This window comes from Paraburkholderia sp. A3BS-1L (assembly GCF_051125215.1).
In the GTDB taxonomy this organism is placed as follows: domain Bacteria; phylum Pseudomonadota; class Gammaproteobacteria; order Burkholderiales; family Burkholderiaceae; genus Paraburkholderia.
The window spans coordinates 55404-110750 of the sequence record NZ_CP120443.1; the positions used below are offsets into that span (position 1 = coordinate 55404).

General features: G+C 65.3%; 56 protein-coding genes (1 of these 56 cut by a window edge). 31 read left to right on the forward strand and 25 right to left on the reverse strand.

Annotated elements, in window-relative coordinates; genetic code table 11:
- Nucleotides 1–708: the 3' portion of a VIT1/CCC1 transporter family protein gene (locus tag P5W99_RS15465; RefSeq protein WP_434663670.1), read on the forward strand. It extends 426 nt beyond the left edge of the window; the window shows 708 of its 1134 coding nt (coding positions 427–1134); the start codon falls outside the window, past its left edge; it ends in the stop codon at nt 706–708.
- Nucleotides 705–1019 (forward strand): 2Fe-2S iron-sulfur cluster-binding protein, encoded by a 315-nt coding sequence (locus P5W99_RS15470; RefSeq protein WP_421026070.1) that lies wholly within the window; start codon nt 705–707, stop codon nt 1017–1019. Before P5W99_RS15465 ends, P5W99_RS15470 begins: the two co-directional genes overlap by 4 nt.
- Nucleotides 1020–1155: 136 nt before the next feature.
- On the opposite strand, the gene P5W99_RS15475 is transcribed toward P5W99_RS15470, so the two are convergent.
- Nucleotides 1156–1446, reverse strand: coding sequence for a DUF4148 domain-containing protein (locus P5W99_RS15475; RefSeq protein WP_421026071.1), 291 nt, complete (start codon nt 1444–1446; stop codon nt 1156–1158).
- Nucleotides 1447–1801: 355 nt separating this feature from the next.
- Between P5W99_RS15475 and P5W99_RS15480 the strand changes: the two genes are divergently transcribed.
- Entirely contained in the window at nt 1802–2065 is a 264-nt protein-coding gene (locus P5W99_RS15480) for a DUF4148 domain-containing protein (RefSeq protein ID WP_421026072.1), read from the forward strand.
- A gap of 140 nt (nt 2066–2205) precedes the next feature.
- On the opposite strand, the gene P5W99_RS15485 is transcribed toward P5W99_RS15480, so the two are convergent.
- The 4 genes from P5W99_RS15485 to P5W99_RS15500 form a co-directional block, all read right to left on the reverse strand.
- On the reverse strand, nt 2206–2748 hold the full coding sequence (locus P5W99_RS15485; RefSeq protein ID WP_434663674.1) for a hypothetical protein: 543 nt from the start codon (nt 2746–2748) through the stop codon (nt 2206–2208).
- A gap of 140 nt (nt 2749–2888) precedes the next feature.
- Nucleotides 2889–3083: a YqaE/Pmp3 family membrane protein gene (locus P5W99_RS15490; protein WP_035527789.1), complete on the reverse strand. Its 195-nt coding sequence runs from the start codon at nt 3081–3083 to the stop codon at nt 2889–2891.
- 29 nt (nt 3084–3112) lie between these two features.
- A complete protein-coding gene (locus P5W99_RS15495; protein WP_434663677.1) occupies nt 3113–3307 on the reverse strand; it encodes a DUF1653 domain-containing protein in 195 nt (64 codons plus the stop codon).
- Between the two features lie 43 nt (nt 3308–3350).
- A complete protein-coding gene (locus tag P5W99_RS15500) occupies nt 3351–4019 on the reverse strand; it encodes a TetR/AcrR family transcriptional regulator (protein WP_434663680.1) in 669 nt (222 codons plus the stop codon).
- 62 nt (nt 4020–4081) lie between these two features.
- Between P5W99_RS15500 and P5W99_RS15505 the strand changes: the two genes are divergently transcribed.
- A complete protein-coding gene (locus P5W99_RS15505; protein ID WP_421045285.1) occupies nt 4082–4714 on the forward strand; it encodes a glutathione binding-like protein in 633 nt (210 codons plus the stop codon).
- 42 nt (nt 4715–4756) lie between these two features.
- Here P5W99_RS15505 and P5W99_RS15510 read toward each other — a convergent pair whose 3' ends face one another.
- Nucleotides 4757–5539, reverse strand: coding sequence for a GntR family transcriptional regulator (locus tag P5W99_RS15510; protein WP_421026075.1), 783 nt, complete (start codon nt 5537–5539; stop codon nt 4757–4759).
- A gap of 182 nt (nt 5540–5721) precedes the next feature.
- Between P5W99_RS15510 and P5W99_RS15515 the strand changes: the two genes are divergently transcribed.
- The 7 genes from P5W99_RS15515 (at nt 5722) to P5W99_RS15545 (ending at nt 12744) form a co-directional block, all read left to right on the forward strand.
- Complete coding sequence (locus P5W99_RS15515; RefSeq protein WP_421026076.1) at nt 5722–7002, forward strand: cyanate transporter; 1281 nt, start codon at nt 5722–5724, stop codon at nt 7000–7002.
- Nucleotides 7003–7243: 241 nt separating this feature from the next.
- Nucleotides 7244–7681, forward strand: coding sequence for a hypothetical protein (locus P5W99_RS15520; RefSeq protein ID WP_421026077.1), 438 nt, complete (start codon nt 7244–7246; stop codon nt 7679–7681).
- A gap of 369 nt (nt 7682–8050) precedes the next feature.
- The gene (locus P5W99_RS15525) at nt 8051–8737 is read left to right on the forward strand and encodes an NADPH-dependent FMN reductase (protein ID WP_421026078.1); all 687 of its coding nucleotides are present in this window, start codon (nt 8051–8053) and stop codon (nt 8735–8737) included.
- A 352-nt stretch (nt 8738–9089) separates the two neighbouring features.
- On the forward strand, nt 9090–9374 hold the full coding sequence (locus P5W99_RS15530; RefSeq protein WP_421026079.1) for a transcriptional regulator: 285 nt from the start codon (nt 9090–9092) through the stop codon (nt 9372–9374).
- Between the two features lie 64 nt (nt 9375–9438).
- Nucleotides 9439–10371: a ferritin-like domain-containing protein gene (locus P5W99_RS15535; RefSeq protein WP_421026080.1), complete on the forward strand. Its 933-nt coding sequence runs from the start codon at nt 9439–9441 to the stop codon at nt 10369–10371.
- A 41-nt stretch (nt 10372–10412) separates the two neighbouring features.
- The gene (iaaH, locus tag P5W99_RS15540) at nt 10413–11867 is read left to right on the forward strand and encodes an indoleacetamide hydrolase (protein ID WP_421026081.1); all 1455 of its coding nucleotides are present in this window, start codon (nt 10413–10415) and stop codon (nt 11865–11867) included.
- 73 nt (nt 11868–11940) lie between these two features.
- A complete protein-coding gene (locus tag P5W99_RS15545) occupies nt 11941–12744 on the forward strand; it encodes a transporter substrate-binding domain-containing protein (RefSeq protein WP_421026082.1) in 804 nt (267 codons plus the stop codon).
- Between the two features lie 66 nt (nt 12745–12810).
- On the opposite strand, the gene P5W99_RS15550 is transcribed toward P5W99_RS15545, so the two are convergent.
- Nucleotides 12811–13251 (reverse strand): hypothetical protein, encoded by a 441-nt coding sequence (locus tag P5W99_RS15550; RefSeq protein WP_421026083.1) that lies wholly within the window; start codon nt 13249–13251, stop codon nt 12811–12813.
- Nucleotides 13252–13386: 135 nt separating this feature from the next.
- Here P5W99_RS15550 and P5W99_RS15555 point away from each other — a divergent pair, with 135 nt between their 5' ends.
- The 5 genes from P5W99_RS15555 (at nt 13387) to P5W99_RS15575 (ending at nt 17145) form a co-directional block, all read left to right on the forward strand.
- Entirely contained in the window at nt 13387–13521 is a 135-nt protein-coding gene (locus tag P5W99_RS15555) for a hypothetical protein (RefSeq protein ID WP_421026084.1), read from the forward strand.
- A gap of 211 nt (nt 13522–13732) precedes the next feature.
- Complete coding sequence (locus P5W99_RS15560; RefSeq protein WP_421026085.1) at nt 13733–14014, forward strand: FeoA family protein; 282 nt, start codon at nt 13733–13735, stop codon at nt 14012–14014.
- Nucleotides 14011–15870: a ferrous iron transporter B gene (gene feoB, locus P5W99_RS15565; protein ID WP_421026086.1), complete on the forward strand. Its 1860-nt coding sequence runs from the start codon at nt 14011–14013 to the stop codon at nt 15868–15870. Before P5W99_RS15560 ends, feoB begins: the two co-directional genes overlap by 4 nt.
- On the forward strand, nt 15867–16178 hold the full coding sequence (locus P5W99_RS15570; protein WP_421026087.1) for a DUF6587 family protein: 312 nt from the start codon (nt 15867–15869) through the stop codon (nt 16176–16178). The genes feoB and P5W99_RS15570 overlap by 4 nt, the downstream gene beginning before the upstream one ends.
- Before the next feature lie 178 nt (nt 16179–16356).
- Nucleotides 16357–17145, forward strand: coding sequence for a CDP-diacylglycerol diphosphatase (locus tag P5W99_RS15575; RefSeq protein WP_421026088.1), 789 nt, complete (start codon nt 16357–16359; stop codon nt 17143–17145).
- On the opposite strand, the gene P5W99_RS15580 is transcribed toward P5W99_RS15575, so the two are convergent.
- Nucleotides 17075–17578 (reverse strand): MarR family winged helix-turn-helix transcriptional regulator, encoded by a 504-nt coding sequence (locus P5W99_RS15580; RefSeq protein WP_421026089.1) that lies wholly within the window; start codon nt 17576–17578, stop codon nt 17075–17077. The two genes, P5W99_RS15575 and P5W99_RS15580, sit on opposite strands and share 71 nt — an antisense overlap.
- A gap of 66 nt (nt 17579–17644) precedes the next feature.
- On the opposite strand from P5W99_RS15580, the gene P5W99_RS15585 reads away from it, so the two are divergent.
- On the forward strand, nt 17645–18118 hold the full coding sequence (locus tag P5W99_RS15585; RefSeq protein ID WP_421026090.1) for a carboxymuconolactone decarboxylase family protein: 474 nt from the start codon (nt 17645–17647) through the stop codon (nt 18116–18118).
- Between the two features lie 232 nt (nt 18119–18350).
- On the opposite strand, the gene P5W99_RS15590 is transcribed toward P5W99_RS15585, so the two are convergent.
- From P5W99_RS15590 to P5W99_RS15610, 5 genes are all read right to left on the reverse strand, one after another.
- Nucleotides 18351–19517: a DUF4382 domain-containing protein gene (locus P5W99_RS15590; RefSeq protein WP_421026091.1), complete on the reverse strand. Its 1167-nt coding sequence runs from the start codon at nt 19515–19517 to the stop codon at nt 18351–18353.
- 105 nt (nt 19518–19622) lie between these two features.
- Nucleotides 19623–21641 (reverse strand): acetyl/propionyl/methylcrotonyl-CoA carboxylase subunit alpha, encoded by a 2019-nt coding sequence (locus P5W99_RS15595; RefSeq protein WP_421026092.1) that lies wholly within the window; start codon nt 21639–21641, stop codon nt 19623–19625.
- 48 nt (nt 21642–21689) lie between these two features.
- Nucleotides 21690–22481: an enoyl-CoA hydratase/isomerase family protein gene (locus tag P5W99_RS15600; protein WP_434664487.1), complete on the reverse strand. Its 792-nt coding sequence runs from the start codon at nt 22479–22481 to the stop codon at nt 21690–21692.
- A gap of 23 nt (nt 22482–22504) precedes the next feature.
- Nucleotides 22505–24112, reverse strand: coding sequence for a carboxyl transferase domain-containing protein (locus tag P5W99_RS15605; protein WP_421045302.1), 1608 nt, complete (start codon nt 24110–24112; stop codon nt 22505–22507).
- A gap of 24 nt (nt 24113–24136) precedes the next feature.
- Nucleotides 24137–25318, reverse strand: a complete 1182-nt coding sequence (locus P5W99_RS15610) for an isovaleryl-CoA dehydrogenase (protein WP_421026094.1) — start codon at nt 25316–25318, stop codon at nt 24137–24139.
- Between the two features lie 270 nt (nt 25319–25588).
- On the opposite strand from P5W99_RS15610, the gene P5W99_RS15615 reads away from it, so the two are divergent.
- Both P5W99_RS15615 and P5W99_RS15620 read left to right on the forward strand, forming a co-directional pair.
- Nucleotides 25589–26335, forward strand: a complete 747-nt coding sequence (locus P5W99_RS15615) for a TetR/AcrR family transcriptional regulator (protein WP_421026095.1) — start codon at nt 25589–25591, stop codon at nt 26333–26335.
- 64 nt (nt 26336–26399) lie between these two features.
- Nucleotides 26400–27410: a DUF2891 domain-containing protein gene (locus P5W99_RS15620; RefSeq protein ID WP_421026096.1), complete on the forward strand. Its 1011-nt coding sequence runs from the start codon at nt 26400–26402 to the stop codon at nt 27408–27410.
- A 59-nt stretch (nt 27411–27469) separates the two neighbouring features.
- Here P5W99_RS15620 and P5W99_RS15625 read toward each other — a convergent pair whose 3' ends face one another.
- From P5W99_RS15625 to P5W99_RS15650, 6 genes are all read right to left on the reverse strand, one after another.
- Entirely contained in the window at nt 27470–28969 is a 1500-nt protein-coding gene (locus P5W99_RS15625) for a chemotaxis protein CheW (RefSeq protein WP_421026097.1), read from the reverse strand.
- Nucleotides 28970–29049: 80 nt separating this feature from the next.
- Entirely contained in the window at nt 29050–29547 is a 498-nt protein-coding gene (locus P5W99_RS15630) for a chemotaxis protein CheD (protein WP_421026098.1), read from the reverse strand.
- Nucleotides 29534–30385: a CheR family methyltransferase gene (locus P5W99_RS15635; protein WP_421026099.1), complete on the reverse strand. Its 852-nt coding sequence runs from the start codon at nt 30383–30385 to the stop codon at nt 29534–29536. Before P5W99_RS15635 ends, P5W99_RS15630 begins: the two co-directional genes overlap by 14 nt.
- A gap of 15 nt (nt 30386–30400) precedes the next feature.
- Entirely contained in the window at nt 30401–32098 is a 1698-nt protein-coding gene (locus P5W99_RS15640) for a methyl-accepting chemotaxis protein (RefSeq protein WP_421026100.1), read from the reverse strand.
- Nucleotides 32099–32352: 254 nt separating this feature from the next.
- The gene (locus P5W99_RS15645; RefSeq protein ID WP_434663690.1) at nt 32353–33804 is read right to left on the reverse strand and encodes a DUF3443 family protein; all 1452 of its coding nucleotides are present in this window, start codon (nt 33802–33804) and stop codon (nt 32353–32355) included.
- A gap of 14 nt (nt 33805–33818) precedes the next feature.
- Nucleotides 33819–34289 (reverse strand): DUF2844 domain-containing protein, encoded by a 471-nt coding sequence (locus P5W99_RS15650; RefSeq protein WP_421026102.1) that lies wholly within the window; start codon nt 34287–34289, stop codon nt 33819–33821.
- Nucleotides 34290–34698: 409 nt separating this feature from the next.
- Between P5W99_RS15650 and P5W99_RS15655 the strand changes: the two genes are divergently transcribed.
- Both P5W99_RS15655 and P5W99_RS15660 read left to right on the forward strand, forming a co-directional pair.
- Nucleotides 34699–35049, forward strand: a complete 351-nt coding sequence (locus P5W99_RS15655) for a hypothetical protein (RefSeq protein WP_421027039.1) — start codon at nt 34699–34701, stop codon at nt 35047–35049.
- A 21-nt stretch (nt 35050–35070) separates the two neighbouring features.
- The gene (locus P5W99_RS15660) at nt 35071–35592 is read left to right on the forward strand and encodes a YMGG-like glycine zipper-containing protein (protein WP_421026103.1); all 522 of its coding nucleotides are present in this window, start codon (nt 35071–35073) and stop codon (nt 35590–35592) included.
- 11 nt (nt 35593–35603) lie between these two features.
- Here P5W99_RS15660 and P5W99_RS15665 read toward each other — a convergent pair whose 3' ends face one another.
- Nucleotides 35604–38834, reverse strand: a complete 3231-nt coding sequence (locus tag P5W99_RS15665) for a transglycosylase domain-containing protein (RefSeq protein ID WP_434663692.1) — start codon at nt 38832–38834, stop codon at nt 35604–35606.
- Between the two features lie 328 nt (nt 38835–39162).
- On the opposite strand from P5W99_RS15665, the gene P5W99_RS15670 reads away from it, so the two are divergent.
- Nucleotides 39163–39495: a hypothetical protein gene (locus P5W99_RS15670; RefSeq protein ID WP_421026105.1), complete on the forward strand. Its 333-nt coding sequence runs from the start codon at nt 39163–39165 to the stop codon at nt 39493–39495.
- Between the two features lie 201 nt (nt 39496–39696).
- On the forward strand, nt 39697–39966 hold the full coding sequence (locus P5W99_RS15675; RefSeq protein ID WP_421027040.1) for a hypothetical protein: 270 nt from the start codon (nt 39697–39699) through the stop codon (nt 39964–39966).
- A gap of 113 nt (nt 39967–40079) precedes the next feature.
- On the opposite strand, the gene P5W99_RS15680 is transcribed toward P5W99_RS15675, so the two are convergent.
- On the reverse strand, nt 40080–40802 hold the full coding sequence (locus P5W99_RS15680; RefSeq protein ID WP_421026106.1) for a response regulator transcription factor: 723 nt from the start codon (nt 40800–40802) through the stop codon (nt 40080–40082).
- Nucleotides 40803–41023: 221 nt separating this feature from the next.
- Here P5W99_RS15680 and P5W99_RS15685 point away from each other — a divergent pair, with 221 nt between their 5' ends.
- Nucleotides 41024–42544 carry an MFS transporter gene (locus P5W99_RS15685; RefSeq protein WP_421026107.1) on the forward strand — a complete coding sequence of 507 codons (1521 nt, stop codon included), beginning with the start codon at nt 41024–41026 and terminating at the stop codon, nt 42542–42544.
- Here P5W99_RS15685 and P5W99_RS15690 read toward each other — a convergent pair.
- The 3 genes from P5W99_RS15690 to P5W99_RS15700 form a co-directional block, all read right to left on the reverse strand.
- Nucleotides 42541–42810: a hypothetical protein gene (locus tag P5W99_RS15690; protein ID WP_421026108.1), complete on the reverse strand. Its 270-nt coding sequence runs from the start codon at nt 42808–42810 to the stop codon at nt 42541–42543. The two genes, P5W99_RS15685 and P5W99_RS15690, sit on opposite strands and share 4 nt — an antisense overlap.
- 80 nt (nt 42811–42890) lie before the next feature.
- Nucleotides 42891–43322, reverse strand: a complete 432-nt coding sequence (locus tag P5W99_RS15695; protein WP_421026109.1) for a DoxX family protein — start codon at nt 43320–43322, stop codon at nt 42891–42893.
- Between the two features lie 266 nt (nt 43323–43588).
- A complete protein-coding gene (locus P5W99_RS15700; RefSeq protein WP_421026110.1) occupies nt 43589–43750 on the reverse strand; it encodes a hypothetical protein in 162 nt (53 codons plus the stop codon).
- A gap of 230 nt (nt 43751–43980) precedes the next feature.
- Here P5W99_RS15700 and P5W99_RS15705 point away from each other — a divergent pair, with 230 nt between their 5' ends.
- From P5W99_RS15705 to P5W99_RS15735, 7 genes are all read left to right on the forward strand, one after another.
- A complete protein-coding gene (locus P5W99_RS15705; RefSeq protein WP_421026111.1) occupies nt 43981–44826 on the forward strand; it encodes a helix-turn-helix domain-containing protein in 846 nt (281 codons plus the stop codon).
- Between the two features lie 487 nt (nt 44827–45313).
- The gene (locus tag P5W99_RS15710) at nt 45314–49120 is read left to right on the forward strand and encodes a nitrate reductase subunit alpha (protein ID WP_434663697.1); all 3807 of its coding nucleotides are present in this window, start codon (nt 45314–45316) and stop codon (nt 49118–49120) included.
- Complete coding sequence (gene narH / locus P5W99_RS15715) at nt 49117–50640, forward strand: nitrate reductase subunit beta (RefSeq protein WP_434663700.1); 1524 nt, start codon at nt 49117–49119, stop codon at nt 50638–50640. The genes P5W99_RS15710 and narH overlap by 4 nt, the downstream gene beginning before the upstream one ends.
- Nucleotides 50641–51339 (forward strand): nitrate reductase molybdenum cofactor assembly chaperone, encoded by a 699-nt coding sequence (gene narJ / locus P5W99_RS15720; RefSeq protein ID WP_421026114.1) that lies wholly within the window; start codon nt 50641–50643, stop codon nt 51337–51339.
- 52 nt (nt 51340–51391) lie between these two features.
- Nucleotides 51392–52075, forward strand: coding sequence for a respiratory nitrate reductase subunit gamma (gene narI, locus P5W99_RS15725; protein ID WP_421026115.1), 684 nt, complete (start codon nt 51392–51394; stop codon nt 52073–52075).
- Between the two features lie 20 nt (nt 52076–52095).
- Nucleotides 52096–52893 carry a peptidylprolyl isomerase gene (locus P5W99_RS15730; RefSeq protein ID WP_434663702.1) on the forward strand — a complete coding sequence of 266 codons (798 nt, stop codon included), beginning with the start codon at nt 52096–52098 and terminating at the stop codon, nt 52891–52893.
- Between the two features lie 23 nt (nt 52894–52916).
- Entirely contained in the window at nt 52917–54233 is a 1317-nt protein-coding gene (locus P5W99_RS15735; protein WP_434663704.1) for an MFS transporter, read from the forward strand.
- A gap of 23 nt (nt 54234–54256) precedes the next feature.
- Here the strand turns inward: P5W99_RS15735 and P5W99_RS15740 are convergent, their stop codons facing one another.
- Nucleotides 54257–54715 carry a universal stress protein gene (locus P5W99_RS15740; RefSeq protein WP_421026118.1) on the reverse strand — a complete coding sequence of 153 codons (459 nt, stop codon included), beginning with the start codon at nt 54713–54715 and terminating at the stop codon, nt 54257–54259.
- Nucleotides 54716–55347: the final 632 nt, after the last annotated feature.

Below are 55347 nucleotides of genomic sequence, written 5' to 3' on the forward strand. Positions count from 1 at the left end.
ATCGCGGGCGCCGAGTCGTGGCACAAAGGCGCGACCTCGGGCAACGACCTGCGCGCCGCCGTGCTCGGCGCGAACGACGGACTCGTTTCGAACTTCTGCCTGATCATGGGCGTGGCCGGCGCGGGCAGCGCCAACCGGGCGATCCTGCTGACGGGCCTCGCCGGGCTGGTCGCGGGCGCGTGCTCGATGGCGCTCGGCGAATGGCTTTCGGTGACCAACGCGCGCGAACTCGCGCGCACCCAGCTCGCCAAGGAAGCCGACGAGCTCGAGCACACCCCCGACGCCGAGCGCCACGAACTCGCGCTCATTTATCAGGCCAAGGGCGTCGACGCCGACGAAGCCCGCCGCGTAGCCGCGCAGATCATGCGCGACAAGGACGAGGCACTCGACACGCTCGCGCGCGAGGAACTGGGCATCGATCCGAAAGAGCTGGGCGGCAATCCGTGGACGGCCGCAGCCGTGTCGTTCTGCCTGTTCGCGCTGGGCGCGGCGTTTCCGACAGCAGCGTTCCTCTGGGCGCACGGCACGGCAGCCATCGTCCAGTGCGTCGCGCTGAGCACGCTCGGCCTCGCTGCCGTTGGCGTGTTCACGTCGCTGTTCAATGGACGCAGCGCGGCATTCTCGGCGTTCCGGCAGATCGCCATCGGCCTCGCCGCTGCCGCGTTCACGGCGGGCGCGGGCCACTTGCTGGGGGTATCGGTCTCATGAGCGCCCACGACTTGCCCGCAACGCCAGCGGTGCCGCTCGTGCGTGTGGAGCCGCTGGGCTGCACGTTCGAGGCGCCGCCCGAACTGACGCTGCTCGAGGCCGCCGCCTTCGCCGGCATCCGCCTGCCGCGCCTGTGCCGCAATGGCACGTGCCGCACCTGCCTGTGCCGCGTCGTGAGCGGCGAGGCGAGCTTCACGATCGAATGGCCGGGGCTGTCACGCGAAGAAAAAGCCGAGGGCTACGTGCTGACCTGCGTAGCCGTGGCGCGCACGGATCTCGTACTCGACGTGCCCGACGCCGAGCTTTTGTAGTTTTTGCAGGCCGCGCCCGCCCAAAAAGCAAAACCGGCCCGCGACGTCACATCGCGGGCCGGTTGCCTTATGCGGAAGCCGGCGGACGGCACCCCGGCGGCGGGTGCCCCGGTGGATAGCGCCCTGGCGGACGGCGTTACTGGCCGCCGAAATACACCGATTGCGAACCCTTGCGAGCCGCCTCGGAAACGTAGCGCGCGCCGGCCATTGACGTGGAGTTGCTCACGCCGCCGTACGCGCTGTCGCCCTCGGCAACGGGCGTGGCTGCGGCTGCCGTAACCATATTCTGATTGCGCTGGGTCTGCTGGAATTCGACGAGTTGGGCGCGCACCTGATCGCGCGTGAGACCCTGGCTGGACTGGGCGAAAGCGGCCAGCGGCGCGGCGCAGGCAGTGGCGATGACAACGGCTTGAATGAGCGACTTCATGACGATTACCTCCGAAATTGTATGAATCGCCTGGGTGCGGGATCGTGTCGTGCAGCGCAGGCGTTGACTGGATTCTAGGCAAGCTCCAGTGCCGGATATAGCGTGATTACGGCGAATTCCAGTTGCAAATTTCGCAATAATCCGGACGCCTGGCGGCTCGAATACGCCTCCAAAGACAGTTTCTGGCCGGCTTCGCGATCGAAATAATCAGACGAATCGTGGCGCGGATTATTTCATCTGGAAGAACACTGAATTCGCTTTATTAGTATTTACCCTTAGTCCAAGAAGCCCTACAGTGCTGCCATGGGTCACGCCATCGTGCGAGCCACTAAAAAAGAACTTGGAGGTCATTGTTATGAATTCGTTTATCAAGGCTGCAGTGTTTGCCGCCATCGCCGCTGTTCCGGTACTTTCGTTCGCTCAAGCGCAGCAACAGCAACCCGTCACGCGTGCAGAAGTCCGCGCCGAACTCGCCCAGCTGCGCGCAGCAGGCTACGATCCGAGCGACTGGATGCACTATCCGCAAAACATTCAGGCAGCAGAAGCGCGCATTGCCGCCGAGAAGTCCAATACGGCTTACGGTCCGTCGACGACCGGCACTTCGCAATCGGGTCAGTAATTCCCACACGGTTGCCCTGCGTTTTCCCCCGCCAGGCAGCGCCGAAATGAATCAGGCCCGCCGCTCGTGAGAGCGGCGGGCCTGATTGTTTTTACCATTGCTGTATCGGCGCGATGCTCCTGCCAGATCAGCCGTGACGGTCAGTGACGGCTTTCGTGGATTTCTCCATCGCCGTTACCGTTGCCAGTGCGGCCACTGCTCCACGACCCGCCACGGCCTCCGCCACCGCCACGCGAGCTATTCGCGTCGCCGCCGCGGCCACCGCCGCCTCGCCAGCCGCCCGAGTCGCCACCGCGACCGCCGCCGCGCCAGCCGTTCGAATCGCCACCTCGGCCACCGCCGTGCCAGCCATTCGAATCGCCGCCACGGTTGCCGCCGCCGCGCCAGCCGTTCGAATCGCCACCGCGATCGCCGCCATGCCAGCTGCGCGAATCGCCGGTGGGCCGGCCCCACCATCCGCCACGACCGCTGTCGTTCCAGCCACGACGATCGTAATCGCGATCGCGATAACTATCCCCGCCGCCCCAGATGCCGACATTCATGCCGCCGTAAACCGGCTGGCCATAGCCCGGCGCGTAGCCGTAATTGTCATAACCGGGTTGACCGTAACCGTAGTCGTAACCCGGCGCCACACACCCTGCGAGCAGGGCGACAGCGCCAGCCATCAGCGCATACTTGAACATGACGAAGCTCCTCCTTTCCGTCTGTAAGAAAGTGGCGCTCGTCTTAGGTTCTCGCCGAATTGTGAGCATGAGTTAAGAATGTAACCGCACGGCCGGCCGCATTCCCCTAATCCACCATCCATCCACTTCATGATTTGTATTTAATTGCGGCGACCCAGCGCAGCGTCGATCTTCTGATCGGTCTTGAATTGGCTGAGCGAGTACACGGCCCAGATGGCGGCGGGAATCCAGCCGATCAACGTGCATTGCAGGATCAGGCAGATGATGCCGGCGATCGGCCGGCCAATCGTGAAGAACAGCAACCAGGGCAAAACGAGTGCAATCAATAGACGCATTGCGAGACGAGCCTCGTAAGTAAAAAGCGTTAGTTGACAGGGGCGAATCGCGGCACGAGCGCGCCTTCGAATTCGACCTGTTCGAAGAAAACGGAGGCGGGCCGTGTCCAGATCGTGCCGTTCGCTGCCCGGTACACGATCATCGTGACCGATGGATCGGATTCGAGCGTCGCCACGCAAACCAGTTCGTAGATGCCACCCTTGTAGTGCCGATAACGCACCATTTTCTTTTCCTCGTCGATCGCGCCGATCGCGCAAACGCGTAGTTTAACAACGGATCGGACGGCTCCCCCAGGGCGCGCTGGCTTGCGCCGGCGTGCCGCAGATCAGCGCCACGCCGGCCACCGCCGTCGCGCGCAACGCTGCATGCGGCTCGCCGGCACGCGCGCGCAACGCGGTGCTGTGCAACAGTGCCGACGCCACACGCGCGAGCGCCGCCGGGTCGGCATCCGCCGGCAGCTCGCCTTGCTGCACGGCGTAACGCAAACGCCGCTCGAAAGCGAAGTCGAACGCGCGCAACCCCGCCGCGAGGCGCTCGCGCACCGCCTCGTCGGCCACCGCTTCGACCGCCGCCGTGCCGATCAGCAAACACCCGCGCTGCGCCGCGCGCGGCGGCAAATACCACGTGAGCGCGCCATCGAAGACGAGCAGCAGCGCCTCGGCCAGCGGCAGCGTCTCGTCCAGCGCCGCTTCCATCGCCGCGCGGCCCGCTTCGATGTAGCGCTCGACGGTCAGCAGGTAGAGTGCATGCTTGTCGCCGAACGCAGCGTAAAGGCTGGGCCGGTTCATGCCGGTCGCTGCGCTCAGGTCGTCCAGCGAGGTGCCCGCGTAGCCGCTATGCCAGAAAGTGTCGCGCGCATGCGCGAGCGCCTCCTCGGGATCGTAGGCACGAGGCCGCCCGCGCGGGCGGCTATCCTTTTTTGTACTGGATTGCATAGAAATATTGGAACGGCTATTTTTGTTCACTATAGTACAAAAATCTACCACGGAGGATGACGATGGAACTGTACTTTTCCCCGCTCGCGTGCTCGCTCGCCACGCGCATCGCGCTCTATGAAGCGAACGCAACCGCTCGCTTCATTCAAGTCGATACGCAGTCCAAACGCATGGCGGAGGGCGGCGACTTTTACGCCGTCACCGCGCTCGGCCAGGTGCCGGTGCTGCGCGAGGACGACGGCTGGACGCTGACCGAGAACACCGCCGTGCTGCCGTGGGTCGCCGACCGCTTTCCGCAGGCACAGCTCGCGCCGCCCGCCGGCACGCGCGAGCGTGCGCGCATGCAGGAATGGCTCGGCTTTATCGGTACGGAGCTGCACAAGGCCGTGTTCGTGCCGCTGCTGGGGCAAGGTGTGGAAGAACCGGTGAAGCGCTATGCGCGCGACAAGGTGGAGCGGCGCTTCGCACGGCTCGAAGCGCATCTGGCGGGGCGCGCGTATTTGCTCGATGCGTTCAGCGTCGCCGACGCCTATCTCGTTACCGTACTCAACTGGGCGCCGTATGCCGGCATCGATCTCGCGCACTGGCCCGCCGTTGCCGATTACGCGCGGCGCATGCGCGAGCGCCCGGCGGTCGCGCGCGCCATGGCCGAAGAACTCGAATTTTTCCGGCGCGAACGCGAAAAGCAGAAGTAGCCGGCAAGCAGGGGCAAGGCGTTCGCCGGTGCGCGCCGGCGCTCAAGTTGCGAAATCGGCGAACACGGCTTTCAGATCGCGGCGCGCCCGCGCCTGGCGCACCACGCGCTCCTCGATTTCGGCAAGGTGCTCGCGCAGGGTCGTGAGCGCCGCCGCCTGGTCGCCGGCCTCCAGCGCTGCGATGATCTGCCCGTGCTCGTCGGGCGCGCATGAGGTGGCCTTCGACGGATCGAAAAGCGCCTTGTAGAGCTCCGTGCGCGCGACGAGTTGCGCGAGCGCCGCCACCAGCGACGCGCCGCCCGCAAGCTCGGTCAGGATCAGATGGAACTGGCCTGCGAGGCGCACCGCTTCGTCCACGCGGCCCTCGCGCAGCGCCTTCTTCTCGCTGCGCACGTGCGCGGCGAGCTTGCGGCGCATGCCCGCGTCGAGCGCGCCGCACAGCGTCACGGCCACGCCCGCCTCCACCACCTGGCGCGCGCGGTAGGTGGCGCGGATATCTTCCTCGGACGGCGACGGCACGAATGCGCCGCGATTGGGTTCGAGCACGAGCTTGCCTTCGAAACCGAGGCGTGCAAGCACCTTGCGCAGCGCGCCGCGCGTGCAGCCGAACGCCGCCGCGAGCTCGCGCTCCACGAGCTGCTGGCCCGGCGCGAGCTTGCCTTGCAGCAGCGCCGAGTTGATGGAGGCGTAGACGAGTGCTTCGACGTCGTCGGCACTTTCGCCTGGAGCGGGCTCGGCAGGTTTGCCGGCCGCTTCGTCGAGGTGAGCAGCGTGAGGCGGCTCGCCCGCGCGGATGGATCGTGCAGACCGTGTTGTAGAAGCCATGTGAAATCGCGCATGCGAACGGAATCAGGCGGCATTGTAGCGACGCGCATCCACCGATGAAATACGCAGTGCGCGCGCCGCCACGAATTCTCGCGCTATACCCGGCATAGCAGCAGCCGGCATCATTGTCGACAATCATTTTGTATAATGGTTAACCAAAAGTTGCAATTAAGGTTGACCCGATGAGCACGACTTCAGACCCTTTTGACTCTTGCCAGCGCGCCACGGCCGTCGTGTCGGCGCGCACGAGTGCGCTCGTCTGGTACGCCGCCATCGTCGCCATCGGGTTGAACCTGCGGCCGCTGCTCACGTCGATCAGTCCGCTCATGGCGACCATCCGCGATGCCACCGGCCTGTCGTTCTACGGCGCCTCGCTGCTCACGAGCCTGCCCGTAGTCGCGATGGGACTGGGCGCATTCGGCACCGGCATGCTCGCGCGGCGCCTGGGCGAGACCCGCGGCGTGGCGCTCGGCCTCGTCACAATCGCGGCGGCCTGTGCCGCGCGCGCGTTCGCCTCGACGGGCGGCACGCTCATGCTCACGGCCACTGCGGCCGGCGCAGGTGTCGCGGCCATTCAGGCGCTGCTGCCCGCCGTGATGAAGCAGCGCTTCGCACACCGCGTGCCGCTCGCGATGGGGCTCTTTTCGGCATCGATCATGGGCGGCGGCGGCCTTGGCGCGAGTCTGAGCCCGCTGGCCGTGCACCTTGGCGGCTCGTGGCACACGGGGCTCGCCATCTGGGCGCTGCCCGCGCTCGCCGCGCTCGCGCTGTGGGTCGGGCTCAACCGCGGCGCGCAAACCCGCACCAGGCAGGCAGCCCATCCCGGCACAAGCGCGGCCGCCGCCAGCGCCCACGTGCCGGTCTGGCGCAAGCGCCGCGCGTGGACGCTCGGCCTGCACTTCGGCCTCGTGAACGGCGGCTATACGAGCCTCGTGGCCTGGCTGCCCGCCTACTATCAGCAACACGGTGCGAGCGTGGCGGCCAGCGGCTCGCTGCTCGCCGCCATGACCGTCTTCCAGGCCGTCTGCGCGCTGCTGCTGCCGCTTGCGGCAGCCCGCTTCGCGGACCGCCGCCCCTGGCTCATCGCCGGGCTCGCCGCGCAACTGATCGGCATCATCGGCCTCACGGCCTGGCCCGAGGCCGCACCGGTCCTGTGGGTCGCATTCGCGGGTGCGGGGCTCGGGGGCACCTTCTCGGTCTCGCTCGTGACCGCGCTCGACCACTCGGGCGACCACCGCATCGCCGCCAGCCTCGTCGCGTTCGTGCAGGGGCTCGGCTTCGTGATCGCGGCGATCGCGCCAGTCGTGGCCGGCCGCGTGCGCGACCTCACCGGCGGCTTCACGGGCGCATGGATCATGCTCGCGATTTCCATCTCCGCGATGATCGTGCTCACGCTCGCTTTCTCGCCGCACAGCTATGGCCATTGGCTCGGCCGGCATGGCCGCGCCACGCCCGAGGCCTGAGCCGAGACGCTCGCACATCGGTTACCGCATCGACGCCACCCGGACGCAATCCCGGCGCAACATCCACGCAACATTGGTGTGGGATGCTCCGTCAAACGTTTGCATTCACCTCTGTACGAATGTACAGTGCGTGCAGCCGGCCTTCCGCGCCGCGCCCTCCCCTCGGGCGGGCGCGCCAGTCTCGCATCACGCGAGGCCGATGTGGCAAGGCGGGCCGGCTCACCGATACGGAGATCACGACGTGCGATTCATCTTGACGGGGACCTTGCTGTGCGTCCTCGCATCCACCGCGCTCGCTGGGGAACATTACACCGAGGTCTGGAATCCGCCCGAGGCGCGTCAGCCCGAGGCACGCCTGCCCGGCGCGCATCCGTCCACACCCGACAAGAAGGCGCACGCGCACCACGGCACGAAGCACAAGCTCGCCAGCACCGGCAGGCTCGATACGCGCAAGATCGCCGAGCCCGCAGTGCGCGCTTCGGCGGCTACCGTGCCGATGCTGCCCAACAACGCTGCGCCCAACGGCTCGAAGTCGAACCGCGACCGCGTGCCCTTCATCCCACCCCAGATCGGTCCCGACGGCAACGTTCTGCAAGTGAGCTATGCCGCGCCCGCGCGCCGTGCACAAAGCCCGCTCGCGCCCTTGTCCATCGCTCCGTCCGCCGCTGGCGCGCGCTGAGCGCCGCCGTCCCAGAGCCTGCTCGCCGGGTAAATCCGCAGATAAAAAAGAGCCCCGTCACCTTGCGGTGCGGGGCCGAATCCCATGTCAAGGAGATGCTCATGTGCTCCGCATGGGGCCAGCGCTTTGCATGGGACCAGAGTAAGTGCCAAAGCGCCAAGTCCCATCGACAGGAGACCGTTCCATCCTCGCAGTTCTCCTGAAGCGCACCAACCAATGCTTTCAGCTATGCATATCGCGAGTGGCATGCACAGCCACCCCGCCTCGTGGGCATATCCTTAGAAAAAAAAGTCGTTTCGCGCCACGCGGCGTGCTCACTAAGATGGCGCTTTGGGCCTCGACCCCGGCCATGAATCCCAGGAGCACCCCTTGAGCATCCCCGATTCCAGACACCGCCCGCTCGTCGTTGGCATTGGCGGCACGACGCGCGAAGCGTCGTCGACCGAGCGCGCGCTCGCCTTCGCGCTGCGCGGCGCGGAGCAGGCCGGCGCGCGCACGCGGCTGTTCGGCGGCACCTTCTTGCACAGCCTGCCTCATTACGCCCCCGAAAACGCCACGCTCACCGACGCCCAGCGCGAACTGATCGACGCCGTGCGCGCGGCGGACGCCGTCATCATCGGCACGCCCGGCTATCACGGCGGCGTTTCGGGCCTCGTGAAGAACGCGCTCGACACGCTCGAGGAACTGCGCGCCGACGCCCGCCCCTATCTCGACGGCCGCGCCGTGGGCTGCATCGTGACCGCCTATGGCTGGCAAGCCGCGGGCTCGGTGCTCACCTCGCTGCGCTCGATCGTGCATGCGCTGCGCGGCTGGCCGACGCCATTCGGCGCCGGCATCAACACGCTGGAGACGCGCTTCGACAGCGCCCATCAATGCTCAGACGAGAAAGTCGTCGATCAGCTTTTCATGGTCGGCCAGCAAGCCGCACAGTTCGCGCTCGCATTCGGGATTGTGTCCGACACGCAGCGCGCGGCCTCGCAGGCCGGCGCCACACGCGCGATCGCAGCGGGTGCCGGCGCGGCGCGCAATGAAGACCGCCTGAGCGTCGCCGTTTGATGCGTTTCCGGCGTGCCATGCGCGCGCCGCGGCGCCTTCCGCACGCGTCCCGATCCCCCCGTGTTTCACCACGCTGCGCGATTTGCGCGCTAGCGCACACAGGCATGCGCGTTGCGTCATCCAGACCACAGACGCCCCGCGCTGCACGGGCCACATTGAATGCATCCCGTAATCTCGCCTCATCCGGATCAACCTGCTGACCGTTCCCGGCCACCCGTGATTAGCTTGCGACGAATGAGTGGTTCCAGGTGCGCACCGTAGCCCCTACGCTTCCCCCGTACCGGCATACGAGCAACGAGGCGCCCATGCGTAACACGCACCCAGGCAGGAGTACCCGCAGGATCCAGCAGCCATGAACGCACCTATCCGTTACAAGGGCTACGAAGTCGCGCCGAGCGCCCAGCGGCTTCCCAACGGCCTGTACGCCGCCAATCTCACGATCGGCCCGCTTGCAGCCACCCAAACGCCATCGCAAACCGCGACGGCATCCGGCACCGAGGCAAGTCCATCGGAAACGCTGCGCAGCGCACTCGTTTCGTTCGACGCGCTCGACTACTTTTTCGACGAACGCCACGCACTCGCCTACGCATGCCGCTGGGCACGCATGTGGATCGACGAGCAGCGACGCTGCGCGTGAGGTCTCCCCATCCCTTACAGATATGACAGAATAGGAGCCAAATCACCGCCATCCATTACGCTCAATGTCCGACACCCTGACGCATGCAGCCGAAGGCGCTAACGACGAAGACAGCGCCCTCGCCGTCCAGGACGCCGCGCTGCGGCACTGGACTCATGCCACGCCAGGGCCGATCCGGATCGGATCGGATGAGCACCGGACGATGTTCTGCCGGATGCTGCTGGACACGCACGATCCCTATCGCCCGGCCGTGCTCGACTGGCCGACGCTCGAGCCTGACGCGCTGCGGCGCCTGACTTCGCTGCCGATCTGGGACATTGCGGTGCAGACCGAAGGCCGCGCGTCGATCCGCGTGAAAACCTATGCGGCCACCGTGAGCGATCCGCTCCTGCGCGCGGCCATCGAGATGGACGGCGACGAGGAAGCGCGCCACAAAGTCGTGCTCTCGCATCTCGTCGAGGCCTATGGCATCGCCCTCGCGCCCGAACCGGGCTATCCGCCGCCGCAAGACCCCGAGTGGGCGTGGATGTTCACGGGCTACAGCGAATGCATCGACAGCTTCTTCGCATTCGGCCTGTTCCGCTCCGCGCAGCGCTCGGGATTTTTCCCTGCCTCGCTAGTCGAAACCTTCGAGCCCGTGATCCAGGAAGAAGCGCGCCATATTCTTTTTTTCGTGAACTGGGTGGCGTGGTATCGCAAGAATTTGCCATGGTGGCGCCGGCCCTGGCACTCGCTGAAAGTCGGGGCAATCTGGGTCAAACTGGTATGGGATCGCGTGGCGATTGCGCGGGGCATCGATGCCGAAGGCGTTGCGCACGACTCGAACTTCCTGCCCGCCAACCGCGAGGTGCTGGGCGACTCGCTCAAGCCGCGCGAGATGATCGAACTGTGTCTGCGTGAAGACCAGCAGCGCATGAGCGGCTACGATTCGCGCCTCTTGCGCCCGACGCTCGTTCCCGCGCTCGCCCGCCTCGCGCTGCGCTTCATGAAGCCATAGCGGGCGCCGCCACCTGCACGGCCGCACGCGGAGGAAACCGCATGACCTGGACTGTCGACCAGCAACTGGAACTGAGCGCGACGCAAGCCGTCGCGGCCATTCGCGAAGGGCGGGTCAAAGCGACCGACTACGCCGCAACCTTGCTCGCGCGCGCACAGGCGCTGGAAAACCTCAACGCGCTCACGACGCTCGACGTGGAAGGCGCGCTCGCCGCCGCACAGCGCATCGACGGGCTCGGACCGAATGAACGCGCGCACCTGCCGCTGGCCGGGCTGCCCGTGGTCGTGAAGGACAACATCAATACGCGCGGCCTGCAAACCTCCGCGGGCACGCCCGCGCTCGAAGGCTTCCTGCCCGCGCGCCACGCGCCCTCGGTGCAGCGGCTCGTGGATGCGGGCGCGATCGTGCTCGGCAAGGCCAACATGCACGAGCTCGCGTTCGGCATCACCAGCACCAATCTCGCACCGCATGCGGGCCCCGTGCGCAATCCCTGGGATCCCGAACGAATCCCCGGCGGCTCGTCGGGCGGCACGGCCGCCGCCATCGCGGCGCGCATCGTGCCGGCCGGGCTCGGCACCGACACCGGCGGCTCCACGCGCATCCCCGCCGCGCTGTGCGGCATCGTCGGCTTGCGTCCGAGCGTGGGCGACGGCGGCACGCAGCGCCGCTACCACGACCCGCATGCCGTCGTGCCGATCAGCCGCACGCGCGACACGGTCGGGCCGATGGCGCGCACCGTCGCCGACGTCGCGCTCATCGACGGCGTGATCACCGGGCACGGCCCGCTCGCCCGAGCCGCCGTGACGAACCTGCGCGTGGGCTTGCCCGCGCCGTTCTGGTCGGGCCTGGAAGCCGCGACCGAGCGCGTCGCGCGCGCAGCGCTCGCGAAACTCGAAGCGGCTGGCGTAACGCTCGTGCCCGTGGAAATGAGCGAAATTTTCGCGCTCAACGACCGCGTGAGCATGGCCATCGCGCTGCATGAACCGATTGAAGACCTGCAAGCGTGGCTCGACGCAAACCACCCGGGCGCGCGGACCGTCGCGGACGTAGCGGCGCGCATCGCGAGCCCGGACGTGCGCGCGGCCTACGACGCCATCCTCGCCGACGCGCGCGGCAGCGACTACCCCACGGCGATGACGCTCTGGCGTCCGCGGCTGCAGCAGCTCTATGCGCAGACCTTCGCCGCCAGCGGCCTCGATGCGCTGGTGTTTCCAACGACGCGGCTCGCGGCCGTGCAGATCGACGAGATGAACGGATCGTCGAGCGTGTCGATCGACGGCGGCGCGCCCATTGACGAACTGGAGGCATATCTGCGCAATACCGATCCCGCGAGCAACGCGGGCATTCCCGGTCTGGCGCTGCCTGCGGGGCTCACCGATGCGCGCCTGCCAGTCGGCCTCGAGCTCGACGGCCCAACCGGCAGCGACCGCCGGCTGCTCGCGATCGGGCTCGCCTTCGAAGAGATTTTGGGGACGCTGCCGGCACCGGAAATTTGACGCGGTAATATGCCTTCGCGCGGCATCGCGCACTCCACCGCAGTCCTCAATTCGAAAAAACAGGAGACGTGCCATGAAGCTATCGAAGCTCCTTCTTACCAGCGTGCTTGCCGCATCGGCTCTCGGCCTCACCGCCGTTGCCGCTCATGCGGAAGATCTGCTGGACAGCGTGAAACAAGCCGGCGTGCTCAAGATCGGCCTCGAAGGCACGTATCCCCCGTTCGACTCGCGCGACAGCAAGGGCGAGCTGGTGGGCTTCGACGTCGACGTCGCGAAGGCGGTGGCGGCCAAGCTCGGCGTGAAGCCGGAATTCATTCCGACCGAATGGAGCGGCATTATCGCGGCGCTGCAAGCCGGAAAATTCGACGTGATCGTCAATCAGGTGACCATCACGCCGCAGCGCCAGCAGGCGCTCGACTTCAGCCAGCCCTATACCTATTCCGCGGCCCAGTTGATCCAGCGCGCCGACGACAAGCGCGAATTCAAGTCGCTCGACGAGTTCAAGGGCGACAAGAAACTCGGCGTCACGCTCGGCACGAACTATGACCAGATGGCGCGCGCCGTGCAGGGCATCAATGTGCAAACCTATCCGGGCGCGCCGGAAAAGCTCCGCGATCTGGCCGCCAAGCGCATCGACGCCACCATCGACGATCGCTTGATGCTGCCGTACATCATCAAGACTTCGCAGTTGCCGCTACGTCCGGGCGCAGTGCTCAAGGGCGCCAATCAGGAGATGGGCATCCCGTTCCGCAAGGGCAATCCCAAGTTCGAGAAAGCGCTCAACGATGCGCTCACTTCGCTGAAGCAGGACGGCACGCTCAAGAAGATCTCGGAGCACTGGTTCGGCTCCGATGTCACCGTGCCGGTCGCACAGTAATCGCCTGAGCGGCGGTTGCGCGCGCCGCGACCAAACCGAAAGACAACGATGGCGGCGCGCGCGTGATCAGTGGTAGGTCGTCTTCGTCGCTTGCAGCTTCGTTAGCGTGCCGTTCTTGAGCCGGAACCAGCCTTCCGGGCTCTGCATCACCGCTTCGTCGGGCTGCCAGAACACGCGCTTGACCGTCATGCGCACGTTCGCGCGCTGCACGAGCGGCGGATTGCGGTGCAGGTCGTACACCACCGGGCCGTAAGCCGTCTGCACGAGCGTGCGCGTGATCGTGCCGTTCGCACCGACCTCGTCGAAGTGCGTAAGCGTCTTCGCGTCGAAGCGATCGAATTTTTCCCTGTTGAGCATCGACACGAAATCGCGATCGTCGCGCACGAATTGCAGCTCGCCCGACGGCGTGGCGAATGGCCCGGACGCAGTGCTTTGCGCGTGCGCGCCAGTGACGAGCGAGGCGGTGGCGAGAGCGGCCGCGAGCGCGGCGAGTAACAGTCGTTTCATTGTGCTTTCCAGATCGAGCAGCGGCGCCAGCGATGGAGCCACTCATGAATATTCCCGCGCAGCATTCTCGCCAATTTCAGGCATTACGTCGACTCACCCGAATGTGCCGGACGCTGCGGGTTCAGGATGCTGGCGTTGCAAGTCCCGAACGGCGCGCAGTTCCACGACGCGTTCGTCGGCGACAAGGCAATCACCGGCACACTGCACTTGAATCCGCCCAACAGTAGGCCCAAGGTCCGCATGGACCGGATGACCGGCTCGAAGCTCTGAACGCGCTAAAGAGGCACTGAAGACGCACCGAGGGCTGGGGGGCTTCGATGCGGCAAATCGGCACACTAAGCCGCCCGGCTCCCGCTCCGGCGCCGGATCCCCCGCTCCGCGCGGCTTTCGCGCCGATAGCAGCCTGCCCGGCTGCGCCCCCAAGCAGCCGCATCGCCGTTACAATGAGAACCGTTCTCATTTCAATACGACAGAATTCTCCATGCGGTTGACCGACCTGCCCAAGAACGCCGCTGCATGCGTCGAGTGCGTCGAGGATGTCTCGGCACGCGACCCGATCGCCCAGCGCCTGCGCGAGCTCGGCTTCGTGGCCGGCGAGCCCGTGCGCGTGGTGGCGCGCGCGCCGTGGGGCGCCGACCCGTTACTCGTGCAGATCGGCTCGACGCGCTTCGCACTGCGCCGTGCGGAGGCGCAACGCGTGAGCGTGAACCTGAACGCCAGCGCGGGAGCAACCGCTGACGGCGCTCACGGAGCCGCCGCATGAGCCAGGCACCGTTGCGCATCGCCCTCGTCGGCAATCCCAATTGCGGCAAGACCGCGCTTTTCAATCTGCTCACGGGCGCGCGCCAGAAGGTGGCGAACTACGCGGGCGTGACCGTCGAGCGCAAGGAAGGCCGCTTTGCCACGCCGGGCGGCCGCCATATCCAGGTGCTCGACTTGCCCGGCGCCTATAGTTTCGAATCGACCAGCCCCGACGAGCGCGTCACCCGCGACGTGCTGCTCGGCCGCTATCCGGGCGAGGCCACGCCCGACCTGATCGTCTGCGTGGCCGACGCCACCAACCTGCGCCTGCATTTGCGCTTCGTGCTCGAAGTCAAACGCATGGACCGTCCGGTCGTGCTGGCGCTCAACATGATGGACGCTGCGCGACGCCGTGGCGTGGTAGTCGATGTCGCCGCGCTCTCGCGCGAACTCGGCATGCCCGTGGTCGAAACCGTGGCCGTGCGGCGCGGCGGGGCGCACGGGCTCATCGAGCTGATCGAACGCGTGGGCAACGATGCGACGCCCGCTTCACCCGAACACAGCACGAACGACGACGTCGATGCGCGCGCCGATGTGCACACCACGGTCCGGCGCATTCTCGCCGCGACCGTGACCATGCCGCGCGCCACCGATGCGCGCGACGACGCCATCGACCGCTTCGCCCTGCATCCCGTGCTGGGCCCGCTGATTCTCGCGGTGGTGATGTTCCTCGTGTTTCAGGCTGTGTATTCGCTGGGCAAGCCGCTCACCGACGCCATCGGCGACGGCTTCGGCTGGCTGGGCGCCGCCGCAGGCGCGGCACTGCCCGACGGCCCGCTGCGCAGCCTCGTCACCGATGCGCTGTTCGGCGGAGTGGGCACCGTGCTCGGCTTTTTGCCCGAAATTCTGGTGCTGTTCTTCTTCATCCTCGTGCTGGAGGAATCGGGCTACCTGCCGCGCGCGGCCTTCCTGCTCGATCGCCTGATGGTCTCCGTGGGCTTGACGGGCCGCTCGTTCATTCCCTTGCTATCGAGCTTCGCGTGCGCGATTCCTGGCGTGATGGGCACGCGCAGCATCTCCGATCCCCGCGACCGGTTCGCCACAATACTCGTCGCGCCGCTCATGACATGCTCGGCGCGGCTGCCCGTCTACGCGCTGCTTATCGGCGCGTTCATTCCGCACCGGCTGATACTCGGCGTATTCAACCTGCAGGGGCTCGTGCTGTTCGCGCTGTACGCGGCCGGCATCGTGGGCGCGATGGCGGTGGGCTGGGTCATGAAGAAGCTGCGCCGCGACCATGGCGAGCAGGCGCTGCTGATGGAGTTGCCTTCGTACCGCCTGCCGCGCGCACGCGACATCGCCATCGGCTTGTGGGAACGCGGCGCGATCTTTCTGAAGCGGCTGACCGGCATCATCCTCGCGCTGACCGTGCTGATGTGGTTCATCTCCACGTTCCCCTCGCCGCCCGAAGGCGCGACGCTGCCCGCCATCGACTACACGATCGCCGGCTATCTGGGCAACGCGCTGCAATGGCCGTTCGCACCGCTCGGCTTCAACTGGCAGATGAGCCTCGCGCTCATTCCCGCGTTCGCCGCACGCGAAACGGCGGTGGCCGCCCTCGCGACAGTCTATTCAGTGGCGAGCGGCGACGGCGACATTGCCGCGCTCGGCCACACGCTCGCGCAAAACTTTTCGGTGGCCAGCGCGCTTTCGCTGATGGTGTGGTTCGCGTTCGCGCCGCAGTGCATGTCGACGCTCGCCGTGATCCGCCGCGAAACGCGTTCGTGGCGCGCGGTGGCGATCTCGTTCAGCTATATGTTCGTGGTGGCTTATATAGCCTCGTTCATCACCTACCAGATCGCGAGCCGTTTCCTGTGAGCACGAGTCTCGTTCTTCAATATGCGGTTATCGCGCTGCTGGTGGCAGCGAGTCTCTGGACCGCGCTGCGCAAGCTCGCGCCGAAGACGACCACGCGCTGGCAAGCCGCCGCCGCGGCGGCGCTGCTGCGCCCTCAACGCGGTGCATTCGCGCAGCGCATGGGGCGCTTCGTGCAGCCCAAAGGCGCCACCGGCCATTGCGGCGACGGCTGCGACACCTGCGGAACGTGCGGGCCCGCCGACCCAACTTCGCGCGCCGGCGCGGCATCGCGCGAACAACCCGTCACGTTTCACCCGCGCCGTAAATAAACCCGCCACACTGCATCGGCTACACTCGCGGCAGCAAGGCGAGCCCGCGCGAGCGCATCGCGCGGCCCATTTCCGAATTGCCTCATACGTCCGTATAGCGCCGATGCCTCAAGTTTCCTTTGCTGCATCCTCCCTCCGTGCCGCGCGTTTCGCTTCGTTCGCTGCAGCGTTGGCCACCGTGTTGCTCACCACCAGTTGCGTGCGTCTTTCCACGCTCGACTCAAACGGGCTCTGGAAGGTCGTTGGCGAACAATGCGTGCCGAACGCGCGCGACAAAGGCGATCCCGGCCCTTGCACGAGCGTCGATTTCCAGAAGCGCTATGCGGTGCTCAAGGACATCAACGGGCGCGCGCAATATCTGCTGATCCCGACCGACCGCGTGCCCGGCATCGAAAGCCCCGAGATTCTCTATGGCGGATCGCCCGAATACTGGGTTGGTGCGTGGGCCGCGGGCCGTTACGTGGACGCAAAACTAAAGATGACGCTCGCGCCCACACAACTCGGCCTCGAAATCAATGCTTCACAGCGGCGCTCGCAAAACCAGTTGCACATCCATGTCGATTGCATGCGCAACGATATTGCCGACGCACTCGCGCCATATCGCCACGACGCGCCCGGCACGTGGCGCTGGACGACGCTGGACGGCAAGCGCTATCGCGTCACGCGCGTGATGAGCCTCTCCGATCAGGGCAATCCTTTCCGCATCGTCGAGCGCGGTCTGGGGCCGAAGCAAAGCATGGCCGTGCAGACGATTCTCGTGACCGGCGCCGGCCCCGACACCGCGCGCGACGGCTGGCTCGTCGTCAATAGCGGGCTGGACGTGGAAGGCGGCATCGGCACCGCCGAAGGGCTGCTCGATCATTCGTGCGCACTCGCTCGCGCGCCGGGCACGACGCTCACACCGCTTCGTCTTCGCGCGCCAGACGCGCGAGCCAGCGGCGTATCACCTGCTCTTCGTCCTGGGTGAAGCCTTCGGTCATCTGTGCCTCGAGTTTCTTCACGCGCGCGCGGCACTGCTTGAGCAAGATCTCGCCCCCACTCGTCACCTCGATCTGCTGAATGCGGCCGTGCACCGGATGCGGCCGGCGCTCGATCGCGCCGCTGCGTTCGAGATTCGCGACGATCACGCTAACCGTCTGCGGCGTCAGCACCGCGAGCCGCGCAAGATCGGCGCCGGACACGCCGGGATAGGCGGCGAGCATCGTCAGCACCACGAATTGCGGCGGCGTGATGCCGAGATCGGCCAGCGCGCGCTCCATGCGCAAGCGCTGCGCCGCGCCCGCCTGGCGTAGCAGATAGCCCATATGGCCGGACTCGCCACGCTTGCCTTCGCCGGGGGCGGGAATGGGCGCGCTGCGCTCGCCCTGGGTTTTTGTCGCGGATTTCGCGGTCTTGCGCATGATGTCAGAGTTCGAATATGATGTTCGTGCTCTGATGTTATCCGGCAACCGACGCGAGGTCCAGTCATGTCCAGCCCATCCTCCCGCATCAGCTACGAAGACTTCCGGCGCGAAGCCGCCCAGGTGGCCAGCGCGCTTTCGACCATGAGCAAGGCCGTCGACGATTCAGGCCTGGAAAAAACCCTCACCGAGTTGCTGAAGATCCGCGCGTCGCAAATCAATGGCTGCGCGTTCTGCATTCAATTTCATTTGAATATCGCGCGCGAAAAGAACGTGGCGCGCGCGAAGCTCGATCTGGTGGCTGCGTGGCATGAGGCGCCCACGCTTTATAGCGAGCGCGAGCAAGCCGCGCTGGCCTATACGGAAGCGCTCACCTCGAAGGTGCACGAAGGAGTGAGCGATGCGCTGTACCGGAAGGTGGCGGAGCAGTTTCCCGGGGAGCAGTTGGCGTTCTTGACGGCCGCCATCGCCAATATCAATGCGTGGAACCGGATTGCGGTGGCGCTGCGGTTTGCGCCACCGGTGAATGAGGGGACGTAAAGGTCCTAGCAGTTGCCTTTTTTCGCCTGACCAGGCGGGCAGAAGCCATTGCCCGGACCGCCTTGGGGCGCGACCACGACGCCCGCCGGCGGCGGCACGTATACCGCGCACCCGCTCAATCCCAGCCCTGCCGCAGCCAGAAGCCCAATCGCGATTTTTTTCATCTCGTTCTCCGCAACAAAAGGAAAGGGCCGCAAGCGACCCTTTCCAATCATACTGCCTGATTCGTCATTCAAAACGCGAAGTTGACACCCGTCGGGTTGGTCGCCGCGTTCACGTTCGCCGACTGCACCGCGCCAGACTCCGCATCGGCCTCGATCGTGTATTGCCCCGCAACGGTCGACGCCGCCGTGAGCGAGATCGGCAGTGCATTCGAGTAGGTCCCGGCGAACGGCGCGCCCGTCGGCAGCGACAGCGCGTAGTTGCCGGTATCCGCATTCGCATTGATAGCCGAGATCTCATACGGACTCCCGCCGATCACCTGCAGGGCGCGCACGAGTGCCTGCGCGGAGGACGTCGCGTTGCCGCTCACGCTGCCCATCGGCGATGCCGGCAGCGTGATGGGCGCGGCCGAGGTCGACACCGGCGTGTCCGCGTTCACCACCACGGGCACCGAGCGGACGATACCCGACGCAAAATCGTTCTCCACGATCACGACGTCGTAGTTGCCCTGCGTCGAGCTCTGGACGAGCGGCGACAGCACGAACTTGCCGGTGCTGTCGGCAATCGTCCCCTTGACGACCTTGCCGTTTTGCTCCGCATACACGGTTGCGCCCGCCTCGGCTTGCGCGACGTAGCCCGAGATCGAACCGCTCACGACGGTGGGCGTCGCGGTCACGACCGGCTTCATCTGATAGCCGCCATTGCCCTTCTGCACGATCGACTTGCACGCGTTGAAGTCGAGGATGAGATCGACGAGTGTGTTCGGCTGCACCGTGAACGGCGTGATGATCTTGTAGCCGCTTTGGGTCGCGCTCGGCGTCGCGAGCGGCTGTTCGGCGCCGCCCGTGGGCACGACCGAGTTCGATAGCGTATTGCCTGTGTTCGGCACGAGCACAAGACGGACTTGCTGATATTGGCCAGCCGGCAGCGCGGTCTGGCCGAGGTCGGCGAGCGCGCCGTTGGTCAGCGACAGCAAGTCGATCTTCTCAGGCGTCGCCAGCGTAATGGTCGACCAGCCGGCGTCGTTGTCACCCGCGTTTGCACTCGCGTTTACCCGAACCTGCGAGACCGTGACGAACACGTGATCGAAGCCGCAAGACGGTGCGTCGGTCATGGCGACCTTCAGCGTGCCGGTCTGCGCGGTGCTGCCGCTATCGCTGCCGCCTCCACCGCCACACCCTGCAAGTGCGAGCGGAATCAGGCCTGTGAGGACTAAAGCCTTCCACGTTGCGTTCATGATGTTCGCCTCCCTCATGTTGTTGGTGCGCGAAGCATAGCTTTTTGTCAGCTCACAGTTTGGACAATTTTGAAACCGATCGTAACAACTCGCTCACCGCTCCGTTCAGCCGGCTTCGAGCACCAGCAGCTGGGCGCCATCGGCCACCTGGTCGCCCACTGCATAAAGCACTTCGGTCACTTTGCCAGCCGCCGGCGCACCGATGGTGTGCTCCATTTTCATGGCCTCCATCACGATGAGCGGCGCGCCCTTCTCCACCACCGCGCCCGCCTCCACGAGCACAGCAATTACCTTGCCCGGCATGGGCGCCGTGAGGCGGCCTTCGCCGTGCTCGGCATCCGCTGCGTGCGCAAGCAGGTTCTGCCACTCGAACGCCATGCTCGCGCCAAGGCAAAACACGTGGAACACGTCGCCGTCGATGAACACGCGGCCCGTCACGCGATTGTTGCCGATGGCCGCCCCGTATTCGTTCGCACCCTCACCACGCCACCACGTGTAGCGCTCCTGGCTACCCACGCATGCGAGCGTCTGTGCGCCGCCGTCATGGGTAAACACCGTCGACAATGTCTTATCGCTTTCGATGTCGCGCCATCCGAAGGTCTGCTCGAAGCCGCCATTCAGACGCCAGTGCGCGAGCGCCTGCCACGGCGATGCGCCCCGGCCCAGGCCACCCTCGCGCGCGATCAGCGCCGCGCTGGCCAGCGCGAGCGCCGCGCGCAACGGCTTCGCTTGAGGCGCGAACAGCGCATCGTGATGACGCTCGATGAGGCCCGTGTCGAGATCCGCATTCGCGAACGGCTCGCAAGTCACGAGCCGGTGCAGGAACTCGACGTTCGTATGCGGGCCGACAACCTCGCACTCTTCCAGCGCGCGCCGCATGCGCGCGAGTGCATCGTCGCGCGTTGCGCCGTGCACAATGAGCTTGGCGATCATCGGGTCGTAGAACGGTGTGATGGTGTCGCACTCGCGCACACCGCTGTCGATGCGCACGCTTGCGCGCTCGCTGCCATCGCCACCATTGCCGATGCTGAACTCGACGCCCGCAGGCATGCGCAAATGCTTGAGCGTGCCCGTCGACGGCAGAAAGCCGCGCGCCGGATTCTCTGCATAGATGCGCGCCTCCAGCGCGTGCCCCGTCACCGTGAGCTGCGACTGTTCGAGCGGCAGCGGGTCGCCCGCGGCCACGCGCAATTGCCATTCGACGAGATCGAGGCCCGTGACCATTTCCGTCACCGGGTGTTCGACTTGCAAGCGCGTATTCATCTCCATGAAGTAGAAGTCCGCGCCCGTCATGATGAACTCGACGGTACCCGCGCCCACGTAGTTCACCGCGCGCGCCGCCGCCACCGCGGCTTCGCCCATCGCGCGCCGCACGCTCGCATCGAGACCCGGCGCTGGCGCTTCTTCGAGCACTTTCTGGTGACGGCGCTGCACCGAGCAATCGCGGTCGAACAGATACACCGCGCCGCCGTGCTTATCCGCGAACACTTGCACTTCCACGTGACGGGGGCGCATGAGGTACTTCTCAATCAGCACGCGGTCGTTGCCGAAGCTGCTCGCGGCCTCGCGCTTGCACGATGCGAGCGCCGCCGCGAAGTCCTCGCTGCGCTCGACCACGCGCATGCCCTTGCCGCCGCCGCCCGCGCTCGCCTTGAGCAGCACGGGATAGCCCATCGCGTCGGCTTCGCGCTGGAGCAGCGCGGGATCCTGGTCGTCGCCGTGGTAGCCCGGCACGAGCGGCACCGCGGCTGCATGCATGAGCGCCTTGGCGGCGGCCTTCGAGCCCATCGCGGCGATCGCCTCCACCGGCGGTCCGATGAAGACGATGCCGGCCGCTTCGCACGCACGTCCGAAATCTTCGTTTTCCGAAAGAAACCCGTAGCCCGGGTGAATGGCCTGCGCGCCGGTCGCCCTCGCGGCCTCGATGATGCGCTCGATGCGCAGATAGCTCTGCTGCGCGCTCGCCTCGCCGATGTACACGGCTTCGTCGCATGCGGCAACGTGCTTGGCGTTCGCATCGGCGTCCGAATAAACGGCCACGCTCTTCACGCCAAGGCGGCGGCAGGTGGCCGCGACGCGGCAGGCAATCTCGCCCCGGTTGGCGATCAGAATCTTGTTGAACATGAGAGGTCTCGCTTTTTGGCTCGGGTTCGCCTGTCGATTACGCTGCGATCACGCGGGATCACGCCAGCGCGGTGTGCGCTTTTCGAGGAACGACGACACACCGTCGCGACCCTCCTCGCTCGCGCGAATGCGGGCAATGCGCATGGCGGTGTCTTCGATCAGCGCATCGTCGATCGATTCGCCCGCGATGTCCTGCACGAGCTGCTTGCATTCGCGCACCGCGTTCGGGCTGTTTGCACAAAGCGTGCCGGCGATGCGCGCCACTGTGGCGTCCAGTTCGTCCGCGCTCACCGCCTCGCTCACGAGGCCGAGGCGCAGCGCCGTCGCGCAATCGAGCGCCTCGGCCGTGACGAAGTAGCGGCGCGACGCCTGCTCGCCGAGCGCGCGAATCACATACGGCGCGATGGTCGCGGGCATGAGCCCGAGGCGCGCTTCGGAAAGGCAGAAGTTCGCGGTCTGCGCGGCCACGACGACATCGGCCGCGCACACGAGACCCATGCCGCCGGCGTACGCGTCGCCGTGCACGCGCGCGATCACGGGCTTCGGACAGCGGTAGACAGCGGAGAGCATGTGCGCGAGGCGCATGGCATCGGCGCGGTTTTCCTGGTCGGAGTAGCCGGCCATCTTGCGCATCCAGTTCAGGTCCGCGCCCGCGCAGAACGCCTTGCCGTTGCCCGCGAGCACGATGACGCGCACGTCGTCGCGTGCGCCGAGCGCGGTGAAGGCGGCCGTGACATCGGCAATCATCGTCTCGTTGAACGCGTTGCGCACGTCGGGTCGATTGAGCGTCACGGTCGCGACCTGGGCCTTCACGTCGACCAGCAGCGTTTCGTATTGCATCGTCATGGTCTGGTTCTCCGCGCTTACATGCGGAACACGCCGAAGCGCGTGTCTTCGATCGGCGCGTTCATCGTGGCCGACAGCCCGAGACCGAGCACGTCGCGCGTCTGGGCCGGATCGATCACGCCGTCGTCCCACAGGCGCGCGCTCGCATAATACGGATGCCCCTGGCGCTCATACTGGTCGCGGATCGGCTGCTTGAAGGCCTCTTCCTCTTCCGCGCTCCACGTGCCGCCCTTGCCTTCGATGCCATCGCGGCGCACCGTGGCGAGCACGGAAGCAGCCTGCTCGCCGCCCATCACCGAGATGCGCGCATTCGGCCACATCCACAGGAAACGCGGCGAGTATGCGCGGCCGCACATTCCGTAATTGCCCGCGCCGAACGAGCCGCCGATGATGACCGTGAACTTCGGCACCTTTGCCGTGGCCACCGCGGTCACCATCTTCGCGCCGTTGCGCGCGATGCCTTCGTTCTCGTACTTGCGGCCCACCATGAAGCCCGTGATGTTCTGCAGGAACACGAGCGGAATCTTGCGCTGGCAGCACAGCTCGATGAAGTGCGCGCCCTTGAGCGCCGACTCGGAAAAGAGAATGCCGTTGTTCGCGACGATCCCCACCGGGTGGCCCCAGATATGCGCGAAGCCCGTGACGAGCGTGGTGCCGTAGCGCGCCTTGAATTCGTCGAAGGCCGAGTCGTCGACGATGCGAGCGATCACCTCGCGCACGTCGAAAGGCTTGCGCGTATCCACGGGAATCACGCCGTAGACGCTCTTTGCGTCGTAGCGCGGTGGCAGCGGGTCGCGCAACACGACAGGTGGCGTTTTCGTGCGGTTCAGGTTGCCGACGATCGAACGCGCGATCGCGAGCGCATGTGCGTCGTTCTGCGCGAGATGATCGGCCACACCGGAAAGACGCGTGTGCACGTCGCCGCCGCCGAGATCCTCGGCGCTCACTTCTTCGCCGGTTGCAGCCTTCACGAGCGGTGGCCCGCCCAGGAAAATCGTGCCCTGGTTCTTCACGATGATCGACTCGTCGCTCATCGCCGGCACGTAAGCGCCGCCCGCGGTGCACGAACCCATCACCACGGCAATCTGCGGAATGCCTTGCGACGAGAGATTCGCCTGGTTATAGAAAATGCGGCCGAAGTGGTCGCGATCGGGGAACACATCGTCCTGGTTGGGCAGATTCGCACCGCCCGAATCGACGAGATACACGCACGGCAGATGGTTTTCCTGCGCGATTTCCTGCGCGCGCACGTGCTTCTTCACGGTCACGGGATAGTACGTGCCGCCCTTCACGGTGGCGTCGTTGCAGACGATCACGCATTCCTGGCCCGCAATGCGTCCGATGCCCGTGATGATGCCCGCGCCCGGCGCGGCGTCGTGATACATGCCGTAGGCCGCAAGTTGCGAGAACTCGAGAAACGGCGTGCCCGGGTCGAGCAGTTGCGCGATGCGCTCGCGCGGCAGCAGCTTGCCGCGCGAGACGTGCTTGTCGCGCGCCGCCTCGCCGCCGCCGAGCGACAGCTTCTGGATCTTCTCGCGCAGGTCCGCGACCAGCGCCTCGAGCGCGGCGGCATTCGTCTTGAAGTCATCCGAGCGCGGATTGAGCTTCGATTCGATGATCGGCATCTCGTCTATCCTCAGGATTGCGAATCAGGCGGTTTCCGCGAACAGCTCGCGGCCGATCAGCATGCGGCGAATCTCGCTCGTGCCCGCGCCGATTTCGTAGAGCTTCGCGTCACGCCAGAGGCGCCCGACCGGATACTCGTTGATATAGCCATTGCCGCCGAGGATCTGGATGGCCTCGCCGGCCATCCACGTGGCCTTTTCGGCGGTGTAGAGAATCACGCCAGCGCAGTCCTTGCGCACCTGGCGCACGTGCTCCGTGCCGATCGAGTCGAGCTGGCGGCCAACCGCGTAGAGATACGCGCGGCAGGCCTGGAAGGTGGTGTAGAGATCCGCGACCTTGCCCTGGATGAGCTGGAATTCGCCGATGGCCTGGCCGAACTGCTTGCGCTCGTGAATGTACGGCACGACCGCATCCATCACGGCCGCCATGATGCCCGTGGGGCCGCCCGCGAGCACGGCGCGCTCGTAATCGAGGCCGCTCATGAGCACCTTCACGCCGCCGTTGAGCTGACCGAGGATATTTTCCTCGGGCACTTCGACGTCCTGAAACACGAGCTCGCCCGTGTGCGAGCCGCGCATGCCGAGCTTGTCGAGCTTTTGCGCCACGGAGAAGCCCTTCATGCCCTTCTCGACGATGAACGCCGTGATGCCGCGCGGGCCCGCTTCGAGATCCGTCTTCGCGTAGACCACGAGCGTGTCGCAATCGGGGCCGTTGGTGATCCACATCTTCGTGCCGTTGAGCACGTATTTATCGCCCTTCTTATCGGCACGCAGCTTCATGCTGACCACGTCCGAGCCGGCGTTCGGCTCGCTCATTGCGAGCGCGCCCACGTGCTCGCCCGAAACGAGCTTCGGCAGGTACTTGCGCTTTTGCGCCTCGGTGCCGTTGCGGTGGATCTGGTTCACGCACAGGTTCGAATGGGCGCCATACGAGAGGCCGACCGACGCCGAGGCGCGCGAGATTTCCTCCATCGCCACCATGTGTGCGGTGTAGCCCATGTTCGCGCCGCCGTATTCCTCGGAGACGGTCATGCCGAGCACGCCCAGATCGCCGAACTTGCGCCAGAGGTCCATCGGAAACTGGTCGGTGCGGTCGATCTCGCCCGCGCGCGGGGCGATTTCCTTTGCCGCGAAGTTCGCGATGCTGTCGCGCAGCATTTCGACTTCTTCGCCAAGCGGGAACTGCAAACCGGGTACGTTGCTCATCTGCGTGTCTCCTGTCGATAGGACCTGGCGCTTTAGCGCCAGGTCCTATCCCATGCAAAGCTCAATTGGACGCGGGCCTTTTCGCGGGTGACGCGACTGGCCCTTCGGGGACATATTTCACGCCACATTTACGTTAACGTCAATAGGTATTTTTGAGCTGCACTCAGATTTCTTATTTCACCGCTGGAACTGCATGATTACCGCCTTGAAAAGCGGGAAACCTGGTGCATAATCTGCATCAATCCCGCCGAGAACTGAATTTAGCTCAGAATGTCGACCGCACCCACTTCCTTCATGCCCGCGTCGCGCCGCCAGCCGGCGGGCCGCAAGTCCCAGCAGCGCGTCAAGGAGATTCTCGAGGCGGGGCGCGAGGTGTTTTCCGAAAAGGGCTACGCGCGCGCCACCACAGCCGAGATCGCGCAGCGCCTGTCCATTTCCGAAGCCACGGTGTTCAGCTACTTTCGCGGCAAGCGCGAACTATGCGCGCGCGTGATCGGCGACTGGTATGACGAATCGATCGAGGCCATCGAGGCGGGCCTGCCGCACGACGGCACCGTGCGCCAGCAGTTTGCATTCATCGTGCGCATGCATCTGCGCCTGATGCTGGAGAGCGGCACGGGCATCTGCGAACTGGTGCTCTCGGAAGGGCGTACGCGCCATCACGAACTCAGCGAGGCGCTGACGGAAATGCAGCGCCGCTACACGGCGCCGCTCATGCGCGTGCTCGCGCGCGGTCAGGAATGCGGGCAGATCCGCAACGACATGCCGCTGCGCCTGCTGCGCTCCCTCATTTTCGGGCCGATGGAGCATGTGCTCTGGGACGCAACGCTCGCTAACCGCCGCACCGATATCGACGCCACGGCAGAGAAGCTCGCCGATGTGTTGTGGAATGCACTGCAACCGCCCAATATCGAACTGGCCGCGCTAGCGCAATTCAGCCAGGACGTGAACGAGGCGATGCGCCGCCTCGAAAGCGAACGCGCGCCGCGCAAGGCGGGCGGCCAGGTTTCGCGCTAAGCTGGCGCTTTCGCATCCGCGCGCTTCCAGCGCCCCGACGCCCAGTCGCCACGCACAGACCGCCATGCACGCTACGCTCACCGCTGCGCTCGCCTCCCGCTTCGCATCTCTCGCGCTCGCTCACCTCACGCGCGAATATCCGAACAAGCTCACCCATTCGCTGGCCGGGCCGCAGGACGTACAGCGGCCGCGCGCGCTGCATCCGGTGTTCTACGGCAGCTACGACTGGCATTCGTGCGTGCATGGCTATTGGCTCGTCGCGCATCTGCTGGAGCACTTCCCGGACTTGCCCGAAGCCCCACGCATCGTCGCCGTGATCGACGAGCATTTCACCGATGCGAAGATGGCCGGCGAGCGCGCCTATCTCGACCTCGAACATAATCGCGGCTTCGAGCGCCCTTATGGCTGGGCCTGGCTGCTCGCGCTCGCGGCGCAACTGCACGGCATGAAGTCGCCCGAGGCGCAGCGCTGGTCGCGCACGCTCACGCCGCTCACCGAGGCGTTTGTCGAGCGCTTCGAGGAATTCCTGCCGAAAGCGACGTACCCGCTGCGCGTGGGCACGCACTTCAACACCGCGTTCGCGCTCACGCTCGCGTACGACTTCGCGCGCCAGACCTCGCGCGATGCACTTGCGCGCCTGATCGAAGACACGGCGCGGCGCTGGCATACGAACGATGCGGGATGCCAGGCGTGGGAGCCGTCGGGCGACGAGTTCCTCTCGCCCACGCTGATGGAAGCCGTGCTGATGAGCCGCGTTATGAGCCGTGAAGAATTCCTCGCGTGGTTCGGGCGCTTCCTGCCCGCGCTGGCCGCGCGCGAGCCGGCCACGCTGTTTCAGCCCGCCACGGTCACCGACCGCACCGACGGCAAGATCGCCCATCTCGACGGCCTGAACCTGAGCCGCGCGTGGTGCCAGCGCACGCTCGCGCGCACGCTGCCTGCGGGCGACGCGCGCGCGGACGTCCTGCGCGCAGCGGCGCAGACGCACCTGGACGCAGCGCTCGATCACGTCGCCGGCGACTATATGGGCGAGCACTGGCTCGCCAGCTTCGCAACGCTCGCGCTCGAAGCCTGAACGCCGCGCATTGCAGATCGCGCGCGCCGCTGGCTCAGCGGCGGCGCGCAAACCCACGTTCAAAACGCTGCCGCTTCCTCGGCCACCCGCTCGCACAGCGGGACAGGGTCGAGCAGCATCAAGGTGCCCTGTCCCGGCAACTCCACCGCCTCGCGCATGTCGCCGCGGGTCTGCGTGCCAGCAGCGCGCGTGAACATCTCGGGCATCGTCAACTGCGCACTGCCGTTGAGCGTGACGATGTCCTCCACTGAATCGACCAGCAGTCCGTATTTTTCGCCGCGATGCTCGACGATCAGAATCTTCGCGCGCGCGAGGTCCTCGTAGGGCGGCATCGCATACATCGAACGCACGTCGATAACGGTCACGAGCACACCGCGCAAGTTCAGCACGCCGCGCACGAACGACGGCAGGCCCGGCGTCTTGACGATGTCGTCGCGGTAGTCGATCACCTCGCGCAACTCGGCAATGCGCACGCCGATCAACTGGCCGATGCGGAAGGTCACGAGGGTTTGGCGCGTGCCGCCCCGCTTTCGAGCGGAATCGGCCGCCTGCGCCGCGTTGCGGTAGAGATCGCGATGCGTCGCCGCCAGCGTCGCGAGGCGCTCGTTCGCAAAGAGCGCGCCGGCGTTCACGAGCAGCACGCCGGTCGAGTCCCCCGCTGCGAGGTAGCCCGCGAACAACGAGCGATGCGCGCCCCCATATGAAGGCATCTGCAATAGCTCGTCTTCGTGGTACGCGACGATGCTCGCGACTTCGTCCACCAGCAGACCGAAGCATCCCTCGTCCCGGTTGAGCACCACGATGCGCCGCTCCTCGGCGGCCACTGTGGCCGCAGCGACATCAGGCGCGCGCGCAAAGCCGAGGAACGCGCCGAAATCGAGCACCGGCACGGTTGCGCCGCGCAGGTTGAGCATGCCGATGCACACGTCGTCGGCCATCGGCGAATGCTGCAGCGCCGGCACGCGGATGATCTCCTGAATCGCCCCCATCGGCAGCGCGAGCGCGGTGCCCCCCACCTTGAACGACACATTCTGGCGCCGCTGCCCCTGCTGCGCCCTGCGCTCCGTTGTGCGCGCAACTGGTTGCGCGAAATGCGGCACGTCGCGCAGCCCGAGCAGCGCCGCCGCGGAAAGCACCTGCAGAATGCGCTCGCCGCCGTCGAGCTTGAGCACCGCGCCGATCGCCGCCGACGCGCCGCCTTCGACGGGCTCAATCGCAATCACCTGATCTTTGGGCACGCGCAGAATCTCGCCGGTCGCGTCGAACCGCAGGCCCACGCGCATGCCCGACGCCTCCACAATGGCGATCTTGCGTGCGAGCGCCGTGCCTTCGTCGGGCAAGTGCAGCAACTGGTGCAGATCCACGACGGGAATCAGCGTGCCGCGCAGATTGAACAGCCCGAGCAGATAGGGCGGCGCGAGCGGAACCGGCGTCAGCGCCTCGGGGTGATTGACGACCTCCTGGAGCGCCGCGACGGGCAGCGCGAGCTCCGTGCCGGCCAGCAGGAACGATCCGTACAGCTCGAGCTGGCCGCCCGTGGCGAGCGTTCGATGGTTCATCGTGAAGCTCCGTAGCTAATGAGAACGAGAAGCGGCGAACTCGATGCGCGAGCTCCGGGAATGCGCGGCGGGCGCATGGTTCACCCCGGGCGCGAAAAGCGGCGCACGGCGTAGTCCTGCTGCCCGCAATCGATGGTCAACTGCCGGCCGCACTCGCCGCCCACATCGGTATGGATCACGCGCACGCGCGCATGCGCGAGCAGTTGCTGCGCCATGCGCACGTTCAACTCGCCTATCGGCTCGTGAATCGTGGTGCGGTGATGCATCATGTTGGCGCCGCCCGCCAGCACCGCTTCGATTTCTCCTTCGGCCGCGCCCTGCGCGCCCATCATCGAGATCAGCGCGGGCAATGCGTCCACCACGTATTTGGCGTCCTGGCCGGCGCGCTCCGCTGCCGTCCCGCGCAGCTTGCCCACCGGCTGCGGCAGCAAGCAGTGCGCAAGCCCGCAGGCGCCGCGCGCGCGCCACAGCAGTCCGATGCCCACGCACGAACCCAGCGTCGCGCGCAGGATGCGGGCGTCTTCGCGGGTGCTCACCGCGATCTCGCACATCCGCACCTGCACGTCACGCGTGCTCATGGTCGCGCTCCTCGCGAAGCTGGCCGTTGCGATAGACAAGGGGCTGCTCGAACGTAAAGCCCGTCGTCACGCGGCTCAGCGACTCCGATTCGCCCACGATCAGCACGGCATCGGGGCGCATCGCGCGGCGCACGTTCGCGAGCACGGCCCGCTGCCCTTCGAGGTCGAAGTAGATCAGCACGTTGCGCAGCAGCACCAGATCGAACTGGCCCAGATCGCGCGGCGCGGCATAGAGATTGTGGCGGCGAAACGCGACATGGGCACGCAACGCGTCGACCACGTCCGCCTGCGACGCATCGCTGCGAAAATACTTCTGCAGCAGCGCGGCATTGCGCTCGCGCAAGCCTTCGAAACTGCGCCCCTTGTAACTGCCCGCGCGCGCGCTCGTCAGGATGCCGTCCGAGATATCGGTGCCGACGATCGCATAGCGAAACGCAGCCTCGTGCGCCCGGAACTCCTCGCAGAGCATGGCCGTGGACCAGGCCTCCTCGCCGCTCGACGCCGCCGCCGACCACACGCGCAGCGTCTCGCCGCGATGGGCCGCGTGCCATTGCGGCAGAAAGGTCTGCGCAAAGTACTCCCAGATGCAGGGCGTGCGAAAGAACGATGTCTCGTTCGTCGTTACGAGGTCGATGAAATCGCCCACCTCATCGGCATTCGTATCGAGCACCTGCAGATAGTCGCGGTAATCCGGCAAACCGAGCGCCATCACGCGGCGGCGCAGGCGGCCCTTGAGCATGGTCCACTTGCGCTCGTTCATGGCGATGCCGGTGTGGCGGCGCACCTGCTCGAACAACGCGCGCTGCACCGACGGTTCGACATCCTGATCGATATCCACACTTCCCCCGGCGTCCTAGACCACGAAGCGCGCAACCGTGTTGTCGAGCCCCTCGGCGCCGCCCTTGAGCGATGCCGCCGCGCGCGCGATGGTGTCGCACGCGCCCGCCGACTTCTCCGTCTCCTCCGCCACCTGCTGGATCGCCGCGCTCACTTCGCGCGCGGCCACGAGCTGCTCGTCGGCGCCGCAGGAAATCTCGGAGATCGCCTGGGTGGTGCGGGCTACGCCCGCCACGATCTTCTCGAACGCCTCGCCCGCCTGCTTCGAAATCTCGCTGCCCTGCGCGACCCGCTTGACCGACTCGTTGATGAGCTTCGAGATTTCCTTGGTCGCCTGCGAGGAACGCTCGGCGAGCTTGCGCACTTCGTCGGCGACGACCGAAAAGCCGAGTCCATGCTCGCCCGCGCGCGCCGCCTCGATTGCGGCGTTGAACGCAAGCAGATTGGTCTGGCTCGCAATCTCGCCGATCACCTTGATGATCTCGCCAATGTCTTCCGACGAGCGATTGATGAGCTCCATCGCTTCGATCGAACGCGTCACCGCCTTCGCGCCGCGCTCGGCTTCCTGCTGCGTGTCCTTGGCCAGCTGATCGGCGCCGCGCGAGTTGTCGGCAATCGAGTTGATGGAAGCGGTCAGTTCCTCGATCGATGCGTTCATTTCCTCGACGGTCGCACCAAGCAACTGCGCGCCGCCCGCCACCGTGTCCGCGCGCGCGGCAATGTCCTGCGACGAGTCCTTGAACGTGCCCGCCGATTCCACGACCTTGCCGATCACGTCCGAAAGATCGCTCATCATGCTCTTGATGCCTGCGGCAAGCTGATCGATCGGCTCGTCCCCGGCCACTTCCACGTGGCCGGTCAAATCGCCCGACGCGGCGTTGCGCACCACGGCGAGCAGCTTCTCGACCTTGAGCTGATCGCTCTGCGCGCGGCGCTTCACGCTTTCTTCGAGCTCGACCTGCGCGCTAACGTCGTTTGCGAACTTGACGACTTTATAGGCGCGGCCGTTTGCGTCGAAGATCGGATTGTAGGTGGCCTGGATCCACACCACGCGCCCGCCCTGGCCGATGCGCTTGTAGCGGCCCGAATCGAACTCGCCGCGATTGAGCTTGGCCCAGAACTCGCTATAGTCGGGGCTCTGGACGTAGGCGTCCTCGCAAAACATGCGGTGGTGCTTGCCCTGGATCTCTTCGAGGCGGTAGCCGAGCGTGTCGAGAAAATTCTGGTTCGCCTGCAGCACGATTCCGTTCGTGTCGAACTCGATTACGGCCTGAGCCTTGTCGATCGCACGCAAACGCCCCTCGTATTCGGCGTGCTGCTCCTTGGCCGCCGTGATATCGGTGGCGAACTTGATGACCTTATAGGGACGGCCATCCTCGCCCAGCACGGGATTGTAGGAAGCGTTGATCCAGATTTCGCGGTCCCCGCGCCCAATGCGGCGGTATTCGCCGCGCTCAAACTCGCCGCGTCCGAGGCGCTCCCAGAACTGGCGATACGCTTCGCCCCGCACATAATCAGGATCACAAAACATTCGGTGGTGCTTGCCGCGCACCTCCTCGAGCGTATAGCCGAGCACCGCCAGGAAATTATCATTGGCATGCAGGACGATGCCCTGCAAGTCGAACTCGATCACGGCCTGCACACGGTTCAGTGCCGCGCTCACTGCACTCAACTCAACCAGTTCGAGCTGACGGTCCGGCGTCGCATGTTCCATCGATTTACCCTCGTTATTGTGTGCGCGTGGCTTTCGAGCCGATCGAGAACGGAAATCCCATGCGGCAGCCCTCGCGCTCACGAATTGGCCGCTCCTACCAGCGCTATATCGGCGCTTGCGCGACACGGCTTGACCAGGGGTTTCCGCCAGGGCAAACGTTTGCGCTGGTGCCGCTCCGGATATTTTCTTTTATGCCTTTAAAGAAAAAGCGCGCCGTTTTGCGGCGCGCTTCTCATGACAGTCGACCGGAAAAACTATCGCGAGAGATACGCAACATAGGGTCCCGTGGCCCCCGCTCCCGACGACGTGCCTTCGATCCCGTAGTAGATGCGCTGGCCGTAGAAAAACGGCATGCCCAGATCGACGGTTTGCGCAAGGAACGTGGCAAGCGTACTGAACGCGAAGTTCAGCGACGCGAACATCGCATCCGCATTGCCAATGACGATGTCCGCGGCGCCAGTCGCGCCGTTCGTGTCGGAGAGCGCGACTGAACGCTTGAGCGGCGTGGCGGGCACATAGAAGCCCTTATCCTGGATGATCGACCAGTCCTCGAAACTCAACGTGTTCGACCCCGAGTCGATGAACGTTTGCACCGTGCTGCCGTTGCCGACGCTGCCTTTGAAATTGCCCCAGTGATCGGTCGCGAGCACGGTTGCGCCCGCACCCGCCAACTGGTTGTTCGCCTGCGTGCCGATGCCGAAGATCACCGTGCCGGTCGCCGTGGGCGCGCCATCGGCGGCAATCGCCGGGGTGTCCACGATCACGCCGTTATTGTCGACCGGAAAGAGCGCCACCGGATTCGTGACCTGGTTCGCAAGCGGCATCGAGATGGGCGTGGCGAGCCCGGTGTCGGCGTAGTAGTAGCCCGTGCGCGGCGTGGGTCGCGTGCACGCCGCGCCGCAATCGTAGCGCGCGACGCCCACGCCGAGTACGCCGTTCGCGCCCAGCACCGCCGGGCTCGTGAGCGCGGTATTCCAGACACACGATGCCGGCGCAGGCGAGGCGATGGCGGCGTCGCCAATTACCTGGATGGGCACGTCGGGAGCCACCTCGCGCGCCAGCTTCACATCCGCCGCGCGCAAGCTTCCCCACGTATAGCCCGAGCCGAACGCGCCACACGCCGCCACGTTCTTGCCACTGGCGGGATCGGTTTGCACGGGCAGTGCGGCGAGCGTCGAGGCAGGAATCGCCGTTGCGTAGAGGCGCAAGCCGAATGAGCCGGTGTCGAGCAACACGTTGTCGATCGTCGCGCAATTCGTCTGCACGCCGCTGCCGGGCTGACACACGGTAACGCTCACGAGCGGGAAGTTGCGCACGGCGCTTGCCGATGAAACGAGCACCGGAATCGTATTGCCGATATCGGCAACGGAACCGCCACCCGACGAAGTGCCGGAGCCTGAACCGCCTGAACCCGAACCGCCTGAACCCGAACCGCCTGAACCAGATCCCCCCGAACCCGATCCGCCCGAACCCGAACCGCTCGAACCCGAACCGCCCGAACCCGAACCGCCCGAACTCGATCCGCCCGAACCTGAACCACCCGAACTCGGGCTCTTGCCGCCCGACGCGCCGCCGCTTGCCGCGTCCGACGCCGCCGAGGCCCCTGCGGCTGTGCTGTTCGATACGGCCGGGCCGTCCCCGCCGCCGCCACAACCCGCCAGCAGCATGCTCGCGCTGAGCGCACAAACCATCATGATCCTGTTCATTGCGCGTTCCCAGCTCATTGGATCAGGTCGGCGTTGAAGCCTTGCGGCAGCGCCTTGGGCAACCACGCACGGCCCGTCAATGCACCCATATGGCCGCCCGTCTCGACGACGAGGTCAGGCTGATGCATGGCAACCGGCCCGTAGCCGCCGCGCCGTGCCGACTGCGCCACCGCCAGCCCCTTTTGCCAGACGGGAAAGTAGTTGCGGCCCAGCAGCGCGTCGAGCGAGCCGATACGCGGGCCACGCCAGGAAACGGCAAAGACGGTGCCGCTGGCGTCGAGATACTCATGGATCACGGTGTCGTTTTCGAGCATGGTCGTCGTGACGGTCCACGTCACGGTGGCCGCGTTGACGGCTGCCATCAAGCGCGTAGCCGGCGTCCGCTGCGCATCAGGAAATGCGAGCGCGCCGCCCAATCCCGCCCATGCGGGCGCAGCGGCGAGTCCTATCGCCACCGCCGTACCCACCGTCAGAATTCCTTTCATGTTGTAGTCCTTAGTAAATCGGTGACGTGCAATCAATAGTCGACGCCTCGCACCGAGCGTGCGAGCGAGTCTAAGCGGGTCGCGGCGTGCACACGGTGACCGGCTAATCGAAATGACTATTTGAATTCTTCACGCCATTACGACGCATCAGCGTCTTACACGCTGAAAGCCCTTGTTCATGGGGGGCGGACGTGCTCAGGCACGGCGACGAGAGGCCACGGACCGCCCTGGCGAACGGTCACATCCTGTCGCATCGTTGTAACAACTCGAAAAATCAGTGGCGCTCGCGTAATTGCATTGAAGGGCGCTATGTCTTAGCGTTTCAGGATGCGCGGGCGCGCAAGGTCAGACCGGCACGAGCGCACCGCCCAATCCCGTTCTGGAGATCGTCGTGAAAAGGTCGAAATGGATGTTCGGGGCCGCCACGGCCGCTCTGGCTGCCCTTGCCGGCGCGAGCGGCGCGGCAAACGCCGCGCGCGTGGGTGTTTTCATCGGCGGCGGCGTACCCTATTACTACCCGGTAGCCCCGGTGCCTTACTACTATGCGCCGGGGCCCGTGATCGTCGCGCCGCCCCCGCAAGCGCCCGAGTACATCGAGCAGGGCCAGCAACAGGCGCAAGCGCCAGGCAACGACTACAACGAGAGCGAAAACAGCGACACGTGGTATTACTGCGACGCGTCAAAAACCTACTATCCGTATGTGAAGCAATGCTCGTCAGGCTGGCGCGCCGTGCCGGCCCAGCCCGCGCCTTCGAACTGATCCGACTACATCGAGTTGCACATGAAAACGACCTGTCTCGCGCTGCTCGCCGCTGCGGGCCTTTTGAGCGCATGCGCCGTGGTCCCGGCCGGACCGAGCGTGATGGCCCTGCCGGGCACCGGCAAGAGCTTCGACCAGTTCCGCAACGACGACTACAACTGTCGCCAGTTCGCCTTCCAGCAGGTGGGCGGCGCCACCACCAACCAGGCCACGACCAATACCGCCGTGGGCAGCGCCGTGGTCGGCACGGCGCTCGGCGCTGCCGCGGGCGCCGCGTTCGGCGGCGGCAACGGTGCGGCCATCGGCGCGGGCGCCGGCCTGCTCGCGGGCAGCGCGGTCGGCATGGGCAACGTACAAGGCTCGGCCTACGACGTCCAGCGCCGTTACGACTACGCGTATCTCCAGTGCATGTACGCCACCGGCAACCGCGTTCCCGTGCCGGGCGGCATGCAGACGCAACAGCCGTACTATCAGCCTCAGCAGCGCTATCTGCCGCCTCCGCCGCCCGGGTCGCCGCCCCCGCCGCCCCCGGGTTCGTATTGATCGGCGCTGCGTTATTTCATGCTCGCCTTCACCTGAACTGATTCGGCATCCGAATAAGCGCCGTGCGCCGTGCTGGCCCCGCCCGCGGCCACGCGTGGGTGCGCAAGCGGCAGGCTCACGCGTTGCACAGCGCCTGTCTGCCGATCGATCAACGTCATCTCCTGCGAGCCGGTTCCAGCCCTCATCTTGCCATCCGGCGCGCCCTTGTCCTCCAGCAGCGGTTGCAGCACCGGCGCGAGCGACTTCAGCAACTGCACTGAAAGCGCGCTCGTGAACGAGTAGCGGGCCGCATAGGGCTCGTGCACCCACGCAGTGAGCGTGCCGTAGAAACGATCGCCGATGACGAACACGAACGTCGCGCAGCGGTTCACCTTGCGCGACTCGATCAGGCGGGCGCCCGGCGCATACACGTTAAAGCGCTGATCGCCCGTGCCGGTCTTACCGTAGACCGGCAGCGTCTTGCCGCCGGGGAACGCCATGCCGTCGGCGAGCCGCTTGGCCGTGCCGCCTTCCACCACCGAAGCCAGCAACTCGCGCGCGACCTGCGCGATTTCCGGCGAGATGAGCGGCTGCGGCGGCGTGGCAGCATGCACGAAGCGCGTTTCGTACGGTGTGCCGCGCGCGAAGTCGAGCGATTCGAAGCTATGCGTCGGCAACTTCTCGCCGTTGCTGGAGATGAGGCCGATCAGATAAGCGAGCGCCGAAGGCCGGTCGCCCGACGCGCCAATCGCCGCGCCATACGAAGGCGTGATGTTGTCGAACGGGTAGCCGAGCGCACGCCACGACTTGCCGATCTCGGCGTACGCCTTCATTTCGATCATGCGGCGAATGCGCCGGCTCTGTGTCGCGTAATAGCGCGTCTTGAAGAGCCACTTGTAGGTATAGAGGCGCACGTCGCGGCTCTGCGCCTGGATCTGCGCGAGCGTCGCCTCGGGGTGCGTGTGCAGGTAGTTGAGCAGCCACAGTTCGAGCGGATGAATACCTGCGATATAGCCGCGGTCGTTGAGATTGAATTTGTCGATCGCATACTTGTTGTAGTACCCGGCGAGATCGTCGTCGCTGAGCCACTGGAACTTGGTGTTCTTCAGTTGCGCGCGCATCTGCGCGTTGAACCACGCCGGGTCGCCGTCCGGGTTCGCGCTGCGCAGCACCGTCGCGATCCGCGCAGGCCCCTTGCGCGTGTGCTTGAGCAGGATCTGCAGCGCCTCGTCGTTGCTCTTGCCCGCGTAGCGCATGTAGAAGCGCTTCATGTAGACCTGGCTCTCGCCATCGGCGAACTGCGTGAGGTAGTGGTTGCGCACCGCCGGATCGTCGAGGTAAGCCGAGGGCGGCCCCGACACCTGGATCATCTCGTAGTGGACGATGTCGCGCATGAGCCGCACGAACACGAGATTCACCGAATGCTGGAACGCGCTCTGCACGGTGAGGATCTGCGCGTTCTCGCTCGACTCGAAATTGGTGAAGCTTTGCGCGCCGCCGCCCGTGTAGAAGGTCTCGCCCGGATTCGCGGAATATTTGCGCTGCACCGCCGCTTCGAGCATCGAGGGCAGCGAATGATCGCGCGTCGTCGAGAGATAGTCGAGCGCCCAGCGCGTGAGCGCGTCGCTCGGGTCGACCTGCGGGATCATCGCGCGCAGCGTCTTGGGATCTTCGTTGGCGTACTTCGAGTTCAACGCGCTCACGATCTGCAAATATGTGATGAGCGTGCGCAGCTTCGCAGTCGAGCCGAGATTCAGCCGCGCGCCGGAATTGATGTCGAACGGCTGGTTCACGCTGTCGGTCTGCACGCGCACGACGTTCTCGTTGCCGCGCCGCTCGAACAGCGCGAAGCTATAGGCGATCTTCGACGGATCGTCGGCGGGCGTGAGCATCTTGTCGCCCACCAGCCCCGCCGCGCGCGCGCCGTCCTTGGTCGCCGCATCGGCGAGCCGGTCGTTCACAGCCTGCTGCACGGCGTCGTCGAGCGTGGACGTGGCGGACAGATCGAGACGGTCGAGATCGTAGATCGTCTTCAGCCCTAGCGACTGCATCAATTGCGTGCGCATCGTGAGCACCGTCTTGCGCTCAACGTAGGAGGCCGGCGCGCGCGGCTTGGACTTCGTGCGATCGAGCGTGAGCTGCGTCGCGAGCGCGGCGTCGCGCAGCGCGGGCGAAATCACGCCGCCGCTGCCGAGCAGGCGCAGATAGCTGTCGGTGAGCTTGGCAAGCGCGTCGTTGTTCTTCTGCAGGAAATACGAGGGCGCGCGCTGGGCGATCAAGAGCGAGAGCACCTGGCGGAATGCGAGCGCCTGCTCGTCGAGCGTCGTTTCCGACACGGGCTCGCGCAGAATGCGGTTGACGTCGCGGAAGTCGCGCCCGTACCAGGCCGCGAGGCCGTCACCGAGACCGTTGACTTCGCCCACGCCAGCCTTCGCCGAGAGCGGCACGGAATTCAGGTAATGCACGAGAATCTGCTGGCGCGCGGGCATGGTTTGCGGGCCGTCGAGATAGGCGCGCACCGAGGCCGACGCGATCTGGCGCAGCTTCTCGGGCGGCGTCGCGGTGCGCCCGCCATCGGAATGGCGGAACTTCTCGATTTGCGTGGCGAGCGTGCTGCCGCCCGGCGTGTGCTGATGCCGGTTCACGAGCCGAGCGCCCTGATCGACGAGTGCGCGGCTAAAGCGCCCCCAGTCGATGGCCGGATTGCGGTTCGGCTGATCGGCGGCGAGCAGGTATTTGTCTTCGATGAAGAGCAGCGAGTCGCGCACGAGCGGCGGCACGGCGTCGAAGTTCTCGTAGGTGCGCTGCGGATAACGCGTGTGGAACAGCGTCGCGCCGTTCGTATCGCGCAGCACGATGCCGGCCTGGTCCTTTTCTTCATAAGGGAGGAAAAGGCCTTCGTCGGCGAGCGCGATCATGCGCGCGGAATCGCGCGCCTGCGCTGCCACGGTGAAGCCGCGCTGTTCGAGACGCGCGGTGAACGCCGGCAACTGGGCATAACCAAGCCGCACGTCGTAAGGGCCATTCGTCGTGGGGAAGCGAATGCTGTGGCTCTGCCCCGGCTCGACCGCGAAGCCGATGTCGCGCGTGAGTTCGGAGAAATAGCGCGCCTGAAGTCTTGACGTATCGATTTCGATCTGGACGATGCGCACCAGGATAGCGATGGCAACCAGAATCGCGAGGACGAAACCCCATTTGATCCACCGCCAGACCGAACCGGCATGGGTGGCAGGAAGAGGAAAACGGACCGACGGGCGGCTCATGGTTATTCTCCCTGACGTCGCGCCAGATCGCGGGTACACCGCTGAGATAGTCTATCTCGCCTGGGTGATTCGTGGGCGGCCGTATCGCGCTGCGGCGACGTCAGTCGCGTGCCCGCAACAGCCATGCCCGGCGCGCAGGGCCCCCTGCACAGCCGAGCCCGAATCGCTACTCGTGTTTCCACTGTATGCGGGCTGTGTGTCGCGCGCATGGCGTTGGCCCACGGACATCGCACGACGCCGGCACGCGATGTGCTGCCGCTATAATCTTCAGTTCCTTGTCGCTCGCGGCCGCCCGTTCCGGTCGCCCACCCGGTCGCAAACGAGACATATGAAGAAACTTGCCGTACCCCTCGCCCTTTCGCTCAGCCTCGGCGCTTGCGCCTGGTTCCAGGGCAATCCGGATTCCGGCCAGCCCGTCATCGATTCCACGACCAACCGGTCGGTTCAGGATGTCGTCTCGTGCCTGACGGCGCAGGCCACCAGGCACGGTGTGAGCTTCCAGACGAGCGCGCTGCCGCAGGGCGAAATGCTCGACTTCGGCGATTCGAACATCATCAAGATTCGCGCCGACAACGGCACGACCACCTATCGCTTCTACCCCGGCAAGCGTCATTCGGGGAACCTGTGGATCGAGAGCGCGAGCAAGACCTGCGCGCCCTGAGGCAACGTGTTTTGCGCCACGCAGCGCAAGCCTGCTTAACACGCGCTTACGGGCGCGTTCAAATTGATTACGGGCTGTAACGGCATGTAGTACGGCGACATATCGCCAGAAGCGGGATTTAAGAATCGCTTAAGTCTTCGTCCGCATCATCGCCTCACCCCGGAAGAAACGCAGCAGGAGATGCCCGTGGACTGGACTGGATTGAAGAAGCATCAAGCAGCAACCGAAGCGCGGCCGGCCAGGCCCGCGAAGCGCACGATACTGCGGCGCCTGCTGAGCCATCACGAGCTCGCCACGCTGCTGCTGTTGCTGCACGCGCCCATCAATGCAAGCGCCAAGCCCGAGATCACCACGCTGCGCGAAGCCGGTCTCGTCGAGCAAGTGCCCGGCGACACCACCGCGGGCGACGCGCTGATCCGCCTGACGCCCGAGGGCAATGCGGTGCTGCAGGGGCTCGGCATCGCGCGCTGATACTGCTCACAAGCGGGCGCAAGCAAGAAATAGCAAAACGGCGGCACGCCAAAAGCGTGCCGCCGTTTTTCATTGGCCAGTGACGCGAATCACTCCGTCATGGGTGCCGTGCATCACGCCGCCGCGAGTTCGTCGAGCGACACCGATTCGTCCTGCAAGCGCAGCAACCGGTAGCCGCTCTTGTAGACGGGCTGCAGACGAAAACCGTTGTGCTCTTCGATCTCCAGCAGCACGCGCAGGCGCGAGACATGACTGTCGATGGTGCGCGTGAGCGTATGCAGCTCGCGCCCCCAGACCATCGCGTAGATATGATCGCGCGAGAGTACGCGGCCGATATTCGCGAAAAACAGCGAAGCGAGCCGGTACTGCGTGCCCGACAATTCGACGGGCTTGCCATGCACCGTGACGGTCTGGCGGCGCATGTCGAAGTGATACGGGCCGACCTCGAGCGCCACGTTGTCGTAACGATCCGGAAAGGCGCGCCGCAGCAGCGCATTCACGCGCGCGCGAAACACCGACGGACACACCGGCAGACTCACGTAGTCGTCCGCTCCCACCGAGAACGCGCGCACGACGCTCTCGTCCGAGTCGTCCTCGGAAGCGAACAGCACCGGAATCTGATTGCCGTTCACGGCGCGCACCGTCTTCAGCAATTCCGCGCCCGAAAGACGCGATCCCTGCCAGTCGAGCACGAGCATGTCGACGGTGGACGCGGCCAGCGCCTTGGCGAGCGTGATGCCGTCGCTGAACGGCATGCATGCGTGGCCGCTTTGCGTGAGCGTCCGCTCGATCAACCCGCGCTGGCCAGCGTCGCGCTGGAGAATTGCGATGCGCATAGAAACCTCCCTTTTCCGAACAAAGCGCGAGCAATTCTGTGGAGATGTGCAAAGGCAGCCCATAAGAGGACTCTGAATTGCAACCAGGAGCGGGTAATTCCTGCGACGTCGGCGTGAAGACCTGACAGGCCCGCTGCCGAGACGATGGCAGGCGCCGCCATGCTTCGATCTTTCACGTCGCACTGAAACGTCATGGCGGCCCGCGTTCTAAGATACGTCGCATGAATACGCCATCGGCCCCTTCGCCCCGCTCCCCATACTTCACGCCCGCGCTCATGCGCGTAGTGGGCACCGTGAGCGTGGGCTTCGTCGTGACGCAACTCGACGTCACCATCGTCAACATCGCGCTGGCGCGCATCGCTACCGACCTGCACGCGAACGTCGCCGGGCTGCAATGGATCGTCGACGCCTACACGCTCGCCTTCGCCGTGCTGATGCTCTCGGGCGGCGTGCTCGGCGATCGCTACGGCGCGCGCCGCATGTACGCGGCCGGGCTCGTGATGTTCGCTCTCGCCTCGTTGGCCTGCGGGCTCGCGGCCAACCCGGCCTTGCTGATCGCGGCGCGCGCGCTGCAAGGCGCCGGCGCGGCCGCGATGCTGCCCAACTCGCTCGCGCTCCTGAACGAGGCCTGCCGCCACGAACGCACGCTGCGCGCCCGTGCCGTGGGTTTCTGGACCGCCGCCGGCGCGATTTCGATCGCCGCCGGACCGATTGCCGGCGGCCTGCTGATCGCCGCCTTCGGCTGGCGCAGCATCTTTCTCGTCAATCTGCCGCTCTGCGCGGCAGGCCTCGCGGCCACGCTGGCGTGGATTCCTGCATCGCGCAACGCAAGCAGCGTGGCTGCGAACGCCCCGGCGCAGCGCCCGCGCAGCCTCGACCTGCGCGGCCAGTTGCTTGCCGTCGTCGCCCTCACGGCGTTCACCGGCGCGGTGATCGAGTGGCGGCCGCTCGGCTTCGCGCACTGGGCCGTGTGGGGCGGCTTCGTGCTGGCGCTGGCCGCAGGCGCCGCGTTCGTCACGCTCGAAGCGCGCATCGAAGCCCCCATGCTGCCGCTCGCCATGCTGCGCAACCGCATCTTCAGCACGGCCGTGCTATTCGGCGTGTGCGTGAATCTGACCTACTACGGCACCGTGTTCGTGCTCGCGCTGTTCCTGCAGCATGCGCGCGGCCAGTCGCCGTTGCAGGCCGGGCTCACCTTCATCCCGCTCACGGGCGGCTTCCTGCTCTCCAACATCGCGAGCGGACACGTGGTCGCGCGCTACGGCACGCGCTTGCCGATGATCGGCGGCGCGCTGGTGGCGGGGCTCGGCTATGCGCTGCTGATTCCTGTCGATGCGAACACGCCGCTGATCGCGCTGCTCGCGGCGTTTCTGCTGATTCCCGGCGGCATGGGACTCGCGGTGCCGGCCATGACCACGACGGTGCTGGCCTCGGTCGAACCGGCCCGCGCGGGCACGGCATCGGCATTGCTCAATACGGCGCGCCAGGCGGGCGGCGCGGTGGGCGTGGCGGCGTTCGGCGCGCTCACGGGCAGCGGCGCGGCGGCGCAGGTCGTGAGCGGCCTGCACGCGGATACGGCAATCTCGGCCATGCTGCTTCTGGTGGCGGCATGCCTCGCCTGGAGCATGCGCTCGGACGCGACGGCCCCTGCCACTCTCAACGTCACGCACACGAGCGCACCGCGCCGGGGAAAACGCGCATACGAATCAGGCGTGGAAGACAACGAAGCCGCGCGCGGCTAGAGCGACGCTTCCTGAATTGCACCCGTGCTCAGCGCACGTTCGATCAGCCCTTCGGTTTGCGCCTTGCGAATGGCATGCGCGATCAGCCGGTCGGGCTCCTCGAGTTCGGCCTTGAGTGTGCCGAGCAGCCCCGAGGCATCGAGTATCACCAGCGTCTTCGCGGTATCGGCGGTGCTGATCAGCACGCGGCGCGTGCCGTCCTCGGCCAGGCTCGCGCAGAACTGCCCGGCCCGGCCCCCCACGTTGAATTCGAAGTGTTCTATCACAGCGGGCTCCCAAGTTTCCTGGTGGATCTTGTTCGTTATAGGCGTGCCGCATGTAACGGTGTGGGCAACCGGGCTAGCCTTCAGCCCCGCAGCCCGCTGCGCGGCGCACGCAGCCCATCGAAAGAAGCACGTCCCGCGCCCGTTACCGCGAGCAGCAGGAACCCGCCCGCGATCGCGATGTTTTTCCAGAAATGCACGACCGCGTCCTGTTGACGCGCGGCCTCGGTGATATTCCAGAAGTCATGCCCAAGTACCGCCGTGACGATGGTGTAAGCGGCCAGCACGAATGCCACGAAGCGCATGCGCACGCCGAACACGAGCGCGAGTCCGCCGAGCAACTCCACTCCGGTGGCAACGGGCGCCATGAATTGCGCATAAGGCACGCCATGCGCATGCAGATAAGCGATGAACCCCGCGTACCCCAAAAGCTTCATGGCGCCGCCCCATAAAAACAGAATCGCGAGCGCAATTCGGGCGATGAAGATGATCAGGGAATCCGCGGGACGTGTCATGAAGGGCTCCGATATGCAATATGGCAGTGACATCGGTCTCTTCCTACAGTTCCCTACTTAATGGATTACGCGTATATCAACAGACAGATCGGCGGACCGCGAGTCAGCGCCCGAGAACGAAACCGACATCGGGCGGCAGCAGTCGCCGCCCCGGCAGATATTGATTTGCACTGCCATCTATGTGGCAGCCGGAAACGCCCTTGCGGCGCCCGCGATCCGCGTTTACCCGCACGCGCTCGCCTTCGGAGACCGGCTTGCTGGCACGCTCAATGCTTATGACGCATGCCGTGTCCGCGGTGTGCGTCGAGCCAGCGCGACACGCGCTCTTCGAGCACGCCCCGGCTATGGCGCGACACGGCCCAGATGGCGGCGCTCACCACCACCATCACGATCGGGCCTAGCAGATAAGCAACAACCGTTTCCCTCATGGCCATCTCCTGTCGTTGGGACTTGGTGCTTTAGCGCTTGGTCCCACCCATGCAACGCCCGCCATGCTATCAACCAAATTGTGAGATATGAATTCTAGGCGAAACGCGGGGACATCGATAAGCGCCTTGCGCGAACGTCGCAAACATTTTTTCGCGCGGATTGCTTATGACACGGGACCATTACCTCACCGGTAATCGACCGGGCGCGTCTTTTCGCTAGAATCGGCCGCATGAACCCGCTCGCGAACGCCTTCGTGGCCTCCTCCGCCTTCCAGCCGGCCATCGGCACGGCGCGCCGCAGCGTGGGCGAGCTGTTGCGCGAATGGCGATTGCGCCGCCGCATGAGCCAGATGCTGCTCGCGAACGAAGCGGACATTTCCACGCGGCACCTGAGTTTCGTGGAGTCGGGCCGCTCGCTGCCCAGCCGCGAGATGGTCATGCATCTGGCCGAACGCCTCGACGTGCCGCTGCGCGAACGCAACGCGCTGCTGGTTGCGGCGGGTTATGCGCCGCTCTACCGGGAGCGCGCGCTCGACGACCCGCAGCTCGCGGCGGCGCGCGAAGCGGTCGAGCTGGTGCTGCGCGGCCACGAGCCCTACCCCGCGCTCGCGGTCGACCGGCACTGGAATATCGTGGCGGCCAATGCCTCGCTCGCGCCGCTCGTCGGCGACGCCTCAGCCGCGCTGCTGGCCGCGCCCGTAAATGCGCTGCGTCTTTCACTGCATCCCGAGGGCGTGGCGCCGCGCGTCGTCAACTGGCATGCGTGGCGCGCGCATCTGCTCACGCGCTTGCAGCGGCAGATCGAAGCGAGCGCCGATCCCACCCTCGTCGCACTCCACGACGAACTGGCCGCCTATCCCGCGCCGCCGCAGGCAACTCCCGCCAGCGCCGAGCCGGTTCAGCACGCAATTGCCGTGCCGCTGCGCATACGAACCGCGCTCGGCGAGCTATCGTTTTACAGCACGACCACCGTATTCGGCACGCCCGTCGACATTACGCTTTCCGAACTCGCGATTGAAGCGTTTTTCCCCGCCGATTCACAAACCGCACAAACGTTGCGCACACAATCAGTTTGAGACGCCATATAGATGGCGTGGTGCCTCGATTCAAAATTCGAGCCAAGCGCTAATTCAGATTTCCGACGTATTCATCAAGATCATGAAAACCGTTGCTTAATCGATTCGATGCGGATTTTGGAATTTTGTGCGACTCATCGCGTTCGACGGCTTCGATTCGTTGCGCGCGCCCCCTCGACCGCCCCCCGGGGGCTTCCCCAATCCCCTCTAGCAATCCCGGAAATTCCTCGAATAATCATTGCCACGCTATTCCCATAAAAATATAACGAAAACGATTCCAAACATTTAAACCCGACCATTCAAAAAACGGCTGAATACCCAATCGTGCACAATGACCGCGAGGGACCAGTATTCATTCAAATTGCATTGCATGCACGGTGCGTAAAAATCCGCATCGCCAATGGAATTTATTTCTTGCACTCTCTTTACTTCTTTACGATCTTCCCCTTAAATCACACCTGTCCCTGCCACAGTAGCTGGAGATGCCATGAGTCATTTTCTTGATCGTCTGCGTTACTTCACTACTGCCAGGCCGCAATTCGCGGACGGCCACGGCGCCGTGACCGACGAAGACCGCAAATGGGAAGACGCTTATCGCACGCGCTGGGCCCATGACAAGATCGTGCGCTCCACGCATGGCGTCAATTGCACCGGCTCGTGCTCATGGAAGATCTATGTGAAGGGCGGCATTGTCGCGTGGGAAACGCAGCAGACCGACTATCCGCGCACGCGCCCCGACATGCCCAACCACGAGCCGCGCGGCTGCTCGCGCGGCGCCTCGTACTCCTGGTACCTCTATAGCGCGAACCGCCTGAAATATCCGCTCGTGCGCAGCGCGCTCGTGAAGCTGTGGCGCGAGAAGCGCCGCACGCTCTCGCCCGTGCAAGCGTGGGCCGCCATCGTCGACGACGGCGAGGCGCGCCAGAGCTACCAGTCGCGGCGCGGCCTCGGCGGCTTCGTGCGCGCCGACTGGAGCGAAGTGACCGAGCTCGTCGCCGCGGCCAACGTCCATACGATCAAGCGACACGGCCCCGACCGCGTGGTGGGCTTCTCGCCCATTCCCGCCATGTCGATGGTCTCGTATGCGGCCGGCTCGCGCTATCTCTCGCTGATCGGCGGCGTATGCCTCTCGTTCTACGACTGGTATTGCGACCTGCCGCCGGCCTCGCCGCAAACGTGGGGCGAGCAGACCGACGTGCCGGAATCGGCCGACTGGTACAACTCCTCGTTCATCATGCTGTGGGGGTCGAACGTGCCGCAAACGCGCACGCCCGACGCGCATTTCATGGTGGAGGCGCGCTATCGCGGCGCGAAGATCGTGTCGATCTTCCCCGATTACGCCGAAGGCGCGAAGTTTGGCGACATCTGGCTGCATCCCAAGCAAGGCACCGACGCCGCACTCGCGCTCGCGATGGGCCACGTGATCCTGAAGGAATATCATCTCGCCGGCAAAAGCACATATTTCGCCGATTATTGCCGCCGCTTCACGGACATGTCGTGCCTCGTCACGCTCACGGAGCGCGACGGCCAGTACGTGCCCGATCGCTACCTGCGCGCCTCCGACTTCGCCGATTCTCTTGGCCAGACCAACAATCCGGACTGGAAGACCGTCGTGATCGATTCCGCGAACGGCGCGTTCGCGGCGCCGCTCGGCTCGGCGGGCTTCCGCTGGGGCCAGCAGGAAGGCGGCGACCTCGGCAAGTGGAACCTGCGCGAGGAAAACGCCCAGGGCGCATCGCTCGTGCCGGCGCTCTCGCTGGTCAAAGGCCACGATCAAGTGGTGGACGTGGCGTTCCCATACTTCGGCAACCTCGCGCACGCGCACTATTCGCATACCGATCATCAGTCGGTGCTGAGCCGCCGCATTGGCGTGCGCCGCGTGGCGACGCGCGACGGCGAGAAGCTCGTGGCCACCGTCTACGATCTCTTCATCGCGAACTACGGCCTCGATCAGGGCCTCGGCGGCAAGGACGTCGCGCAAAGCTATGACGACGACGTGCCGTACACGCCCGCATGGCAGGAAGCGATCACCGGCGTGAAGCGCGCCGACGTGATCAACGTCGCTCGCCAGTTTGCGGAAAACGCGGACAAGACCCAGGGCAAGTCGATGGTGATCATCGGCGCGGGCATCAATCACTGGTATCACATGGACATGGCGTACCGCGCCATCATCAACATGCTGGTGATGTGCGGCTGCGTGGGCCAGTCGGGCGGCGGCTGGTCGCATTATGTCGGCCAGGAGAAGCTGCGCCCGCAAACGGGCTGGACCGCGCTGGCATTCGCGCTCGACTGGAGCCGCCCGCCGCGCCACATGAACGCCACCTCGTTCTTCTACGCGCACACCGACCAGTGGCGCTACGATCCGATGAACCCCACCGACCTGCTCTCGCCGCTCGCGGACAAGTCGGCGTATCACGGCACGCCCATCGACTACAACGTACGCGCCGAGCGCATGGGCTGGCTGCCCTCGGCGCCGCAGCTCGGGTGCAATCCGCTCGAACTCGGGCGCGCGCTCGGCGACGCCACGCAGGCAGGCGCGGCAGTGGCGGGCAAGCTCAAGGACGGCAGCCTCAAGCTCGCCTGCGAGGACCCCGACAACCCCGCCTCGTTCCCGCGCAACCTGTTCGTATGGCGCTCCAATCTGCTCGGCTCCTCGGGCAAGGGGCACGAGTACTTCCTCAAGCATTTGCTCGGCACCACTAACGGCGTGCAGGGCGAGGAAGTCGCGAAGAATGGCGCAGAGCGTCCCGAAGAAGTCGTCTGGCACGATGAAGCGCCGCGCGGCAAGCTCGACCTGCTCTGCACGCTGGACTTCCGCATGTCCACCACCTGCATGTACTCGGACGTCGTGCTGCCCACGGCCACCTGGTACGAGAAGGACGACATGAATACGTCCGACATGCATCCGTTCATTCACCCGCTCTCCGCGGCCGTCGATCCGGCCTGGCAAGCGAAGAGCGATTGGGAAATCTTCAAGGGCATCGCGAAGCGCTTTTCGGAATTGAGCGTGGGCCACCTCGGCAAGGAGCGCGACGTGGTGCTCTCGCCCATTGCGCACGATGCGCCGGGCGAGCTCGCGCAGCCGTTCGGCGTCGCCGACTGGAAACGTGGCCAGTGCGAGCCGGTGCCGGGCAAGACCATGCCTGGGGTGACCGTGATCGAGCGCAATTACCCCGAGACGTATCACCGCTTCACCTCGCTCGGGCCGCTGATGGACAAGCTCGGCAATGGCGGCAAGGGCATCAGCTGGAACACCGAGGACGAAGTGAACGAGCTCGGCGCCCTCAACTATCGCTATCCGAACGAGCCGAAGTCCGGCGACGCCGCGGGCCGCCCGCGCATCGAAACCGCGCTCGACGCAGCCGAAACGATTCTCTCGCTTGCCCCCGAAACCAATGGCGAAGTGGCGGTCAAAGCGTGGGAAGCGCTCGGCAAGATCACCGGCGTGCGGCACGAACATCTGGCCGAGGCGCGTGCCGACGAGAAAATTCGCTTCCGCGATATCCAGTCCCAGCCGCGCAAGATCATTTCGTCGCCCACGTGGAGCGGCATCGAATCGGAACACGTGTCGTATAACGCGGGCTACACCAACGTGCACGAGCTGATCCCGTGGCGCACGCTGAGCGGCAGACAGCAGCTTTATCAGGATCACGAATGGATGCGCGCATTCGGTGAAGCCCTGTGCGTGTACAAGCCGCCCATCGACACGGGCAGCTACGCGCACATGGAAGGCACGCGCTCGAACGGCAATCCCGAGATCGCGCTGAACTTCATCACGCCGCACCAGAAATGGGGCATTCACAGCACCTACACCGACAATCTGCTCATGCTCACGCTCTCGCGCGGCGGGCCGATCGTGTGGATCTCCGAGAAGGACGCCGCGCAGATCGGCGTGGTCGACAACGACTGGATCGAGTGCTTCAACTCGAACGGCGCGCTATGCGCGCGAGCCGTGGTAAGCCAGCGCATTCCGCGCGGCATGGTGATGATGTACCACGCGCAGGAGAAGATCGTGAACACGCCGGGCTCGGAAATCACCGGCACGCGCGGCGGCATTCACAACTCGGTCACGCGCATTTCGGTCAAGCCCACGCACATGATCGGCGGCTATGCGCAACTGGCTTACGGCTTCAATTACTACGGCACGGTCGGCTCGAACCGCGATGAGTTCCTGCTCGTGCGCAAGATGAAGAAGATCGACTGGCTCGACAGCGAAGAAACGCCCGTAGGCAACCTGCCGTCCCCCGTCAATGCTCCAGTCAATGCGGCCGCCCGCGAAGGAGAAACGTCATGAAGGTGCGCGCGCAGATTGCGATGGTGCTGAACCTCGACAAGTGCATCGGCTGCCACACGTGCTCGGTCACCTGCAAGAACGTCTGGACGAGCCGCGAGGGCATGGAGTACGCGTGGTTCAACAACGTCGAAACCAAGCCCGGCATCGGCTATCCGAAGGAGTGGGAGAACCAGGAGAAGTGGCGCGGCGGCTGGGTGCGCAAGGCCGACGGCAAGATCGAGCCGCGCCAGGGCAACAAGTGGCGCCTGCTCGCGAAGATCTTCGCCAACCCGCATCTGCCCGAGATCGACGACTACTACGAGCCGTTCACCTTCGATTACGCGCATCTGCAGGAAGCCGGCAACACCAGGGCGATGCCGGTCGCGCGGCCGCGCTCGCTCGTGAGCGGCGAGCGCATGGAAAAAATCGAATGGGGGCCGAACTGGGAAGAGATTCTTGGCGGCGAGTTCGAGAAGCGCGCGAAAGACTATAACTTCGAGAACGTGCAGAAGAACATCTACGGACAGTTCGAAAACACCTTCATGATGTATCTGCCGCGTCTGTGCGAGCATTGCCTCAATCCGGCGTGCGTGGCCTCCTGCCCCTCCGGCTCGATCTACAAGCGCGAGGAAGACGGCATCGTGCTGATCGACCAGGACAAGTGCCGCGGCTGGCGCATGTGCGTGTCCGGCTGCCCCTACAAGAAGATCTACTACAACTGGAAAAGCGGCAAGGCCGAGAAGTGCATCTTCTGCTATCCGCGCATCGAGGCGGGACAGCCAACGGTGTGCTCGGAAACCTGCGTGGGGCGCATCCGCTACCTTGGCGTGCTGCTCTACGACGCCGACCGCATCGAGCAAGCCGCAAGCGTGGCCGACGAGAAGGACCTCTATCAGGCGCAGCTCGACGTGTTCCTCGATCCGTTCGATCCGGCCGTGATCGAGCAGGCCGCGCGCGACGGCGTTCCGCAGGCGTGGATCGACGGCGCGCAGCGCTCGCCGGTCTACAAGATGGCGATCGACTGGAAGATCGCGTTCCCGCTGCACCCCGAGTACCGCACGCTGCCGATGGTCTGGTACGTGCCGCCGCTCTCGCCGATCAATTCGGCCGCGAACAGCGGCGACCTCGGCATGAACGGCTACCTGCCCGACGTGGAGGCGCTGCGCATTCCGCTGCGCTATCTGGCGAATCTGCTGACCGCCGGCGACGAGCAACCCGTAAAGTTGGCGCTCGAGCGCATGCTCGCGATGCGTGCGTTCATGCGCGCGCGTCACGTGGACCGCGTCGATGCCACCCAGGTGCTCGATCAAGCGGGGCTTTCGCTGCATCAGGTCGAGGAGATGTACCGCTATCTCGCGATCGCGAATTACGAAGACCGCTTCGTGATTCCCACCACGCACCGCGAATATGCGGAAGACGCCTTCGATCTGCGCTCGGGTTGCGGCTTCACCTTCGGCAACGGCTGCTCGGACGGCCGCAGCGAGGCCAGCCTGTTTGCCCCCAAGACCGGCTCGCGCCGTATTCCGATTCAGGAGATCTGAATGTTTGCGCCACGCCCTCCCAATCGCCTCACGTTCCGGCTGCTTGCCGCGTGCCTCGAGTACCCGACCGAAGCGCTGATCAGCGCGCTCGACGAGGCGCGCGAACTCGTGCAAGGCGAACGCGCGCTGCGCGGCGAGACGCGCGAGCATCTGCTGCGCTTTCTCGACTATCTCGGCTCGCGCGACCTGCTCTCGCTCCAGGAGAACTACGTTGCGCTGTTCGACCGCGGCCGCGCCACCTCGCTGCATCTGTTCGAGCATGTGCACGGCGAGTCGCGCGAGCGCGGCCAGGCGATGATCGACCTGAAGCAGATGTACGAGCGCCATGGGCTGCTGCTCGGCCCCGCGCAGCTGCCCGACTACCTGCCGGTATTCCTCGAATATCTGTCGATCCTCGAAGCCGGCGAGGCGCGCTCGCTGCTCGGCGAAACCCTCTCGATTCTGCAGGCGATCACTGCCGAGCTGAGCCGCCGCAACAGCCATTACGCGTATGTGACGGGTGCGGTGCTCGCGCTCGCGGGCAACACCGAAACGGCGCTGCCTGAGGAGGCCCACGACGACGACGCGAACGCGCCGCACGACGGCCAGGATCTCGATGCGCTCGATGCCGCCTGGAGCGAGGAGCCGGTGAAATTCATGGGCAATGCGCAGCCGGCGGTGGCGCCCGTGGAGTTCCATGCGCGCCGGCCGTCGCGCTGAAAGCCGCACCTGTACACCGCGCGGCCTGCCGCGCATTCAGCAAGGAGCAGTCATGGGCCAATATTTCCACCAGTTTCTGTTCGGCATCTATCCGTACATTTGTCTGGCGGTGCTGCTGTTCGGCTCGCTGGTACGGTTCGACCGCGAGCAATACACCTGGAAGAGCGACTCGTCGCAACTGCTGCGGCGCGGCGCGCTGCGCGCCGGCAGCAACCTCTTTCACTGGGGCATCCTGGTCGTGGTGATGGGTCACTTCGTGGGCTTTCTCGCGCCGCACTGGCTCGTGGCGCCGTTCATCTCGGCGTCGGTGCACCAGCTGCTTGCGATGGTCGCGGGCGGCACCGCAGGCCTCTTCGCCATCATCGGACTCACGATGCTGATCGCGCGGCGCCTCGGCGATGCGCGCATCCGCCACAACAGCAGGACATGGGACATCGTGATCGTGCTGATGCTGTGGGTGCAGCTCGCGCTGGGACTCGGCACCGTGGTGCTCTCGGCGGGCCACATGGACGGCGCGATGTTCGAGCAGCTCACCGACTACGTGAAGGGCATCGTGACGTTCCGCGGCAACATCGCCGGTCTGCTCGACGGCGTGCCGCTCGTCTACCAGACGCACATCGCGCTCGGCTTCACGATCTTCCTCGTTTCGCCGTTCACGCGCATGGTGCATATCTGGAGCGGCATCGCTTCGGTGGCCTATCTGCTGCGTCCGTACCAGCTCGTGCGCAAGCGCTGAAACATCAAGGAGACCGGTCCATGAATGCCGATTCGCAAACCGTGGCGGACGCCGGACATGATGCGCCCGCTCGCGTGAACCATGTCGAAATCGATCTGAACGCGATCGCCGAGGAAAGCCGCCATCATGGCGACGACCCCGATCCGCAGCTCGCAGCGCGCCGCTCGCTGGTGGTGCGCGAACTGCTGCGCCAGCGCGCGGTGCAGCTCGAATTGATCGACGCCGCGAGCCCGCTCGACGACGACGTGCTCGAAGCGCTGCTCACGCGCGAGTTGCGCACGCCGGAGCCGACGCCCGAAGACTGCCGGCGCTTCTACGAACAACACCCCACGCGTTTCATCCGCAACGAGATCGTCTACGCGAGCCATATTCTCTTTGCCGTGACGGACCGCGTGCCGCTCGCGCTGCTGCGCCAGAAAGCCGAGGAAACGCTCAATGCGCTGCTGGCCGCGCCGGAGACCTTCGAGGCGCGCTCCCGCGAACTTTCGAACTGCCCCTCGGCGGGCGTGGGCGGCAGCCTCGGCCAGTTGATGCGCGGCGACACCGTACCCGAGTTCGAGAGCGCACTGTTCGACCATGCCGACGAAGGCCTGCTGCCGCGTCTCGTGCGCACGCGCTTCGGGTTTCACCTCGTGCGCATCGAGCGCCGCGTGGCCGGCGAGCCGGTCGCGTTCGAGGACGCCGCCGACGGCATCGCGCGCTTTCTTGCGGAGCGGGTCCGCCACAAGGCCATTCAGCAATACGTATCGATTCTGGCTTCCGAGGCCACGCTCGAAAATGCCGCCGTCGATGCCGCGGCGAGCCCGCTGGTCCAGTAAGCCAGGCAACCGAGGAAGACGTCATGAATCAGCGCAACATCCCGGCACGCAAGCCCGCGAATGCCGACGCCCCGCCTGTCACGGCCGACGCCAAAGCATGGTCCGTACTGTTCGTGAGCACCTTCGCGTTCCTCGTCTGCTTCGTGGTGTGGATGATGTTCGGAGTGATCGGCGTGGAGTTGCGCGACGAACTCAAGCTCAATAGCACCGAGTTCGGCCTGCTCACGGCCACGCCCGTGCTGACCGGCGCGGTGATGCGGCTGCCGCTCGGCACGTGGACCGACCGTTTCGGCGGGCGCATCGTCATGACGATCCTGCTGGTGGTCTGCGCAGTGCCGGTGTATATCGTCAGCTACGCCAATCAGTTCTGGCAATTCCTCGCGATTGGCCTTTTTCTCGGCTGCGTGGGTGCTTCCTTCGCGGTGGGCACGCCCTATGTCGCGCGCTTCTTTCCGCCCAAACAGCGTGGCTTCGCGATGGGCTTTTTCGGCGCGGGCACCGTGGGCGCTGCAGTCAATCTGTTCGTGACACCGGAACTCGAGAAGCTCTATGGCTGGCGCTTCGTGCCGCGCGCCTATGCGGTCGCGCTGCTGGTGACCGCCGTGATCTTCTGGCTCGGCTCCGCACGCGACCCCGGCGCGGGCAAGACGAACGGCTCGTGGCTCGACGCATTCAAGGTGCTCGGCGACTCCCGCGTCTGGCGCCTGTGCCAGTACTATTCGATCACGTTCGGCGGGTTCACGGCGCTTTCGCTGTGGATTCCTCAATATCTGAAAGCCGAGTACGGAATGTCGATCGTGATGGCGTCCGCGTTCGCGGCGGGCTTCTCGCTGCCCGGGTCGGTGTTGCGCGCGGTGGGCGGCGTACTCGCCGACAAGTTCGGCGCGCACAGCGTCACATGGTGGGGCTTGTGGGTCGCGTGGATCTGCCTCTTCATCCTCTCGTACCCAGCCACGGACTTCGTGATTCACACCATCGACGGCACCGAAACACTGCATATCAGCATGCCGCTCGCGGGCTTCGTCGCGCTCACGTTCGTGCTGGGGGGCGTGCTGGCGTTCGGAATGGCGTCGACTTTCAAGTATGTGGCCGACGACTTTCCCACCAATATGGGCGTGGTGACCGGCGTGGTGGGCCTCGCGGGCGGGCTGGGCGGCTTCCTGCTGCCGATCCTGTTCGGCGTGTTGCTCGACCTGCTGAAGATCCGCTCGAGCTGTTTCATGCTGCTCTACGGCGTGGTGTGGGTCTCGCTCATCCTGCTCTATATCGCCGAGGTCAAGCGCGCACCGATTCTCGGCGACAAAGCAGCCCGGCAAGCCGGGGTGCCCGCGCGCTCGTAGGCGCGCTCGCCTCACCCACGCACTCAGGCAGCCGCCGCTTCGGCGGCCTCCGGCGCCGTCACCACCAGCACGCTGCACGACACCCGGTCGAGCAGCTTGCGGTCGTCCCGGCCTTCCCACCAGCGCCTGAGCGGACCTCTGCGGTGATGGGCCAGCACGATGAGGTCGGCGTTGAACGACTCACTCGCGCGCGCGATCTCGTCTATCGCGCGGCCGACGGCGAAATGCCCCGTTGCCTCCAGCCCGAGTGCCTTCAGGCGCGCCACACCGTCTTCCAGAATGTCCTTCGCGGCCGCCTCCGCGGCTTCATAGGGCACCGCCGATGCAATGTCGGTGCCCCACTGCAGCGGCGACTGGTCGAGCACCGCGAGCAAATGCGTCTGCGCCCTGCATTCGAGGGCCAGATCCTTGCCCTCGCGCAGCGCGCGGCGCCCTTCCTGCGTGGCGTCGTAACACAACAGAATGCGGTTGAACGCGCCCATTTCGCTTCTCCCTGTCTCCCTGCTGCTCTGACGAGCTTGCCTGTTACATTATTTATATCACGTCATGATATAAGTTGACAGAAAAGCTCACTTACCCCGCAATTGCCCTGGTTGTGTAACCAAACCGTGTTACAAAGTCCGCCGCCGGAGTCCCGCCTGTCACATTTAGACATGACTCGTTACACAGGGTCGATACACCTGTTACAAGTTTATTGTCAGATGGATGGGGTTTGTAATGGGAATTTATTTCCGATTCGATCCAATTCTTTCAGCTCTATTACTTCAAAAAGCCCGCCAAAGTGTTTTTCGCAATCCATTTCGCATACGCACATGCCGTCCGAAAAAGTCCTTTTATTACGGCACCTTACGTGAAACTCCTTATCCAATAAGGGGAAACGCGATGCCAATCGGAGTCACTCCCCGGCAAACAGAAAAAATTACCGAATTCATTTGTAACAGACCGATTATTTTTTGTCACAGGGATTGATTTCTGAGATCTCCCCTCATACAATTCGCTCCAACATGTTACGAGTTGTAACGTGTTGTATCAAAAAGTCAGGCGCGCCACTCATGAGCGGGCCGACCAAGAGCCATAAAAGTTACAACGGCGCACAACGCCGGGGGGTTAATCG

Coding starts and splice junctions, on each gene's coding strand:
- P5W99_RS15630 (WP_421026098.1), bottom strand. CDS start 29,547: ATGAGCACGCGTGACGTGCAGGTGCGGATGTGCGAGATCGCGGTGAGC.
- P5W99_RS15590 (WP_421026091.1), bottom strand. CDS start 19,517: ATGAACGCAACGTGGAAGGCTTTAGTCCTCACAGGCCTGATTCCGCTC.
- narJ (WP_421026114.1), top strand. CDS start 50,641: ATGTTTGCGCCACGCCCTCCCAATCGCCTCACGTTCCGGCTGCTTGCC.
- P5W99_RS15680 (WP_421026106.1), bottom strand. CDS start 40,802: ATGCGCATCGCAATTCTCCAGCGCGACGCTGGCCAGCGCGGGTTGATC.
- P5W99_RS15665 (WP_434663692.1), bottom strand. CDS start 38,834: ATGAGCCGCCCGTCGGTCCGTTTTCCTCTTCCTGCCACCCATGCCGGT.
- P5W99_RS15510 (WP_421026075.1), bottom strand. CDS start 5,539: ATGGCTTCTACAACACGGTCTGCACGATCCATCCGCGCGGGCGAGCCG.
- P5W99_RS15660 (WP_421026103.1), top strand. CDS start 35,071: ATGAAAACGACCTGTCTCGCGCTGCTCGCCGCTGCGGGCCTTTTGAGC.
- P5W99_RS15685 (WP_421026107.1), top strand. CDS start 41,024: ATGAATACGCCATCGGCCCCTTCGCCCCGCTCCCCATACTTCACGCCC.
- P5W99_RS15655 (WP_421027039.1), top strand. CDS start 34,699: ATGTTCGGGGCCGCCACGGCCGCTCTGGCTGCCCTTGCCGGCGCGAGC.
- P5W99_RS15605 (WP_421045302.1), bottom strand. CDS start 24,112: ATGCCGATCATCGAATCGAAGCTCAATCCGCGCTCGGATGACTTCAAG.
- P5W99_RS15515 (WP_421026076.1), top strand. CDS start 5,722: ATGAGCACGACTTCAGACCCTTTTGACTCTTGCCAGCGCGCCACGGCC.
- feoB (WP_421026086.1), top strand. CDS start 14,011: ATGAGCCAGGCACCGTTGCGCATCGCCCTCGTCGGCAATCCCAATTGC.
- P5W99_RS15735 (WP_434663704.1), top strand. CDS start 52,917: ATGAATCAGCGCAACATCCCGGCACGCAAGCCCGCGAATGCCGACGCC.
- P5W99_RS15600 (WP_434664487.1), bottom strand. CDS start 22,481: ATGCAATACGAAACGCTGCTGGTCGACGTGAAGGCCCAGGTCGCGACC.
- P5W99_RS15695 (WP_421026109.1), bottom strand. CDS start 43,322: ATGACACGTCCCGCGGATTCCCTGATCATCTTCATCGCCCGAATTGCG.
- P5W99_RS15485 (WP_434663674.1), bottom strand. CDS start 2,748: ATGTTCAAGTATGCGCTGATGGCTGGCGCTGTCGCCCTGCTCGCAGGG.
- P5W99_RS15710 (WP_434663697.1), top strand. CDS start 45,314: ATGAGTCATTTTCTTGATCGTCTGCGTTACTTCACTACTGCCAGGCCG.
- narI (WP_421026115.1), top strand. CDS start 51,392: ATGGGCCAATATTTCCACCAGTTTCTGTTCGGCATCTATCCGTACATT.
- P5W99_RS15470 (WP_421026070.1), top strand. CDS start 705: ATGAGCGCCCACGACTTGCCCGCAACGCCAGCGGTGCCGCTCGTGCGT.
- P5W99_RS15545 (WP_421026082.1), top strand. CDS start 11,941: ATGAAGCTATCGAAGCTCCTTCTTACCAGCGTGCTTGCCGCATCGGCT.
- P5W99_RS15645 (WP_434663690.1), bottom strand. CDS start 33,804: ATGAACAGGATCATGATGGTTTGTGCGCTCAGCGCGAGCATGCTGCTG.
- P5W99_RS15530 (WP_421026079.1), top strand. CDS start 9,090: ATGAACGCACCTATCCGTTACAAGGGCTACGAAGTCGCGCCGAGCGCC.
- P5W99_RS15535 (WP_421026080.1), top strand. CDS start 9,439: ATGTCCGACACCCTGACGCATGCAGCCGAAGGCGCTAACGACGAAGAC.
- P5W99_RS15585 (WP_421026090.1), top strand. CDS start 17,645: ATGTCCAGCCCATCCTCCCGCATCAGCTACGAAGACTTCCGGCGCGAA.
- P5W99_RS15610 (WP_421026094.1), bottom strand. CDS start 25,318: ATGAGCAACGTACCCGGTTTGCAGTTCCCGCTTGGCGAAGAAGTCGAA.
- P5W99_RS15580 (WP_421026089.1), bottom strand. CDS start 17,578: ATGCGCAAGACCGCGAAATCCGCGACAAAAACCCAGGGCGAGCGCAGC.
- P5W99_RS15595 (WP_421026092.1), bottom strand. CDS start 21,641: ATGTTCAACAAGATTCTGATCGCCAACCGGGGCGAGATTGCCTGCCGC.
- P5W99_RS15480 (WP_421026072.1), top strand. CDS start 1,802: ATGAATTCGTTTATCAAGGCTGCAGTGTTTGCCGCCATCGCCGCTGTT.
- P5W99_RS15560 (WP_421026085.1), top strand. CDS start 13,733: ATGCGGTTGACCGACCTGCCCAAGAACGCCGCTGCATGCGTCGAGTGC.
- P5W99_RS15650 (WP_421026102.1), bottom strand. CDS start 34,289: ATGAAAGGAATTCTGACGGTGGGTACGGCGGTGGCGATAGGACTCGCC.
- P5W99_RS15670 (WP_421026105.1), top strand. CDS start 39,163: ATGAAGAAACTTGCCGTACCCCTCGCCCTTTCGCTCAGCCTCGGCGCT.
- P5W99_RS15640 (WP_421026100.1), bottom strand. CDS start 32,098: ATGGAACATGCGACGCCGGACCGTCAGCTCGAACTGGTTGAGTTGAGT.
- P5W99_RS15625 (WP_421026097.1), bottom strand. CDS start 28,969: ATGAACCATCGAACGCTCGCCACGGGCGGCCAGCTCGAGCTGTACGGA.
- P5W99_RS15490 (WP_035527789.1), bottom strand. CDS start 3,083: ATGCGTCTATTGATTGCACTCGTTTTGCCCTGGTTGCTGTTCTTCACG.
- P5W99_RS15615 (WP_421026095.1), top strand. CDS start 25,589: ATGTCGACCGCACCCACTTCCTTCATGCCCGCGTCGCGCCGCCAGCCG.
- P5W99_RS15700 (WP_421026110.1), bottom strand. CDS start 43,750: ATGAGGGAAACGGTTGTTGCTTATCTGCTAGGCCCGATCGTGATGGTG.
- P5W99_RS15500 (WP_434663680.1), bottom strand. CDS start 4,019: ATGCAATCCAGTACAAAAAAGGATAGCCGCCCGCGCGGGCGGCCTCGT.
- P5W99_RS15620 (WP_421026096.1), top strand. CDS start 26,400: ATGCACGCTACGCTCACCGCTGCGCTCGCCTCCCGCTTCGCATCTCTC.
- P5W99_RS15730 (WP_434663702.1), top strand. CDS start 52,096: ATGAATGCCGATTCGCAAACCGTGGCGGACGCCGGACATGATGCGCCC.
- P5W99_RS15505 (WP_421045285.1), top strand. CDS start 4,082: ATGGAACTGTACTTTTCCCCGCTCGCGTGCTCGCTCGCCACGCGCATC.
- P5W99_RS15475 (WP_421026071.1), bottom strand. CDS start 1,446: ATGAAGTCGCTCATTCAAGCCGTTGTCATCGCCACTGCCTGCGCCGCG.
- P5W99_RS15740 (WP_421026118.1), bottom strand. CDS start 54,715: ATGGGCGCGTTCAACCGCATTCTGTTGTGTTACGACGCCACGCAGGAA.
- P5W99_RS15705 (WP_421026111.1), top strand. CDS start 43,981: ATGAACCCGCTCGCGAACGCCTTCGTGGCCTCCTCCGCCTTCCAGCCG.
- iaaH (WP_421026081.1), top strand. CDS start 10,413: ATGACCTGGACTGTCGACCAGCAACTGGAACTGAGCGCGACGCAAGCC.
- P5W99_RS15495 (WP_434663677.1), bottom strand. CDS start 3,307: ATGGTGCGTTATCGGCACTACAAGGGTGGCATCTACGAACTGGTTTGC.
- P5W99_RS15550 (WP_421026083.1), bottom strand. CDS start 13,251: ATGAAACGACTGTTACTCGCCGCGCTCGCGGCCGCTCTCGCCACCGCC.
- narH (WP_434663700.1), top strand. CDS start 49,117: ATGAAGGTGCGCGCGCAGATTGCGATGGTGCTGAACCTCGACAAGTGC.